The organism is Bradyrhizobium sp. USDA 3315 (genome assembly GCF_054056795.1).
In genome coordinates this window covers 2,086,892-2,142,422 of record NZ_JBSRYP010000001.1, presented here as the reverse complement: position 1 = coordinate 2,142,422, position 55,531 = coordinate 2,086,892, and the positions used below count along the sequence as shown (strand labels likewise).

Below are 55,531 nucleotides of genomic sequence, written 5' to 3'. Positions count from 1 at the left end.
GTGTCAGCAATGTCGAGGTTGCGCATCGTCAGCTGGCCGATGCGGTCGGCCGGTGTGAAGGCGGCGTCCTCGACCTTCTCCATGCTGAGCCGCTCCGGCGCATAGGTCAGGTTCGGGCTCTCGGTGTTTGATATCGAGTAGTCGTTGCCGCGGCGCAGCTCGAGCGTCACCTCGCCGGTGACGGCGCGCGCCACCCAGCGCTGCGCGGTCTCGCGCAGCATCAAGGCCTGCGAATCGAACCAGCGGCCCTGATAGAGCAAGCGGCCGAGCCGCATGCCGCTGATGCGGTACTGCTCGATCGTATCCTCGTTGTGGATGCCGGTGACGAGGCGCTCATAGGCGATGTGCAAGAGCGCCATGCCCGGCGCCTCATAGATGCCGCGGCTCTTCGCTTCGATGATGCGATTCTCGATCTGGTCGCTCATGCCGAGGCCGTGGCGGCCGCCGATCGCATTGGCCTCGAGGAACAGCGCGACCGGATCGGCAAACGTCTTGCCGTTCAGCGCGACCGGCTGCCCCTCCTCGAACCGCACCACGACCTTCTCGGGCTTGACGTCGCAGTCGGCGCGCCAGAACGGCACGCCCATGATCGGATTGACGATGGTGATGCCGCTCGCAAGGCTCTCGAGATCCTTGGCCTCATGCGTCGCGCCGAGCAGATTGCTGTCGGTCGAATAGGCCTTCTCGGCGCTCATCTTGTAGGCGAAGCCTTGCGCGGTCATGAAGGCCGACATCTCGGCGCGGCCGCCGAGCTCGTCGATGAACTGCTGGTCGAGCCAGGGCTTGTAGATGCGCAGGCTCGGGTTAGTCAGCAGGCCGTAGCGATAGAAGCGCTCGATGTCGTTGCCCTTGAAGGTCGAGCCGTCGCCCCAGATGTTGACACCGTCCTCCTGCATCGCCGCGACCAGCATCGTGCCGGTCACCGCGCGGCCGAGCGGCGTGGTGTTGAAATAGGTGATGCCGCCGGTCGAGATGTGGAACGCGCCGGACTGGATCGCGGCGATGCCCTCATGGACCAGCTGGGTGCGGCAATCGACCAGGCGGGCCTTCTCGGCGCCGAAATCCATCGCCTTGCGCGGGATCGCGTCGTAGTCGGCCTCGTCGGGCTGGCCGAGATTGGCGGTATAGGCGAAGACCTTGGCGCCTTTCAGCTTCATCCAGAGCAGCGCCGCTGAGGTGTCGAGCCCCCCCGAGAACGCGATGCCGACTTTTTCGCCAGTGGGCAGGCTTTTCAGAATCGTACTCATGGGACGGTCCAATCGGTCGAAATCGGTGGTGATTACGCAGGGCGAATATCAAATTTCCGGAGCCTGGGCACGCCTTTAATCAGGCTTCCGTGCCGCCGGGCTCCGCCCGGCCGCCCCGGCGCCAGCGCTGCATCCACCGGTAGCCGGGCATCGCAAGGCGCGTCAGCGCGGCATCGACCTGGGCTTCAGTCAGCCGGGTCGCTGCCCAGCGGTAGATCAGCGCGTAGAACAGCCAGACCGTGAAGAACGACACCAGGCCCGCGATCGCCACATCGGTGAAGAAATGGCCGCCAAAGGCCATGCGAAGCCCGCTGGTGACGATGCCGAACACGGTGGCCCCGGCAAAGGCCAGCGGCCGCCACGCGGGCGGCGTCAGCGCCGCCGGTGCATAGGTCCAGAACGCGGTGGCGCCCTCGCCGGAGAAGAACGAGCAGTTGCGCGGGCAGCCGCCGCGCGGGTCCCACCACGGCACGAATTGCAGGTCGCCGCCGAACTGTGTCACGAACACCGGCCGCGGCCGGCCCCAATAATTCTTGAAGGTGAGGTTGGTGAGCACGCCGGCCGAGAGCAGCATGGTGGTGAGCAGGAACACCGCGGCGCGGCCGGACATCAGCATCGGCCGGTCCGGCCGGATGAACTTCCAGACGATGGTCACGATCGCCGGCAGCACCAACGCCCAGGCGATCCACATCGCCGCATCGCGCGCAAACGACGCCACCGCGTCGAGCTTCAGCGGGAAGGTTTTCTGCGCCACATCGTAGAACAGCGCCGCCAGCTTCAGGTCGAGTTCGGGATAGATCCCGAACAGGATGCCGACGATGAGCGCCAGCGCCAGCGCGATGAAAAGTCCGGTCCGGTTCATGGCGCGCGGTTTAGCCGAGGCGGATGAGCATGGGAAGTGACGTCATCCCCGCGCAACGGCTTCGCCGTTGTCGCTGGAGGTGCGAGCTCTTGCGAGCCTCGAAGGATGCGGTCTTGCTGCGGCCCATCCTTCGAGACACCGTGCTGCGCACGGTTCCTCAGGATGACGGCGGTGTTTGCGGCCGCCGTTGCGACGGCAAGGGCGGGGGCGGCGGCAACGGCCGCGCCGGCTCGCGCCACGCGCCGGCGGAGCGGCCGGCGATCAGCCAGTAGACTAGGCCCGCGACGATGCCGGCGCCGGTCATGATCTCCATGTGCCGGCGCACGATGCCGTGGAATTGCATCATGTCGGGATCGAACGGAACCAGGCCGAGATAGCACGCCGCGCCGACGATCGCGCCGCCGACGGCATAGGCCAGCACGCTCCGGATGAAGAACGCCTCGGTGATCAGCACCACGATCAACGCCGGCAGCAGCGCAAAGCCTGAGATAAAGATGAACCCGAAGCCGAGCACAACGTTGATCGCGCTCTGGTCGATCTGCCCGCCGAAATCGCTGATCTCGGGATACAGCACCGCGACGACCACGATGATCCCTGCCACGAAGCAGGCCATCAGGAAGCCGAAGGCGACGACGAACAGGCGGCCGATCAGGGCCATCGGGTCATCCCATCATCGAACATCAAGCCAGGCACTAGCCTCTCCTCCGTCATGCCCGGGCTTGTCCCGGGCATCCACGTCTTCTCGCGGAGAAAGCCAAGACGTGGATGGCCGGGACAAGCCCGGCCATGACGAAATATGGAAACACACTCAATCCGTCATCGCCATCGCGCGCAGCGCCTGGCGCTCGCGGGCCGAGAGCTTTTCGGTCTCCGACTTGAGCTGGCCGCAGGCGGCGAGGATGTCGCGGCCGCGCGGCGTGCGCACCGGCGAGGAGTAGCCGGCGTTGAAGATGTATTCGGAGAATTTTTCGATCTGCTCCCAGTCCGAGCATTCATAGGCGGTGCCCGGCCACGGATTGAACGGGATCAGATTGATCTTCGCCGGAATGCCCTTGAGCAGCTTCACCAGGAGCTTGGCGTCATCGAGCGAATCGTTGACCCCCTTGAGCATCACATATTCGAAGGTGATGCGCCGGGCGTTGGAGGCGCCGGGATAATCGCGGCAGGCCTGCAGCAATTCCTTGATCGGATATTTGCGGTTCAGCGGCACCAGCTCGTTGCGCAGCTCGTCGCGCACCGCATGCAAGGAGATCGCGAGCATCACGCCGATCTCGTCACCGGTGCGCTGGATGTTCGGCACCACGCCCGAGGTCGACAGCGTGATGCGCCGGCGCGAAATGCCGATGCCCTCATTGTCCGCGACGATCAGCAGCGCATCGCGCACCGCGTCGAAATTGTAGAGCGGCTCGCCCATCCCCATCATCACGATGTTGGTGACGCGGCGCGTGCCGTCCTCGCGGTCGGCCCAGTCATTCAGCCGGTCGCGCGCCACCATCACCTGGCCGACGATCTCGCCGGCGGTGAGGTTGCGCACCAGCCGCTGCGTGCCGGTGTGGCAGAACGCGCAATTCAGCGTGCAACCGACCTGCGAGGAAACGCACAGCGTGCCGCGATCGGTCTCGGGGATGTAGACGCACTCGACCTCGTGCGGCCGCTCAACCTTGTCGCCGCTCGGCAGCCGCAGCAGCCATTTGCGGGTGCCGTCATTGGAGATCTGCTCGGCGACCACCTCGGGACGATCGACGGTAAAATGCTTCTCGAGCTCGGCGCGCATGTCCTTCGAGACGTTGGTCATCTCGGCAAAGCTCTTGGCGCCGCGGAAATACATCCAGTTCCAGAGCTGCTGGGTGCGCATCTTGCGCTGGCCGGCCTGCACCCCGATCTCGCCCAGGCGATCGGCGATCTCGGCGCGCGACAGCCCGATCAGCGACGGTTTGGCCGGCGGCACATAGGTCTCGAGCGGAACCTTCTCGACCAGCGCGCTGGCGCCGGAGACGGCATGGGTGGTCACGGTGTCGGTCATGAAACCTCAAATAGGCCTTCCAGCCGGTGCTGGAAAGCCACCGAATACCTCGATTTCAGGCCTTAAGTCGATTTTTAGAGCATGATCTTTCCGGAAAACCGCTTCACACTTTTCCGGATCATGCTCTAGCGTCGGCAGTCCTGCCCGAGCCGGTCGAGCGCCTGCGCCAGGCCCTTCAGCGAGAAGGTGTCTGTCGTCTCGGTGCCCTTGGCCGAGACGGCTTTTACCGTCAGTTCGGCCGATTTGCGCATGGATTCCACCATCCGCTCCTCCTCGGCCGCATTCTTGATCCAGAGGCCGTCGCCCTGCGTGTACATCGCATAGGTCCCGCCGCCGACCTGAAGCGTCGATTCGGAGCCCGGCTTCACCGTGTAGCCGATCATGATCGAGACTTCGTTGACGACCTTCTCCGCCGGACGGGTGGAGATGAAGGCATAGGCCGGATCACGCGGCCGGTTCGCCGGATTGGTCTTCGACGACGACGGCTTGGCGAGCGCAAAGCACACCTTCTTGCCGTTGGGCGATGCCGTGTACGCGCCCCAGGTCCCGAATTGGCCGATCAGCGTCGGCTCCGCGCCGCCGGCCGCAGCCGCGGCAGCCGAAGGCGCCGGCTTGGCCGCTTCCTTGGCCGCATCTTTCTTGGGCGCAGCCTGCGCCGGCGCGAGGGTGATGAACCCGCACAGGGTACAAGCAACCAGTGATGTCAGAATCTGCCGCACGGCCAACTGGTTCCCCCATCATTGTGACTGCAAGATGGCCCGGCGATTCCCCTCCGCCGGCTCGGATGGATAACCGGGAAACGCTTTTTTGGGAAGGCAGTTAGGCCGAAAGGCGAACGCCGCTCACCGTCGGGCGCGTAATCGCGACGCGTTATCACTTGGCGCGCGCAGCGCGCTGCTTCTCCCACTGCGCATCGGTCCATTGCAGCAGGTCCTCGGCACCGGAACTGCGTAAGTGCGAGCCGCCATCCTGCACCACCATCTCGCCGTTGATGTAGCCGGCCTGATCCGAGATCAGGAAGGTCGCGAGATTGGCGAGCTCCGAATGCTCGCCGGCGCGGCCGAGCGGATTGCGATGCGCCCAGCTCTCGCCGCGCCCTTCGGGGCGCAACTGTCCGATCGCGCCTGCGGTCGGGAACGCGCCGGGCGCGATCGCGACGGTGCGGATGCCCTTCGGGCCCCACTCCACCGCCAGGCTCTTGGTCATCGCCAGCACGGCGGTCTTGGCCATCGCGGACGGCACCGTGAACGCGCGGCCGGTGATGGTCGAGGTCGACAGGATCGAGAGCACAACGCCCTTGTGTTTGCCGTCGATCCAGCGGCGGCCGGCGGCGAGCGTGCAGTACATCGTGCCATGCAGTGTCGGCGCGAGGATCGCGTCCGCCGCACGGAACGACAAATGTTCGCTCTGCGCAATAAAGGTTGCGGCAGCATTGTTGACGAGCACGTCGATCGGCGCGTCCTGCCAGACCTGATCCATCATCGCTTCGACCGCTGCGCCGTCGCGGATATCGCATCGCGCGGTAGAGACCTTCGCGCCGAGTTCGCTGCGGAATTTCGCTGCGGTTTCCTCCAGCAGCCCCTCGCGCCGTCCGCAGATGATCAGTTCGGCGCCGAGTTCGGCAAAGCGGCGGCCCATCGCCGCGCCGAGGCCGGAGCCGCCGCCGGTGATCAGGATGCGCTTTTTCGCTAGCAGGCCTTTTTCAAACATAGTTTGATCCCTCCGCACTGTATTGTCGCTCCGCCGCAAATCCGGCATGAAGCTTGTAGTCCAAGATCTTGCAGCTCTTTCTGCGTCCGAAACTCAGGTGTGTCCATGAAAGCCATCCTCTGCTCGCAATACTGTCAACCTGACGATCTCGTGCTGGCTGATGTGCCCGATCCGGTGGCGACTCCCGGCGAAGCCGTGATCGCGATCAAGGCGGCGGCGCTGAATTTCTTCGACATCCTGATGATCCAGGGCAAGTACCAGATTAAGCCGCCGTTCCCGTTCTCGCCGGCTGCCGAAGTTGCCGGCGTGATCGAAAGCGTCGGCGCCGGCGTCACTGACCTGAAGGTCGGCGATCGCGTCGTCGCGTCCTGCGGCCACAACGGCGCGCGCGACAAGATCGCGCTGCCGGCGAATTCGATCGTGAAGATTCCCGACAATCTCGACTACGACCGCGCCGCCGGCATCATCATCATCTACGGCACCGCGCTGCATGCGCTGGAAGATCGCGCGAGCCCGAAGCCGGGCGAGACGCTCGCGGTGCTGGGGGCCGCCGGTGGCACCGGCCTTGCTGCGTGCGAGCTCGGCAAACTGATGGGGTTGAAGGTGATTGCCTGCGCCTCGTCGGACGAGAAGCTGGCATTCGCCAAGCAACACGGCGCCGAGCTGACGCTGAACTATGCGAAGGAAGATCTGAAAGAGGGCCTGCGCAAGCTGACCGACGGCAAGGGCGCCGACATCGTGTTCGATCCGGTCGGCGGCTCCTACGCCGAGGCTGCGCTGCGCTCGACCGCATGGGAAGGCCGCTTCCTGGTGATCGGCTTTGCCGCCGGTGACATCCCGAAGATCCCGCTCAACCTCGCACTGCTGAAGGGCTGCGATATCCGCGGCGTGTTCTGGGGCGCCTGGGCGCGGCAGAATCCGGACAAGAACCGCAAGAACCTCGAGAAGCTCGTGCAGTGGACCGCGGAAGGCAAGATCTCCTCGCATGTCGACCGCACCTTCCCGCTGTCGCAGACATCAGAAGCCCTGAAGGTGCTCGCCGGCCGCAAGGCGATGGGCAAGGTGATCCTGCACCCGGGAAGCTGAACCGAGATTGCGCAGCCCGGAAGGAGCCGAACGGACTACCATGGCGCTCCCTACCGTCTCCGTCACCCTGAGGAGCGCGCTCTTGCGCGCGTCTCGAAGGGTCGACGGCCCCGCTGGTGGCCGTACATCCTTCGAGACGCGCTTCGCGCTCCTCAGGATGACGGATCGAAAGTTTCGTAGCCCGGATGGAGCGCAGCGAAATCCGGGATGCATCATAACCTTCCCTTGAAAAGGGGAGGTCGCTTTGCTCGCGAGAGCAAAGCGGGTGGGGATCAAATCTGCCGACTTGCAGCGTCGCCTGTGGCTGACCCCCATCCCGACCTTCCCTCTTTCAGGGGGAAGGAGAGGCAGATCTCACTCCTCCTCCGGCACCCCGCGCTTCAGCGCGGCGCGAGCGGCATCGCGATGCTCCGGCGTGATGTGGCTTGCCACCATGCGGAGCGCAGTTGCGAGCACCGCGGCGTCATCGGTGAAGCCGAGAATCGGCAACATGTCGGGCACGAAATCGAACGGCAGGATGAAATAGGCGATCGCCCCGAGCAGCGCCGCCTGCACATGGCGCGGCGTCTGCCGGTCGAAGGCGCAGTAATAGGCGGCCAACAGGTCCTCCGCGAAGGGCAGGCCCGCCACCACCTTCTTGAACTTGATCCAGAAACGGCGGCGCACGCTTTCAGGGTCCTGCGCCAGCCGATCGGCAGGCCCAAATCCCACACCGTGTTCGCTCGATGTCATCGCAAGGTTCCTCGACGCCGCGCCAATTCGGCGGCGGACGATGCGAATCTGGGGATATCGGCGGACCCGCGCAAGGTTCCACGCGCCGGGGTCAACTGACCCCAAGCTGCCTTGCGATCGCGTTCATGGCCTTGGCGAGGTCGATGTCGCGCTTGGTCACCCCGCCGACATCGTGGGTCGACAGCACCACCTCGACGGTCTTGTAGACGTTTTTCCACTCGGGGTGATGGTCGCTCTTCTCGGCGACCAGGGCGGCGCGGGCCATGAACCCGAAGGCCTCGTTGAAGTCCTTGAACACGAAAGTCTTGGCGATCGCCTCGCGGCCGGACGCCTCCGACCAGCCGGCCAGTTCCCAAAGGGCGGCCTTCCTCGCCTCCGCTGACAGCCGTTCGACCATGGTAACCCTCCCGTTTGACGCCGACTTTAGCCTAACAACCGGCCTCCGGGATGGGATCCACGCCCAAATTAAGGCCGAAATCGCGTCCTATCGCCGCTGGTAACCATGACGGAGTTGTAACATCTGTCCATTCAGTAATTTGCTACACATAGAGGATGTATGCGCGTTGGTAGTTTTGCGAGATTGAGCCCCGACGATTGTTTGCGAGATCGATGACAGACGGCTCCGCCAGCATGTCGCCCAAGCCGCTGCGTTCGGCAAAGCGGCGGCTGATGTTCGTTTTGATCGCGGGCGCGCTGGCCATCATCGGCACGTTGCTGGCCGGCTATTATTTCGCCGTGCGTCCGGTGACGCTGCGGATCGCGGTCGGTCCTGCCAACAGCGATGACGTCAAGGTCGTGCAGGCGCTGGCGCAGGCCTTCAACAACCAGCAGAACACCCAGGTCAAGCTGAGGCCGGTGCAGACCGAGGGCGCCACCGCCAGCGCCCAGACGCTGGCCGACGGCAAGGCCGATCTCGCCATCATCCGCGGCGATCTCGAGGTGCCGAAGAATGCCCAGGCGGTCGCGACCCTGCGCAAGAATGTCGTGGTGATGTGGGTTCCGCCCGCCAAGGGCAAGGTTCGGAAATCCGCGCGGATCACCAAGATCGCGCAGCTTGCCGGCCGCAAGATCGGCGTCGTCGGCCGCACCCCGGCCAATGTCAATTTGCTGAAGCTGATCCTGACGCAATACGGCGTCGACCCGATGAAGGTCGAGATCGTTCAATTCCCGGCCAACGAGGCGGCGGAAGCGATCAAGAACCTCAAGGCCGACGCCTATCTCGCCGTCGGCCCGGCTAACAGCAAGATCACGATCGATGCGATCACGGCGTCGGTCCGCGACGGCGGTGAGCCCAGCTTCCTTGCGATCGACGCCTCCGAGGCGATCGCGCAGAACCATCCGGCCTATGAGGCCGCGGAAATCCCCGCCGGCTCTCTCGGCTCCGCCGACCGGCCCGACGACGAGGTGAAGACGATCAGCTTCTCGCACCACATCGTTGCGCGGAAGGGCCTGTCGGACTCGACGGTCGCGGCATTCACGCGGCAATTGTTCGCGATCCGGCAGTCGCTCAAGACCGATTTCCCGCTCGCCGCCAAGATCGAGACGCCGGACACCGACAAGGATGCCACCATTCCGGTGCATCCGGGCGCCGCCGCGTTTGTCGACGGCGAGGAAAAAACCTTCCTCGACCGCTACAGCGACTACATCTGGTGGAGTCTAATGGCGTTCTCGGCGATGGGCTCGGCCGGTGCGTGGTTCGCCGGCTATCTCAAGCAGGACGAGCGCAACACCAACACCTCGCAGCGCGAACGCCTGCTGGAGATGCTGAAGACCGCACGGCAAAGCGATTCGATCGAGGAACTCGACCAGATGCAGGCGGAGGCCGACGACATCCTGCGCCACACGCTGGACTGCTTCGAACACGGCGCCATCGAGGAAGGCACGCTGACCGCGTTCAACATCGCGCTCGAGCAGCTTCATAACGCCGTCGCCGACCGCAAGGCGCTGTTGTTCAGCATGCCGCAGAATTTGCAACGGGCTGCGACGCAGTTCAGGGCGGCGGGCACGGCGTAGAGGCGCCGCCAATCTTTATCCGCAAACTCCCCTTGCCCGCACGCGGGAGAGGGAGCCTGAGAGATGTGCTTCCCTTACGTCCCGCACTCCCGCCGCTGTAATCTCTCCGTCATGGAATTTTTCTAGGTCTTGGCGCGCCTGCGGCGCATTGTCGCTGTGACCTGAGGAGGCTCCCCATGACGATCCGGTTCTCGCGAAATCTCACCCGCCGACGCTTTCTCTCCACGGCGGCTGCGGCCGGCGCCGGCGTGATTGCGATGCCCTATCTGTCGCGCGCCGCCGACCGTCCCGTGATCACCCATGGCGTGCAGTCCGGCGATGTCGGCGTCGACGGCGGCGTGGTGTGGGCGCGTGCGGACCGGCCGTCGCAGATGATGGTCGAGGTCGCGACCACTGAATCGTTCAAGGACGCCCATACACTGCCGCCGATCACGGCGCTGCCCGAGAGCGATTTCACCGCCAAGATGCTGCTGGAGAACCTGCCCTCCGGCCAGGACATCTTCTATCGCGTCCGCTTCCGCGACCTCGCCCATATCGACATCGTCGGCGAGCCGGTGGTCGGACGCTTCCGGACCGCGCCGAGCGATCGCCGCGACGTCTCCTTCGTGTGGGGCGGCGACGTCGCCGGCCAGGGCTGGGGCATCAATCCCGACGACGGCGGCATGATCACCTTCGCCGCGATGAAGAAGCACGCTCCGGATTTCCTTCTGCACTCCGGCGACACGATCTACGCCGACGGCGTGATCCCCTCCGAGGTGAAGCTTCCCGACGGCAAGGTCTGGAAGAACGTCACGATCCCCGAGAAGGCCAAGGTCGCCGAGACGCTCGACGAATACCGGGCCGCCCACAAGTATAACTTCCTCGACAACAACGTCCGCGCCTTCAATGCCGAGGTGCCGATCTTCGTGCAGTGGGACGATCACGAGGTGACCAACAACTGGTCGCTGTCGAAACAGCTGCCGGCGGCCTACAAGGAGCGCGACATCAATGTGCTCGCGGCGCGCGCGGCAAAGGCCTTCCACGAGATGTATCCGATGCGCGAGAGCATCGTCGAGCCGGGGCGCGTCTATCGCACGCTGAGCTACGGTCCGCATCTCGACGTCTTCATGCTCGACGAGCGCAGCTATCGCGGCCCCAACGGCCCGAACCTGCAGGAGCAGTACGGCCCCGACGCCTATTTCATCGGCCCGGACCAGATGGCCTGGCTGAAGCGCGCGCTGCTCAACTCCCGCGCCACCTGGAAGGTGATCGCCTCCGACATGCCGCTCTCGCTGATCGTCTATGACGATGCCACCAACAAGAAGGGCTCGGAAGCCTTTGCGCAGGGCAATGGTCCGGCGCGCGGCCGCGAGCTCGAGATCGCCGATATCCTGCGCTTCATCAAGACTGCGGGAATCGTCAACACGGTGTGGCTGACCGCCGACGTGCATTACGCCGCCGCGCATTACTACAACCCGAACAAGGCCCAGTTCCAGGAGTTCGATCCGTTCTGGGAGTTCGTCTCCGGGCCGCTGCATGCCGGCACGTTCGGTCCGAACGAGCTCGACAACACCTTCGGCCCCGAGGTGAAGTTCATCAAGGCGCCGGGCGAGGCCAACCAGAACCTGCCGCCGTCGGCCGGCATGCAGTTCTTCGGCCACGTCAAGATTGACGGCAAGAGCGGACAGATGACGGTGAGCCTGCGCGACCGCGTCGACGCCGAGCTGTGGGCGATCACGCTCGATCCGAAGCCGGTCTAGTGTGCTGAATGCGAAGTTCGTGCGATTTCGCGGCAGCCACTTTCACGAACTTCGCATTCATAAAGCACACTAGAATCATAAGTTTGCTAGTGTCCTTATCGAATCCGAAGTTCGCTCCGAAGGTGCGGCAAATGATGCGAACTTCGGATTCGGGACACTAGTTCGGTCACAGCCACGGAACCGGACTCTTGGTCTTGACGGGCTTGCCGCCAAGCCGAGGCAACGCGATTGCCGGGGATGGACCTCCCCGGCATCTTCCGGTACCGATGTCAGAGCCGTTATGCTGGGGGCCCGGAGGGGCGGAGCATGAGGCGCTGCGAATTCTTTCGCGTGCTCGGTGGTCGCGTTGCGAGGTTTCGGCCTCGCCGCTTGTTGGTCGTCGCGATCGCAGTGTTCGCGCTGCTGCCGATCGAAGTCAGCGATGCCGGCTGGCTGCCCGATCTCTTCAGGAGCTCACCCAAGCATGCCAAGTCGCCGAAGCGCGCGAAGGCGACAAGGGCTGCCAAATTGGCAAGGCACCGCGCTCCGCCCAGGCACCGCGCCATGCGGCTGGCCGCCCTTGGGCCAGTCACCCTGCCGCTTTCGGCTCTCAAGCCGGCCGCTGCCAAATGCGATCCCGCGACGTTCCGGATCGTGCTGGATGTCGGACATACCGCGCAATCGGAAGGCGCGATCAGCGCGCGGAATGTCGCCGAGTTCACCTTCAACCTGCGCCTTGCGCGGCTGATCGAGGAGAGGTTGAAGGCCGAAGGCTTTACCGAAACCAGGCTGCTGCTGACCGAAGGCAAAGCGAGACCGAGCCTCTTCAAGCGGGTCGCCGCCGCCAACAATCTGCACGCGGATCTGCTGATGTCGATCCACCATGACTCCGTGCCCAACAAGATGCTCGAGGACTGGGAGTTCGAGGGCAAGAAAAGCCACTTCAGCGACCGCTTCAGCGGCTACTCCGTGTTCGTCTCCCGGGACAATCCGGACTTCAAGACCAGCCTCCGGTTCGCCGAACTCGTCGCCGGGGAAATGAAGGCCCAGGGCCTGCATTATGCCGAGCAATACAGCCAGGCCATCATGGGTCGTTACCAGCACCCGTTGCTGAACAAGGATACCGGCGTCTACAGCAATGATGAACTCATCGTGCTGAGAAAGACCGCGATGCCCGCGATCCTGCTGGAGGCTGGCTCGATCATCAACCGGGACGAGGAACGCGAGATGGACTCGCCCGAGCGCCAAAACCTCATCAGCAGCAGCGTCGCTTCCGCCGTGAAGGAATTCTGCGAGCCGCGATGGGCGCTGCTCGGTCCACCCTGACGGCCGAGCGATCAACTCCTCCTCAGCTCGGCTTGCCCGACTTGATCTCCTTGAACTTGGCGAGCGCCTGCTCGAACTTGGCGTTGAACAGCCACATCGCATCGAGGATCTCGCGGAAGGTCGCGGATGTTCTTGCCCGGTCGGCCCGGCCGAACGCGAAGACGCTGTTGTTGCGCAGATATCGCATGATCCTGGGATCGGAAATTCTGTAGCCGACGAGGTTGCCCGATTTGAGCGCTGCCCTGGTCGGCGTGGGAATGATCTGGATCAGCTCAAAGACCTTCATCTGATCGATCGGGTCCGGCAGCGCTTTCTGGATCGCCGCGACCTGCGGGAAAAGTTCGGCGTGTGCGTTCATGAGGCCGTCCCGCACGGCGGTCCAGTGATTGAACCTGTGGTCGAGGTTGCCGACTCGCGCCTCTTCCCGGTCGTCGCGACGGCTCAGCGCAGGATCGAGTGTCGCGATCGACCCCTTGATGGCGGCCCATTTCCTTCGGCCGTCGCGATCCTCGGACGGGCCGGTCTGCAGGCTTCCTTTATAGGTGTTCGATCGTGCATTGCCCGCATTCTGCTTGCCGTTCGTCTCGGCAAAGAAGAGGCCGAGGCTGATACGGCCCGCGACGGCGGCGTCGGCGGCGTCAAGACCCTTGGCGCGCGCGATCACCGTCGCCAGATCGACCACGTCCTTGAATGGCGTATTGGATGTTTGCGCACCGGCGGGCGGCGCCTCCATGACGTCGAAGAGCTTCCTGTACTCATCGAGCAGCGGCTCATTGTCGGCGTTGAAGTAGGCCGGGGGGATTCCGAATCTGTTGGGTCTGCCAATCCTGGACGGAAGCGCATCGGTGAGGTCCTTGTAGGCGCTCATCATCTCGACACGGGCCAGATAGATCGCCTGGCCCGGCAAGTCGGGCAGCGGCTGCTTCGAATCGATCTGCGCGCGGCGCTGGCGCAGGATCGACTCGAAGCCCTTCAGGGCTTTGTCGTAGGTCTCAAGCGCGGCCGATTGCTCGCTCGAGAGTGCGGCCGGCGTAGCGAGAGCTGGCGACACGAAGCGACCGACGACGGCCGAGCCGAACGGCGGCGCTAGCAGCAGCCCGAGAGCGAGCGCGGCTGCGGGCGCGGCAAATATCCTGATCACCATGACGCTTTCCCGAAGCGTTTGCGTCACCGAATCCGACAGGCTGGATGGTAGACGACGAACGCGCCGACGGCGAGGCCGAAGCCGGCATGCGTCAACGTCCGTTTCGCAGCGCCGCCTCCAGCGCCTCGCTCGAGCACGGCTTGGTCAGCCGCGGCTTGCCGGCGAGCGATGCCGGCAGCCGGATATCCGCACCATAACCCGTGACGAATGCGAACGGCACCTTCAGCGCATCCAGCCGCTCGGCGATGGCGAACGTCTTCTCGCCCCTGACGAGGCCGACGTCGAGCAGCGCGAAATCCGGCGCGCGTTCGGCGATCAGCTCGAGCGCCCGGGCGACGTTCGTGGCGGTGCGCACCGTCCGAGCGCCGAAGCCGAGGATGGTGTCCTCGAAATAGAGCGAGATGATCGGATCGTCCTCAACCACGAGGACGTCACCGGGCATGCCGGCATTGGGGGTGAAGTCCATGGCGTGCCAGTTTCCGTTTTTAAAGCATGGATGAAAGACCGGATCAGTCCGGCCGGATTGGCCCGCGACCGGCGCCTGAAAGCACGCCGGCTGTTCCCGAGGTGAAACCCATCACATCGCGGGCTGCCGCGTCTGTTCACTAGTGAACATAAATCCGGGAACTTTCCGATTATGGTCCGCGTTGGGTTCTCAGGATTTCCAATGATCACGAAACGGACCGAGTGGGCCGGGACGAGTGACCGGCCGTTCAACAATCTTTTGCGCCGGCTGAACGCCGCCGATTACGAACTGATCGCGCCGCACCTTGCCTTGGTCGAGGCCGCGGCTGGCGATCTGCTCTACAATCCCGGCGACGACGTCCAGACCGTGCATTTTCCATGCGGGCCGAGCCTTGCGTCCTACATGGTGCCCAATGAGGACGGCCGCGATGTCGAGACCATCCTGGTCGGTCGCGAGGGCGCGGTCGGCGGCATCGTCAGCCAGGGCTTCCTGCCGGCCTATACCCGCATCACCGTCAAGTTCGGCGGCCCGTTCGCGCGGCTGCCGGTCAGCAAGCTCGACGCCGCCAAGCTGACGTCGATCTCCGTGCGCAACATCTTCGCGCGTTATGCCGACTGCATGCTGGCGCAGATTTTCCAGTCGACCGCCTGCAATGCGATCCACTCGATCGAGCAGCGCGCGGCGAAATGGATCATCTCGGCGATGGAGCGCACCAATGGCAACGGCATGGTGCCACTCACGCATGAACAGCTCTCGACTTTGCTCGGTGTCGGCCGCAGCTACACCAGCCGCGTGATCCAGAACTTCAAGGCGGAAGGCGTGCTGGAGACGCGCCGCGGCGCGATCGTGATCCGCGACCCGGACAAGCTGCGGCAGCGCTCCTGCCTGTGCAACGACGCCGTCAAGGATCATTTCGAGGAAGTGCTGCGCGGCGTGTATCCAAGCGAGGACAACCCGCAGAACTAGCACTACTTTGGCAGATTGTGTTTTCGCCGCTGTTTTTCAGGGATTTCCTTTCGGCAATATGGGCACTGCTGAGGCGGCGGCCGAAGGATGAGATCGACGATGGCGTGACGTACGGCTGGCATGGTTGGCTGAGGCGGAGGCCCGTTGATTCTTTTTTTTCCGCCCCGCGTATGCGAGGCGACGATGTTGCAGGAAGGCGTAGGCAATCATTGTCATCAAGGCGTGGCGATGAAGACCTTGCCATGACCGCCCTTCGAAGTGATCAAGTCCAAGCTCCTCCTTCAGCTGTTGATGCGCCTGCTCACAAATCCACCGTGCCTTGATGGTGGCGGCCAGCGTGCGCAGATCCGTCGCCGCCGGAAGATTGGCGAGATAGTATTTCTTCTCCCCGGAGGCACGTTGCTCACCAATGAGCCAGGCTTCGTCGCCTGGCAGATGCTGCTGACCTTTATCCCATATTCGCTGCGGAGGGCCGTTGGCGGTGCGGACACGGAGAGCAGCAAATCGAGCTTTGAGCCGACCTTTCGTCCCGCTACGCCAACTCAGGGTTTTCCATTTGGCGCTGGCCAGCATTTGTTCGGCCGCAATCGATAAGATATCGGGCACGTGGTGCTTTCGTGGTTTGCCACGGACTTTGGTGATCGGCCAAATGAGCTTCACATCGACCGGATACACTTTCTGGTGCCGAGGGATACCGACAGCCCAGGTCAGCCCGCGCTCTGTTAGCCCTTGTCGAAACGGTGCGCTGAGGCCGTATCCTGCATCCGCCAGCACACATCCAAAGCGCATGTTGGCTGCCATCGCGCGGTCAATCTCGGCCAAAGCGATCTCCGGCTTGGACCGTGGCGTTCGGTGTTCGACTGGCACGCGAGCGCGCTTCAAACGAGACATGTCGCTTGTCCAGCTGTCAGGCAGAAAGAGACGTAACGCGACCATCACTGGCACTTCGCCGCGTGCAAGCGTTAAAGACACCAGCGTTTGGCAATTTGCGGTTTTACCGAGAGCCGACGCGTATTGAGCCGCAACACCGACCGATCGCTCACCCTTCTTGGGAAGTGAGGTGTCATCGATAACCAGCATCGCATCCCTGCCGCCGACAAGTCGGTCCGCCTGGTTGAGCAGCTCCGTCTCCAGCGGCGTCGCATCCCAGACACCGTCCGCAATGAAATGGTGCAACTGGTCGTAGTTGCTCGTGGCAAGGCGTTCCGCCATCGGCTGAACGCTCTTGCGATCGCCCGGACCGATCAATCCCGCAACATACAGAGGACACATCCGCTGCCGGGTCTTATGACCCAGCCGGTCCAAGAACGGCATTAGCCAGCGTTCGAGTTCGTCTTCCCATCTCGGCATGGTCAGCCCTCCAAGAGCCGACCACCCATGAATCATTGAAAAATTGATTCGGGAATCCTATAAAACGCGGCAAAATCAACAATCTGCCAAAGTAGTGCTAGGGTGTGTACTCATTATTCGTCGCATCCGCCATGCTTCCGGAAGCCGACGCTAAACCCGACATCGCCGTAGGGGTTCGTCCTATCGCCCCAACCGCGCGCGCTTAATGAGCGCTTAACGCTTTTGCGCAACAGATAGGATCACCAGCGCGGAATTAGTCCTAGTTATGAGTGCGAGCCGAGCTCCCGAGGAGGGGAATCGGATGGGACTGCTTTTTGTCGGAGCGCTGGCAGGAATCCTGATCGGCTTTGGCTGGTTCGCGCCTTCCCGAGGGGATTTCCTTGGGTGTGAGTCAAGACCCTGTTTCGACAAGGTTGCAGTCGCCCGACCCACAGAGCCAGTGCCGGCGGCGTTAGCGCCTGCGCCTGCGCCTGCGCCTGCGATCGTCAAATCGAATTCTGCAACCCCGGCAAGATCCGGCAGGAGACCATCATCGAAGAAACACGGACCGCCCGACCTCGCCAAGGCGGCGTCCCCGCGGACGAGGATCAACGTCCCGACACCGGAACACGCCGCGGACGCAGCAGATCCTGTCCTCACCAAAGCGAAGGTCACGATTGCAGCGCAGATAGAGGATCCCGGATCGGCCGAATTCAGCGACATGAAGCGCGCCATGCGAAAGAACACGTTCGGACGCGCCGTGGATACGATTTGCGGGCGCGTGAAAGGAAGAAGTGCGTCGGGCGGAGAGACTGGAGGGAGGCCGTTTCTGTATCTTGTGAAGGAGGATGAAGCGTATGTCGTCGACGGCAAGTCAGGGTCGGCGGCGTCAACGGCGTATCGAAATATCTGCAAATAGGGGATGCGTCGACCGCGCCACGGCGCGCGTCCAAATGATTTGAGCGGAAAGAATTTCCCACCGAGGCGCCGGGCTATCCCGCAATGGATGCGATCCTGATGTCGGGGCTGCGCGTGATGATGCATTCAGGATGAATGCCGCAACGGTAAATGCGCAATACGGATCGATGGGACTGTCGCAGAAATTCTTTTCATTCCGAGGAAATCATGGACGACATAACCTCAAAACGGCTCAATGGAGCGCTTCACGTACCGGTTCTGGTGATCATCGAGCCGCACCTGTTGCCCCGCACATGTATTCTTAACGTCCTCAGGCGGGAATTGGCCGACTTCGAGATCCTCGACATGGCAACAGTCCGAGGCCTGGACTGCATGTCAACCCGCGACGTTCGTCTGGTGCTGCTGAGCATCGCGGACAAGCCCATCGGCGATCCCTCGGTCGAGGACGATCTCGCCTTCGTGGCCGAGCACTGTCCCAATGCCGCCGTCGCAATCCTGTCAAACCATGACGACGAGCCGACCGCGCAAGCCGCGATGCAGCGGGGTGTTCGCGGCTTTCTTCCCACCTCGCTACCAATCGAGGTCGTCATAGCCGGCCTGCGCCTTGTTCTTGTCGGCGGCGTCTACAGGCCGTTGCCGGTCGCCGAGATGAACAGGATGCCGGGTTTCGATCCGCCGGACGCGCGCGGGCTTGCGTCCGCATATCTGATGAACGAGGCAGCCAGGGCGGCCATCGACAGGAGCGGTCTCACGCCTCGAGAGCAGCACGTCCTGGCGGAATTGGAGCTCGGCCTGCCCAACAAGCTGATCGCAGCCAAATTGAAGCTCTCGGAAAGCACCGTCAAAATGCACATTCAGCATATCATGAGGAAATGTGCCGCTCACAATCGCACGGAAGCGGTCCTCCGCTGGCGCGGCCGGTCACTCGCGCAGAATCGCGATCACGACCCGGGCACAGCCCCAATGCCGGAGACCTAGTGACGCTGAGCGGGATCAATCCTCTCTGAATGCACCGCGGAAGCTGTCGAGCAGGGGCCTGAGCGCGTAAAGTGCGACGGTACCGCGCCCCGTGGTGATGAACACCTGAACCGGCATACCGGGAACGATCTGGAAGTCGTTTGCGGCGATCTGCGCGTCGTCGATCCGGATCTTGGTCGCGTAATATGGCTGGTCGGTACGCTTGTCGAGTAGCCGGTCTGCCGATACGTGCACGACGATTCCCTTCAGGCGCGGTACGCGACGCTGATTGTACGGCACGAGATGCACCTCGGCATTGAGGCCGGGATGAACCACATCAATGTCCTCGGGCCTCAGGCGGGCGGTCACGATGAGGCGGTCTTGCCGCGGCACCAGCTCCATGAGCGGAGCACCCGCCCCGATGACGCCGCCCGCGGTATGAATCCGCAAGTCGGTTATCACGCCGTCCTCAGGCGCCTTCACCTCCGTTCGCGATAGCTGATCCCTGGCCGCAAGCAACCGTTCGCGGAGCTGGAACATCTGGTTCTGTGCTTCACGAAGCGACTGTGCGATCTCGTTCTGCCTGTCGCTCTCGAGCTTGAACAATGTGGCCTGCTGCTCGCTGATGACCTGCCCGGCGCGAGAAATCTGCGCGGTGATCTCGCCGCGGCGCCCCTCAACGTCGGCCAGTTCACGTTGCAGGTTCAGAAGCCGCGGCCGCCGTTCGAGTCCCTTGTTCACGAGCGTCGTGACCATATCCAGTTCTTCGCGGACGATGTCGACCCGCTGCCCGGTGGCGTTCTGCTGAGCCTTGAGACCTTCGATCTCCCTCTCGACTTGAAGCCTCCGTTCGCGAACGACCGCAAGCTGCGACTCATGAACCTGCCGGCGCGCCAGAAAAATGAACTGCTGCGCCGATACCGCGGCGGCGGCCACCCCATTTCGCTTGCTGTCCTGCTCCAGCGCGCTCGGGATTGCGATGCTCTCGAAGTTCTGCTGCTCGGCCTGAAGCCGTGCGGCACGAGCAATTGCATCCCACAACTGGCCTTGAAGGCTTTGCACCTCCGAACCGGGCCGGGTGTCGTCCAGCGCGATCAGCGTCTGTCCGCTTCGCACGATATCGCCGTCCGCAACCAGGATCTTCCTGACGATCCCGCCTTCCAGGTGCTGAATCGTCTTGCGGCTCGATTCCGATTCCACGACGCCGGAAGCGATCGCGGCGCTCTCGAGAGGCGCGAGGCACGCCCATGTGCCAAGCCCCAGCATGAAGCAGAGCACCAGCAGGTTACCCGCCAGGGTGATACCGCGAAGCCGTCTACGCGGGGAGATGGGTGTCGGGGTCGCACACCATGGATATTCGAGGGGCTCGAAATCGTCGATCGCGGTAACCACGACTCCGAGTCGTCCGGCGAGCGGGGGGCTTGCCGGCGTTCGCACGAGCTGGTCCCAGATCGTGGGTAGCCTCGATATCGTGGGAAGCTTCCAGATGGTGAGAGGATTGCGGATCATGGCGCAATCCGCGATGTAACCTGGGGTCGGTTCAGGTGCCGCTCAAAGATTTCCTCGCTGTCGCCGAAAGCGACGACCGCCCCCTCTTCCATAATGGCAATCTTGTCTGTGGCTGCGAGGAGACCCATACGATGAGTGACGACGACCAGGATGACACCGGCGAGCTTCATGCGCTCGATAGCGTCCAGCAGCATTCGCTCACCCCCGTAATCGAGACTGGCATTCGGTTCGTCGAGAACGATCAGGCGTGGACCGCCGAAAAAGGCCCGGGCAAGACCGAGGCGCTGCCGATATCCGCGCGAGAAGGATTTTTCACGGTGAATCACCGTGTCGTACCCGTTCGGCAGGCGCATGATCGCCTCATGAATTCCGACCAGCTTGGCCGCTTCCACGACCTTCCGCCGATCGGCATCATCAAGCCGTGCGATGATATCGCCTATCGTATCGCCGAGCAGGTCGATGTCCTGGGGGAGATAACCGAGACGGTGACCGCTTAGGCCCTCGCGAAGCAGCGAGACGTCGGTATTGTCGAGCAGGACACAGCCATGAGTTGGCATCGACAGCCCGGCAATCACCCGGCCAAGCAGGGACTTGCCTGACCCGGACGCACCGATAATGCCAAGGCATTCTCCGTTCGCGAGCGTGAACGAGACACCGTTCAGCAGCAGGTGATTGGTCCCCGATAGCCTCACGCCGACGTTGTCGACAACGAGACCGCTCGACGCCTGCCGCTGCGAAACCTCCGGATCCTGCTGTCCGGCGGCGGGGGACGCGGCGAGAACCGCGTCGAGCCGCTGACAGGCACGCACGGCCGACCTGAGTGACTTCCAGCCTGCGATCGCACTTTCGACCGGCGCGAGCGCGCGGCTGAACATCAGTGTCGAAGCAAAAATGATCGCCGGACTCTTTCCGTGCTCGAGGACAAGCCACGCGGCAGCCCCCATTATCAACACCTGCGACAGCGCGCGGACCGGCTTGGTGACCAGCATCACGATCTCGCTTCGCCGGATTGCAACGTCGTGCTCTCTGCGTGCCTCCTGCGCGTCATGATAGATCGCGCGCGCAGCGCTATCGAGCATTCCCATGGCGCGGATCATATGGATGTTGCCTGCGGCGGCCTGGAGGCGGCCATAGCTTCTGGACAACGCGGCGCCGGATCTGAGCAGAACGTCCTCGGTAACCAGATCTCCGGCAACCGTGAGAGCGAAGAGGAAAGCCACACAGCAGGCGCCTACCACGCCAAGCAGGGGATGGATGAGAAAGAGGACCAGGAGGAACAGGGGCGCCCAGAGTGCGTCGAACAGCATCGGACATGCGCCGGAATCGATGAACTGGCGCAGCACGGTGAGATCCCGATAGGCGTCCGACGCCCGCGTCCAATCGCTGCGAAACGCGGATTCGAGGCTGGCCGAAAGCACGCAAGGACGGAGCCGATCGTCGAGCCAGGCGCCAAGGCGACCCAGGACAGCGCGCCGCAAGGCATCGAAAACGCCGCCGACCACGACCGTGATCGCGACAATGAGCGTGAGCAGGAGCAGCGTGTCGCCGCTCCGGCTCGACAACACCCTGTCGTAAATCTGAAGAAGGTAGATGGAGGGCGCAAACAAAAGCAGGTTGTAGCTGCAGCTATACGCGAATACGAGACCAAGCGGTCCCGCACAGGACCAAAGGGCCGCGTGCAGTGGCGTCGAGATCTGCGGCAGGACAGGCAACCGAATGGGCGGCATCAGCATGATCGTCACCGCCTGAAATCGAAGTCCGGCGCACTTGCCCGACGGCCAACGCGATCTGCCAAGAAGCGCATCGGCGGGGCATCGGCTTTGAACTGCAGGACCGGCAGCAATGGCCGCCGGTCCCGCCGCGGTCGGACGAGCCGATGGTCAGAATGTATCGAGGTGGAAGCTCACTTCTCCACCCAGCGCGGCGTTGCCGTCTCCGCCATTGCCGCCGATGCCAGCCAGGACCTCCTGGTGCTGGTCCACCGCGAGCTTGTTGATCTGGGTGGCATCCGTATTGGCATATACCTTGGAGGTATCGTGGCCGCTGTAGGATTTCTGGCTTCCGTTCGACTCGGCGCTTCCGCCATGGGCCTTCGCAAACACCGAGGCCGTCGCGTTCGCGCCGCCGGCGTCCCAATCTGCCGTCTGAGTGACGTGGTCGCCGGTGTTCACATGCACATCGGCGCCTTCTGCCTTGTTGGTTGGATCGAAGTTGAGGGTCGGCTTGCTGATGATAGCTCCCTTGAAGGTACCGTCGCCGCCATTTCCGACACTTTGACCACCGGTGTTGATCGATTTGAATTCGATCGAATCCGAGATGCTGATCGCCTTGGGCAACATTTGAGCCTCCGTCCTTGTGTTGGCTGTCGTGCATCATCCATCCCGATCAGGCGGACGCGCACGGGCGAGTCTGATCCGGCGATGCGCGCTGCCGATAGATGTCAAATCGGACACCATCCGGGTTGGTCGACCTACGTACGAAAGTATGACATTCGTCGAGCAACATCGGAGCTCGAAACATCGGGAGGCGCCTCTGCGCGAGATTTGCATGCGCAGGGAGTCCGCTACCTTGCGACCGGCCTGCGCGAGCGGCTCGATGTTTCGCTATGCCAACAGGTGAAGATCCGACAGAAGATGGGCGGAAAGATCGCCACCCAGCGCGAGATTGCCGTAGCCGCCGTCCCCACCAAGTCCGGCAATCTGGACCGCACTCTGGTCGATGTGCACGTTGTTGACCTGATCGGCCACGGCCGTCGAATGGGGCCCCGCGATTGCGATATTGACGGGTGCATAGATCGCGACGCTCACATCGATCAGGCTGCCGGCAAAATAGCCGTTGCCGCCGTTGCCTGCGCCGTTCGAGCCGGTCGCAATCGTGTCGGAGCCGCCCCACAAGCCGTGGGAAAGAAGGCTTGCATGGCCGCCCGTCGCGGCGTTGCCATTGCCGCCATGCCCGCCCATGGCGGCGATCTGAAGTACGGATTGATCCACGCCGGCGTCATTCGTCTGGACTGAATGAACGTTGGAGCCATAGCCCGCGACCGCGATGTTGATCGGGTCGTACACCAAGATCGAGGAATGCACGAGACTCCCGTAGAACGCGCCGTCGCCGCCATTGCCGGCCTGACTCCCGCCCGTTTGAACGTCCCAGACGCTTCCTCCGTTGCTTGATCCCCAACTGGGGTCGAGCGTGATGATGCTGCCGCCGAAGGCCACATTGCCATTTCCGCCACTTCCGCCGACGCCCGCGATCTGCGTGGCCGATTGATCGATGTCGACTGTGTTCGATTGACTTGCATGGGCCGTGCCGCCTGAGCTCGCCACCGCAATATTGATCGGATGATAGATCACCACGGGAGCGTCCACCAACGCACCCGAGAAATAGCCGCTGCCGCCGTTTCCGGCGCCGTTGTCGCCGCTCCCAATCACGCCCGGGCCCAGGGAAGCACTGATGCTGCCTCCCGATGCAAGGTTGTCATTCCCACCATGTCCGCCGACGCCGGCCATTTGAAAGGCGGATTGATCGACATTCAAATCGTTGGACTGGTTGGCCACGGCGGCCGAGCCGTATCCCAAACTCACCGAAATGTTGATCGGTTCATAGATCAACAGGGATGCGTGAATGATACCTCCGTAAAAGTAACCGTCTCCGCCGTTTCCGGCGGTGTTCGCCCCGCTCTCGATCGAAGCGATACCCGTCGCGGAATGGGATGCGTCGGCAAGAGGCTTCGTTGCCGGAGCATCCAGGCTCGCCGCAGTGTGGTTGCCGACGTGGCCGCCCGTGCCGACCCCCGACGCGGTGGGATGGTCGGATTGGCCCGGGCCAGAGTCATAAGGCGGGGAATTCGTGGTCGCGGGATGCGCATCGAGCCCTGCAAACGGGCTGCTCGGTGCCGGACCCGACTCGTCGTCACCATCGTGCCCATCGTGGCGATGAGAGGCGTGATGCAGCCGGATCCCATCCGACATCCGCGAAAAATCCATCGTAGCCTTCCTCATCGCAATCGCTCCGCGCAATCGGGACGGGTCCTGCACTCCGGACAGAATGTCATCCTGGGAAGGTCGAAAGCCCAGCCGTCAGTTCGGATATAGCGCTTCGGATGGACGCCGTAACATCGGCTATATCCGTTCTGGCACGGTTACAGCCTTTGTAGTTTTGCGCGGGCTGGCGTCGCCGGTGTGGTCCATCAGCCCGCCGCTCCCAGGCGGACGGGTTATAACCTCGTTCCGCCATTGCAATCGGGAAGCCGCTATCGCGGACCGCGAAAATCACGCTACACTCGCCTCATGAGTGGGGCTGAACTTCACGCCGTTTTCGACGTCGCAGCATGGGGCGCGGCGGCCATCGCGATGTGGTGGCTGTCCCGGGTGCGGGGGCTGCAATTCCCGCGGCAATCCTTCGAGCTCACCTACATCGCCGCGCTGGTATTCGGCGCCGGCATCGGCGCCTACATCTTCGGCACGCTGAACCTGTGGTTCTCCGGCATGTCCGGCATCGCCCGCTCGGTCGAGGGCGCGCTGGCCGGCGGCATCGTCGCGATCGAGCTCTACAAATGGCGACACGGGATTTCGCTGCGCACCGGCGCGCGGTTCGCGCTGCCGCTTGCGATCGGCGTCGCGGTCGGCCGGCTCGGCTGCTATTTCGCGGGGCTCGAGGATTTCACCTATGGCACGCCGACCACGCTGCCCTGGGGCCATGATTTCGGCGACGGCGTGCTGCGCCATCCGGTGCAGCTCTATGAAAGCCTGGCGATGGCGGGGTTCGCGGCATTCTATGTCTGGGCCGTATTGAACCGAAATGCCGCCGTCATCACCAACGGATTCTACCTCGTGCTGTTCTACTACGGGCTGCAGCGCTTCCTGTGGGAATTCATCAAGCCCTATGGCGCGCTGATCGGACCATTCTCGCTGTTTCACCTGCTGTCGCTGTTTGTCATGATTTACGCCGCCGTCATGCTGGCGACGGCGCCGAATGTGAGCTTGAAGCATGAACGCGCCGCTGCGTAAGGCCCGCCCTTACATCTTCTGGGGCCAGACCCAGTCGCTATGCGAAACCTGCCTGGCCCTGGTGCCGACCAAGATCCAGATATCAGGCAACGAGGTCTGGTACGAGAAGCGCTGCAAGCAGCATGGCGTGCAGTCGACGCTGGTCTCGACGGATGCGGCCTATTGGCGGCTGTGCAAGGATTTCATCAAGCCCGGCGACCGGCCGCTCGCGTTCCAGCGCCACACCGAATTCGGCTGCCCCTATGATTGCGGGCTGTGCCCCGACCACGAGCAGCACTCCTGCCTGGCGCTGATCGAGATTACCGAGCATTGCAATTTGACCTGCCCGGTGTGCTTTGCGGATTCCTCGCCGGCGCGCTCCAGCTTCACGCCGCTGGCGAAGATCGAGAAGATGCTGGACGCGCTGGTCGCGAGCGAGGGCGAGCCCGACCTGGTGCAGATCTCCGGCGGCGAGCCGACGCTGCATCCGGATTTCTTCGCCATTCTGGATGCGGTGCGCGCCCGCCCGATCCGCCATGTCATGATCAATACCAACGGCCTCAGGATCGCGCGCGAGCCCGACTTCGTGGCGAAGCTCGCCGAGAACAAGCGCGGGCTTGAGGTCTATCTGCAGTTCGATTCGCTGCAGCGCGAGGCGCTGGTCAATCTGCGCGGCGCGGACTTACGCAAGATCCGCCAACAGGCACTGGAGAATCTCGAGCGCGAGGGCGTCTCGACCACGCTGGTCGCGACCATCAAGCGCGGCGTCAATGACGGCGAGATCGGCGACATCGTCCGCCACGCGCTGACCTGGAAGTGCGTCCGCGGCGTCACGCTGCAGCCGGTGCAGGATGCCGGCCGCAACGAGCATTTCAACAAGGACACCGACCGCATCATGCTGTCCGAGATCCGCCGGCGCGTGATCGAGACCGGGGTGTTCGGCGCTGACGACATGATCCCGTTGCCCTGCAATCCCGAGAGCATCTCGATCGGCTACGGCCTGCGCAACGCCGACAAGGTGTTGCCGCTGACGTCGCTGATCCCGCAGGAGCAGCTCATCGCCGTGATGCCCAACACCATCAGCCCGGAGAAATATCCGGTGTTGCGGGAGAAGTTTGTCGACCTGTTCTCGCTGTCGTCGGGGCCGCTGAACACCTCGGAGCGGGTCTGCGAATTGCTGTGCTGCCTGCCGAGCTTCGAGGTGCCGGAGGGGCTGACCTACGAGAACGTGTTCCGCGTCACCATCGTGCAGTTTCTCGACCGCTTCAATTTCTGCGTCGGCAACGTCAAGCGAAGCTGCATCCATTTCGTCACCGAGAGCGGCGCGATCATCCCGTTCGACACCTACAACCTGTTCTACCGTGACGGAAAGATCGACGGCATCCGCGCCGCGCTGGCCGGCCAGACCTACCGTGAAGCCCGGCTAAGCGAGGAGGTGCCGCGATGAGCGAGACCAATCCACCGCCCATCCCGCCTGCACCACCGGAGCCATCCTACCAATACGTCCCGCCGCCGCCGTCGCCACGCAGCGGCTGCGCCACCGCGTTCATGGTGCTGTTCGGGCTGGTCCTGCTGCTGCCGGGGCTCTGCGCCCTGCTGTTCGGGTTCGGCGTCCTGAGCGAGTCGAAAACCGATCCCTCCATTCTGTTCCTGATCCTGCTCGGGCTCGCGGTCTGCTTTGCCGGCGTGATGCTGATCCGCGCCGCGATCACGGGAAGGCGCTGACGGACCATTCGACGACGCATGTCCGACACCGACGACACGCCCCCGGAACGACCACCAACGCCGCCTTCGGCGGCGGAAGGCTGCCTGTCGATGCTGATGCTCCTGGTCGGCATCGTGTTGTTGCTTCCCGCCTTATGCGTCGTGATGGCCGGCCTCAAATCCGGCATATCGTTCAGAGCGGCCGACCTCCCTATCCTGCTCGTCATTCTCGCGATCGCCCTCGTTGGTGGCTGGCTGGTCTGGTTGGCGACGCGTCCGCGAGAGCGCTAGATCGGCAAATCCCGTGAGCAATTCCGACACACCCCCGCCATACAGGCCTCCGGAACCCGGGCAGCGCAACGGCTGCCTGACCGCCCTCATGCTGGTGGTGGGGGTGATCCTGCTGATCCCTGGCGTCCTGTGCGCCATTCTCAACGCCAAGATGGGCGCCGGGGCCGGCGGCGACCCCATCACCATGTTCGTGATGTTGGTGGCGCTGGGCGGGCTTGGCCTGATCGTGTTCGCGATTACCCGGAAGTAAGACCTGAAAGCCCCTCAAAACCCGCCTTTGGAACCAAAATCAGCCCTCCAAACAGCCAATAAATCATTGTTTTTTGGCGTTTTCTGACTATATTGCGCCGCAACGCGCAAGGTGCCCGGTCCTCTGACCGGGCTTCCTTTTTGGGGTGATGCGTCCCCGTCAAATTTCTTGGGTATGAGCGTGATCCGGGCCCGAATGGGCCACGCGAGCGAGCGGCCGGCCAAACTGGTCCGGCGAGATCGCGCATCTGCCATTGCACGACCAGAAGAAGAGCCATGAACCTTCGCAACGTCGCCATCATCGCCCACGTCGACCACGGCAAGACCACCCTCGTCGACCGCCTGCTGCAGCAATCCGGCACCTTCCGCGAGAACCAGAAGGTCACCGAGCGCGCCATGGACTCCAACGACCTGGAGCGCGAGCGCGGCATCACCATCCTGGCCAAGGCCGCCTCGGTGCAGTGGAAGGACATCCGCGTCAACATCGTCGACACCCCCGGCCATGCCGACTTCGGCGGTGAGGTCGAGCGCATCCTCAACATGGTGGACGGCGCGCTGGTGCTGGTCGACGCCGCCGAGGGCCCGCTGCCGCAGACCAAGTTCGTGGTGTCGAAGGCGCTCAAGATCGGGCTGAAGCCGATCGTCGTGATCAACAAGGTCGACCGTCCCGACGCACGCCCGACCGAAGTCATCAACGAGGTGTTCGACCTGTTCGCAGCGCTCGACGCCTCCGAAGAGCAGCTCGACTTCCCGATTCTGTACGGGTCGGCCAAGCAGGGCTGGATGGCGGAGAGCCCGGAGGGTCCGAAGGACCTCGGCATGCAGCCGCTGTTCGACCTGATCGTGCGCCATGTCGAGCCGCCGAAGGTCGAGGAAGGTCCGTTCCGCATGATCGGCACCATCCTCGAGGCCAACCCCTATCTCGGCCGCATCATCACCGGCCGCATCTCCTCGGGCTCGATCAAGCCGAACCAGCAGGTCAAGGTGCTGTCCGCCGACGGCAAGCTGATCGAGAGCGGCCGCCTGACCAAGATCCTCGCCTTCCGCGGCCTTGAGCGCACCCCGCTCGAGGAGGCCGAGGCCGGCGACATCGTCGCGATCGCGGGCCTCACCAAGGGCACCGTCGCCGACACCTTCTGCGATCCCACCGTCGAGACGCCGCTGCCGGCGCAGCCGATCGATCCGCCGACGGTGTCGATGTCGTTCATCGTCAACAACTCGCCGCTCGCCGGCACCGAAGGCGACAAGGTGACCTCGCGCATGATCCGCGACCGCCTGATGCGCGAGGCCGAGGGCAATGTCGCGCTGCGCGTCGTCGAGGCCGCCGACAAGGATTCCATGGAAGTCTCCGGACGCGGCGAATTGCAGCTCGCGATCCTGATCGAGACCATGCGCCGCGAGGGCTTTGAGCTCTCGGTGTCGCGCCCGCGCGTCGTGCTGCAGAAGGACGAGGCGACCGGCGCCTGGCAGGAGCCGATCGAGGAAGTCGTGATCGACGTCGACGAGGAGCATTCCGGCGTCGTCGTGCAGAAGATGAGCGAGCGCAAGGCCGAGATGATCGAGATGCGCCCCTCCGGCGGCAACCGCCTGCGGCTGGTGTTCTACGCGCCGACCCGCGGCCTGATCGGCTACCAGGGCGAACTGCTCACCGACACCCGCGGCACCGCGATCATGAACCGCATCTTCCACGGCTATGCCGCTTACAAGGGCGAGATCCAGGGCCGCCGCAACGGCGTCCTGATCTCCAACGACCAGGGCGAAGCGGTGGCCTATGCGATGTTCAAGCTGGAAGACCGCGGCCCGATGATGATCGAGCCGGGCTGGAAGGTCTACAAGGGCATGATCGTCGGCGAGCACACCCGCGACAACGACCTCGAGATCAACGTGCTGAAGGGCAAGCAGCTCACCAACATCCGCACCACCTCGAAGGACGAGGCGGTGCGCCTGACGCCGCCGATCCGGATGACGCTGGAAAAGGCGCTCGCCTATATCGAGGACGACGAGCTCGTCGAGGTGACGCCGAAGTCGATCCGGCTGCGCAAGAAGCACCTCGACCCGAACGACCGCAAGCGCGCCGAAAAGGCCAAGGAAGCGGTGGCGTAAGCTGTCATGCCCCGGTTCGACCGGGGCATCCAGTACGCCGCGGCCCATCAGTTCAATCGCTACTGTCTCTGGAATACTGGATCACCCGCCTTCGCCTGCGCGGGTGATGACAGTCATGCATGTGGCGGCTTCAGGCCCGGCGGCGGACGTGCTAGAGCCGGGACATGACTTCCCCTCCCTCCACGGTCGATGTCGCCATCATCGGCGCCGGCGCCGCCGGCCTCGGTGCCGCGAATGCGCTGAAGGACTCCGGCCTCTCCACGATCGTGCTGGAAGCCCGCGACCGCCTCGGCGGCCGCGCGCATACGATTCAGGCCGCGCCTGACGTGGTGTTCGACGTCGGCTGCGGCTGGCTGCACTCGGCCGACCGGAACAGCTTTGTCGGCATCGCCCGGCAACTCAACTTCGAGCTCAACAAGGACTTGCCGCCGTGGCGCGAGCGCGCCTACGGCGAGGCGTTCCCGCAGGCCGCTCGCGACGACTTCACGCACGCACTCGACCAATTCTACGACCGCATCGAGCAGGCGGCGCGGCACGGCATGGACTGCCCGGCCAGCCTGTATCTCGAGCCCGGCAACCGCTGGAACCCGATGATCGATGCGATCTCCACTTATGTGAACGGTTGCGAGCTCGACCAGGTCTCGATCCTCGACGTCGACGCCTATGAGGACACCGACATCAATTGGCGGGTGCGGCGCGGCTACGGCGCGCTGGTCGCGGCCTATGGCGCGCAGGTGCCGGTGGCGCTGAACTGCGAGGTCAGCCTGATCGATCACTCCGGCAAGCGGATCCGCATCGAGACCTCGCGCGGCGCGCTTGAGGCGGACAAGGTGATCGTCACCGTGCCGACCAACCTGATCGCCGATCAGACGATCCGCTTTTCGCCTGCACTGCCGGACAAGCTCGACGCCGCGCGCGGCCTGCCGCTCGGCCTTGCCGACAAGGTGACGCTGGCGCTCGCCGAGCCCGAGGCGCTGCCGAAGGAAGGCAATCTGCGCGGCGCCACCATGCGCACCGAGATGGGCACCTATCACATCCGCCCGTTCGGCCAGCCCTGCATCGAAGGTTTCTTCGGGGGCCGTTTTGCGCAACAGCTTGAAGATGCCGGCGACGGCGCGATCGCCGCGCACAGCATCGACGAGATCGTCTCCTTCCTCGGCAATGATTTCCGCCGCAAGCTGAAGCCGCTCAGCGAATCCCGCTGGGCCCACGACCCGTTCGCCCGCGGCTCGTACTCGCACGCACTGCCCGGCCACGCGGACAAGCGCGCCGTACTGGCCGCGCCGGTCGACGGCCGGCTGTTCTTCGCCGGCGAAGCGACGTCGCCGGAGTTTTTCTCGACCGCGCACGGCGCGCGGGACTCGGGAGAGCGGGCAGCGAGGGAAGTGGTGGGTGCGGCTGGCCCGAAGACCTGACGAAGACTGGACGCCGATAGAGGATTAGTCCATTTTTCGGGCATGGCAGCAGGGGAGCGAAAAGATTGGACGGACGACGAGCTCGACCTCATCGTCGCCGACTACTTCTCGATGCTGAACGACGAGTTGCGTCGTGCACCTTACGACAAGACCCAGCACCGACGGGTGTTGATGGGTCAGATCGGCCGAAGCAACAGCTCCATCGAATTCAAACACCATAACATTTCAGCGGTCCTTCAGCTGCTCGAAATCCCTTGGATTAACGGATACAAGCCCAGGGCTCATTTTCAGAAATCAATTGTGGGCGCAGTCGAACGATACATTACCAATCATCCCGCCGCCCTTCATCCGGAGCTGCTGCTGTCGAACGAGATCGGCGAGCGACCACAGCTCTTCCTGGAGCCGCCGCCTGAGCTCGCGAATAAGGCGCCCCGTCCTGACGCGGCTCAACGCCTTATCCGAAAGTTCAATCCCGCCGAACGTGATTTTTTGAATCGCAAGTTAGGGCATGACGGCGAGCAAATTGTCTTTCATTTTGAACGACAGCGGCTCCGGGCGCTCGACCGATCTGACCTTGCCAAAAAGGTGAGGTGGGTTTCGATGGAGGATGGCGATGGTGCCGGCTACGATGTCTTGTCGTTCGATGCTCAAGGCAAGGAGAGATTTCTGGAGGTAAAGACTACTGTCGGTTCGCAGACTGCGCCTTTCTATATGACCCGCAACGAGCTTTCGTTCTCAAGGGAACGACCGAAAGAGTTTCGGATTTGCCGCTTGTATGATTTCTTGAAGGCCCCAAAAATGTTCGAGTTGGCACCTCCGCTGGAAAAACTAGTTTCGCTCGAACCTCTGTCGTATGAGGCTTCGTTCAATAGCCGCGATTGAACGCATTTACTCCAGCACTCTCGCCCGCATATCCGCGTCGGGCACGAAGCACGTCTCGTATTTCCCGAAGATCTTGTACCGGTGGCGGGCGATCAGGCTGTAGAAGGCGTCGCGCAGCGGCTTGGGGACCGCGAACAGCGTGCGGGTCCAGCCCCAGCCGGGCAGATGGCTCAGCACCGTCAGCGCCGCGTCGGATTTCATGTAGGCGACGCCGCCATGGACGACGGCGTTGGTGTCGGGGTCGTCAGGATCGATGCCGAAGGTCTTCGCCAGCCGCGTGCCGTAGCCGGACTGGATCGGCGTGAAGCGAAAGCGGCGTGCCGTGTCGCGGGCGATGACGAAGCGGACCCAGCGCGAGCAGAAGATGCAGACGCCGTCATAGAGGATCACGTCGTCGTCGGGCCAAGTGCTCATATCGATTCCCTCAACGCGTTTTCTTCACGCGAACCGGTTCCCACTTCGCTCGAAAACGCTACCGGTTATCCAGGATCAACAGCGCGACCAGCATCAGCACGATCGCAGGTCCCGTCTTCACCAGCGCGCCGAGCGGCTCGATCCAGAGATCCGGCGTCAGGATCGCCGATCCCGCCATGTAGCCGAGCGAGGCGATGATGCCTGCGATCAGACCGAACGCCGCGGTGCGGCGGATCGCGATCAGCACCCCAATGCTCATGTCCATCAGGCTGGTCAACACCGTCACCGGCCCGACCAAAGCCGGCGGGAAATGGTGCGCACGCAAAATGCCTGCCGCGGCGTCATAGGAGATCACCAGCGCGATGAAGCCGGATGCGACCCAGAACAGCACGAGGCTTACGAAGATCAGTGCCTTGATCAAAAACAGCCGCGCGAACCATTTGTCCTGAATGGTCGCGGGGCGCCCGCCGACCGCTTGCGCGATTGTCTTCGGCACGATGCCGGTCGCTTGCATCCAGCCTGCGGGATCGCCGGTGACGCCGCGGCGCAGCTCGGCGATCGCGGTGGAGCGCAGCGGCGGCAGCCAGCCGAGCCGGCTTGCGAGATCGCCGAGACGGGCGCCGAGATCGATCAGGAACGGCGGCGTCGCGATCCGGACATGCTTTGCCGTGCCGAACGACCGGCGGAACTGGGCGATGACGCCGCCGAGCGAAATCGGCTGCTTCTGCATCAGGTCCCAGGTCACCGATCGCACCGCTTCATCGGCGACATCGCGCGCCGCAAGCCAGGCGATGGTGGCGGCGATATCCTCGACTGCAACCGGCTGGAACGGCGTCGCGGCCTCATTGGCCGGCAGATCGACCGGCAGCGCCGCCAGCGCGCGCAGCATGGCGCTGCCGCCATAGGCCGACGGCGCGATCACGAAGCCCGGACGCAGGATTGCATGGGGAATCCCGGACGCCACGATCAGCCGTTCGGCCGCGCGCTTGGTGGTGCTGAAGGCGGTGCGGTCCGCATCGGCCGTGCCGGGAATCGAGATGTGGACGAGACGGATGGCGCGGTGGCTGTCACCGATCGCCTGCAACAGCCGCGCGACGAGGTCGCAATGCACCGCGCGGGTGTCGCTGCCCGGGCCATCCTGCAGCACGCCGAGGCAGTTCACGACGATGTCCACCTCATGCGTGCGAAGCAGCTGCGTCAGCGCCGCGGCATCCATCGACATGACAGGCAGCTCGAGGTCGGCCGCGCTCATCTTTTGCGCCGGCGTGAAATGCCGCGCGACCCCGATCACGTGTAAGCCGCGCGCCCTCAGATCGTCGGTGATCGTGCGCCCGATCAGGCCCGAGGCGCCGAGCACGAGGATGTTGTGTGATGCGTCGTCACTCATGAGGCCCCAGACTATTTGGCGTCATTCCGGGGTGCGAAGCGAACCCGGAATCTCGAGATTCCCCGATGCGCAATTGCGCATCTGCGGTTCGATGCTTCGCATCGCCCCGGAATGACGACACTGCGCTAAAATGGTTTCGCGATCATCAGCCAGAGGATGATCATCACGGAGCCGAAGCCGGGAATACCGAACAGGAACCAGCGGCGAAACAGCGCAAAATAACGCGGCGGCAGCGGAAGACCTTTTTCGACGGCCGCCCGCGCGAGATTGCGCATCTCCATCTGCATGAAAACGACGGGAACCCAGAACACGCCGGCCAGCGCGTAGAGCGCAAGCGAAACCGCCAGCCAGCGCTCGGTGATGCTCGTTGCCGACAACAGCATCAGCAGTCCGCCGCTCACCGGCTGAAGCAGCACGGCACTCAGCGTGAAGATCATGTCCGCGATCACGACGGTCGCCGCTGTGCGCGCGATGAACGCCACATCCTGCGTGCGATGCGCCGCCAGCATGAAGAAGGCGATGCCGGTCCCGGTGCCCAGGATCACGATGGCGCCGAGCACGTGCAGATATTTGATCAGGAAGTAGAGCGTCATCGCAGTCCGCTCGTAATCAGGCCAACTTCGGCGCGCACAAATACCGCCGCTGCCATAGGCCGGTCGGGCGCGAAAATCCACTGCGGCGGCGCAGGCGTGGCGCGGTCGGAGTACCCACATCGCGTCTGGATTAGCCCGCAGAATCCTGGCCGCGAATCAGCCCCCGAATGAGCTTTTTCCAACTATGGCAGTGTCATATTGCGCTCGCGATACACGCTTTGCACAGCTCCGGATCGGCGGTTGGCCGCTTGAACTCCGGCAAGTGTCCTCTTTCGGAACAAGTTCTCACGACACTGATGCAAAAAATCCACAGATTAACCGATAATTAACGATGGACCTTGAAGGCGGCCCGCCGACTTGCTTTGATTACAGGCATGAGCACAACGCTAATCGAGGTCCGGCCGGCCAAAGCTGCAGACGCGGCGGCGGTGGCGTCTACCCATGACGAAGCCTGGCGCTCGGCGTATCAGGGAATCATCCCCGGCGCCGAACTCGAAAAGCTGATCAATCGCCGCGGCCCGCAGTGGTGGGACAGCGCCATCCGCAAGGGCAGCCGCGTCAGCGTGCTGGTGTTCGGCGACCGGGTCGCAGGCTACGCCAATTACGGCCGCAACCGCGCCCGCAGCCTGCATTTCGAAGGCGAGATCTACGAGCTCTATCTGCGGCCGGAATTCCAGGGGCTTGGCTTCGGCCGGCGCCTGTTCGCCTCCGCTCGCCGCGACCTGATGCAGAGCGGCCTCAAGAGCATGGTGATCTGGGCGCTCTCCGACAACGAGCCGGCAACCGAGTTTTACCGTGCGCTGGGCGGCCGGATGGTGGCGCGCTCCTCGGAGCGGTTCGGGCCCAAGTCGCTCGACAAGGTCGCTTTCGCCTGGGCCAACTGAAAATCCTGCTTCTCTCGCAGCTGCAGCAAGGCTAAACCAGCCTCAAGCGCTGCGCGCGTCGGCCAGCCCGGCCCCAAGGCCGGGCCGGGAGCCGTTTCGCGGCCCGGCGGCGCCAACCAAAAAATCACATCGTTCTCAACTTCCAGAGGCCACGCGGAGCAATCCATGCGTATCGACGCCATATCGATCGGAAAAAATCCGCCCCACGACGTCAACGTCATCATCGAGGTTGCCGTCGGCGGCGAGCCAATCAAGTACGAAATGGACAAGGAAGCCGGCACGCTCGTGGTGGACCGCTTCCTCTACACGCCGATGCGCTATCCCGGCAATTACGGCTTCATCCCGCACACGCTGTCCGGCGACGGCGATCCCTGCGACGTGCTGATCGTCAACACCCGCGCGATCGTGCCGGGCGCGGTGATGAGCGTCCGGGTGGTCGGCGTGCTCCTGATGGAGGACGAGGCCGGCGGCGACGAGAAGATCATCGCGGTGCCGTCGTCGAAGCTGACCCAGCGCTACGACAAGGTGCAGAACTACAGCGACCTGCCCGACATCACGCTGCAGCAGATCCAGCACTTCTTCGAGCACTACAAGGACCTCGAGAAAGGCAAGTGGGTGAAGGTGCTGCGCTGGGGCGACGCCGACGAAGCCCGCAGGCTGATCCTCGAAGGCATCGAGCGCGCGAAGAAGAAGTGACTAACCTCGCCCCGCTTGCGGGGAGAGGTCGGATCGCATGTAGCGGAGCGGAATGCGATCCGGGTGAGGGGGTACAGGTCTTTCGACAATCCCACCTCGGAGAGGGGCCCCTCACCCCAACCCTCTCCCCGCAAGAGCGGGGCGAGGGAGCATTTCACACCGCCGGCGCCGGCAGGCCGGCAATCGCGCAGGCGGCGCGCAGCGTGTTGACCAGGAGGCACGCCACCGTCATCTGCCCGACGCCGCCGGGCACCGGCGTGATTGCGCCGGCGACATTGAGCGCTTCCTGGAACGCGACATCGCCGACCAGCTTCGGCTTGCCGCCGGGCACCGGAATGCGGTTGATGCCGACATCGATCACCGTCGCGCGCGGCTTCAGCCAGTCGCCCCGCACCATCTCGGGCCGGCCGACCGCGGCATAGACCAGATCGGCCTGGGCGCAGAGCCTTGGCAGATCGCGCGAGCGCGAATGCGCGATCGTCACCGTCGCGTTCTCGTTCAGCAGCAATTGCACCAGCGGACGACCGACCAGATTGGAGCGGCCGATCACGATCGCGTTCATGCCCTCGAGCGAGGCGTGCACGCTCTTGGTCAGGATGATGCAGCCGAGCGGCGTGCAGGGCGACAGTGCCGCCAGGCCCCCGGCGAGCCGGCCGGCATTGTCGGGGTGCAGGCCATCGACGTCCTTGGCCGGATCGATCGCGTTGATGACGGTCTCGGTGTGCAGCGACTTCGGCAGCGGCAGCTGCACCAGGATGCCATGCACCATGGGATCGCGGTTGAGCCGCGCGATCAGCGCCAGCAGATCGGCCTGCGACACATCCTCCGGCAGCTTGTGCTCGAACGAGGCCATGCCGGCGACCTGGGTCTGGGTGTGCTTGCTGCGGACATAGACCTCGCTCGCGGGATCATGGCCGACCAGCACGACGGCGAGCCCCGGCGTGAGCGCATGGTCGCGCTTGACGCGGGCGACCTCGTCGGCGACGCGGGCGCGAAGCTCGGCGGCGATGGCTTTTCCGTCGATGATGCGGGCAGTCATGTCAGTCCCTTGTCTGCTGGTTCGGCTTGGCCGCCGTCAGCTTCCTCAATGTATCGCCGAGCCCTTTCGGATCGCCGTCCACCGCGACCTGCTTGAGCCGCGAGGTGGCGCCGGACAACAGCTTCACCCTGGCTTTCGGCACGCCAAGCGCCTTGGCCAGCAGCTCAGTCACCGCACGGTTGGCCTCGCCGCCCTCAGCGATGGCGCGCACCCGCACCTTCACCACCGAACGGCCGTTGGCCAGCGTCTCGATCCCGTCGATGTCGTCGCGGCCGCCGCGCGGCGTCACGCGCAGCGCGATGCTGATGCCCTCGGTGGAATAGCGCCACGGATCCATCAAGGCCCCGTCGAGAAAGGGTCAGATCACGTTGGGATAGATGTAATAGGCGATCACCCGCTGGATGAACATGATGATCAGGATCACGATGATCGGCGAGATATCGAGCCCGCCCAGATTCGGCATCACGTTGCGGATCGGCCGCAGCACCGGCTCGGTGATCCGGTAGAGGAACTCGGCCACCGCGGAAACGAACTGGTTGCGCGTGTTGACCACATTGAAGGCGACCAGCCAGGACAGGATGGCGGAGGCGATCAGCAGCCAGACATAGAGGTCGAGGATGATGATGACGATGTCGAGAACAGCGCGCATATGAGGGGGGCTCGCGGGTAAGACAACCGATTGAGGCGCAACGAGACCGGACTGAGCCGCCATCGCGCTTCTTGTTTGAGCGGGATCGTTTCGGAAAACCGCTATGCGCTGGGCGCTCGCGCGGTCCGCCGGGTCGGGATCACGCCCTAGATATCGGTTCATCCCCCCGCAAACAAGGGAAGTTCCCGGCGGGACGGGCCGAAAACCGCGCTTTCACCGTTCTTGACTTGACCTTGGGCGGGACTGTAAATGGCGCCCGACTGACGGCCGGGATACTCAGCAACACCCGGCCGCGATGGGGCCATAGCTCAGCTGGGAGAGCGCGTCGTTCGCAATGACGAGGTCGGCGGTTCGATCCCGCCTGGCTCCACCACGCTTCGCCCTTCGGGCTACGCGTGGCGCAGCCGCGCAGGAGCCTGGAGGGCGAAGCGTGGTGTCCGGCGAAGCCCAAAGGGCGAAGACGGACTTTGTCCGTTAGCCCCCTCACGTCCCCGTAAACCTTGGCGGCCGCTTCTCCACAAAGCTCGCGACGCCTTCCCTGAAATCATTGCCCTTCAGCGCGATCTGCATCTCGCGGTTGGCATCGATGGTGGCTTCGGCGAGCGTCTGGAACGGCACGTCGTAGATCTGGCGCTTGATCACAGCGATCGCGCTCGGCGAGACGAAATCGGCGAGGTCGCGGGCATAGGCATAGGTCTCCTCGCGCAGCTTCTCCGGCGAAGAGAGCCGGTTGACGAGGCCGATGCGCAGCGCCTCCTCGGCCGACACCCGCCGCGCCGACATCAACAGATCGAGCGCATTGGCGTGGCCGACGATACGCGGCAGCATCCAGCTGATGCCGTGTTCGGCGATCAGGCCGCGCCGCGCGAAGGCGGTGGTGAACACCGCGGTGTCGGCGGCGAAGCGCAAATCGCAATAGAGCGCGTGAACCAGGCCGATGCCGGCGGTGGCGCCGTTGAGCATCGCGATCACGGGCTTCCGGATCGCGGGGTAGTAGGCGTAGCGCGTCTGCCAGTCGGCGCGCCGGTTCATGTCGAACGGGATATTCTCGCCGCGCCTGACCTCGTTGGGATCGATTCCCTTCAGCGCGTCCATGTCGGCGCCGGCGCAGAAGCCGCGGCCCGCGCCGGTCAGCACGATGACGCGAACGTTGTCGTCGTTGGCCGCCGCCTCCATCGCGTGGCGCACGTCGCGCTCCATGATCGCGGTCCACGCATTCATGCGATCGGGGCGGTTGAGCGTGATGGTCGCGATCCTGTCGCTGACCTCATAGAGGATGTGCTCGTAGCTCACGGCGATCTCCCTGTGCCTTGTTGTTATTGATACGCGCGGCGATGCGGCCTGCGCGCGGCGGCCGACAGTAGCACATTCACCAGAACGAAAAGCCGGCGCGAAATTCCGCGTGGCGGCTATTCCGCGGCCTGCAGCAGCTGCCGCTGCGGCACGCGCGCGATCCAGCCGTCGATGAAATGCTTCAGCCACGCGCGCTCGGCGGCATCGTGGACGGCACGCTCGGCGAAGTGCAGATGGCCCGGCTGTGCGCCCGGCGAATCCATCCGCGCGCAACCGAGCGTGGTCCAGCGATGCATCATCGCGTAGGTCACGTCGGGGTGGAATTGCAGGCCGAAGGCGTTGCCGAACTCGAACGCCTGCACCGGGAAATCATCGCCCGCCGCGAGCAGGTCGGCGCCGGCGGGCAATTGAAATCCCTCGCCGTGCCAGTGATAGACCCGCGCCGGCCAGTCCGGGCAGAGCGCGCGGCCCGCCTCGGTCGGCCTGACCGGATAATAGCCGACCTCGACACGGCCTTGCGGATGCGGCGCGACCTCGGCGCCGAGCTGCCGCGCCAGCATCTGCGCGCCGAGGCAGATGCCCAGAAACGGACGCTGCTCGCGCAGCGGAACGGCGATCCAGTCGATCTCGCGCCGCACATAGTCGTCGCCATCATTGGCGCTCATCGGACCGCCGAAGATCACCGCGCCGGCATGCGCGTCGAGCGTTTCGGGCAGCGCGTCGCCGAAGCGCGGGCGGCGGATGTCGAGGCGGTAACCCAGCGCGCGCAGGGCGTTGCCGATCCGGCCGGGAGTCGATGTCTCCTGATGCAGCACGATCAGCACCGGCCGCAGCGGGGTCTGGTCCGAGATCTCAGCCGTGACCACGGTCGGCCTTCGGCTGGCGAAGGGCACCACGACACGGCTTTGGTCAGACCGGAACGACATTGCCTCTGCTTAAAGTTTCGGCACGTAAGGCGCGATCATAGCTAAGTGGTCGTTAACATCGTGTGAGTTTGCGCACACCCAGGCGAAGCAAATCCCGGGCCAGAAACAGCCTTAATGGCGACGAGTGGGACGCTTTTCAGGGACAGCTAGCGCTTGCGGAGCTGAAATCCGCCGACCGCCGTCAGGATGAAGGAGCGCGGAAACAGCCGGAGCAGAAACGGCACCAGCTTGATGAAGGCGCCGGGCAGCACCGCGCGCTTGTTGGCCATCAACCCGCGATAGGCCTGGCGGGCCACCTCTTCCGGCGTAACGTTGAGGATGGCGGAATCGAATCCGGGGGCAAACCCGGCGCGATCCTGAAACTCCGATGGTACCGGGCCCGGGCAACACACGGTGACACGCACGCCCTGCGGCGCCAGCTCACAGCGCAACGCCTCGGTAAACGACAACACATAGGCCTTGCTGGCGTAGTACACGGCCATGCCGGGGCCCGGCAGAAATCCGGCGATCGAGCCGAGATTGAGGATGCCGCCGCGGTTGCGGATCAGCTGGTCGGCAAAGCGCAGCGTCAGATCGGTCAGCGCGCGGATATTGACATTGATGATGTTGAGCTGCTCGGCGCGGTCGCGCTCGATGGCGCGGCCGAACAGGCCGAAGCCGGCATTATTGACGAGAAATTCGACCTCGACCCCGGCGTCGGTCAGGGCCTGCGCGATCCGGTCGCCCGCATCGGCGTGCTGGAGATCACAGGGGATCACAATCGGCGCTGCGCCGCCCTTGGCCCCGAGCTCGTCGGCGAGCGCCTTCAGGCGGTCGGCGCGCCGCGCCACCAGCGCCACACGGTGACCATTCGATGCAAACACGCGCGCCAGTTCGGTGCCTATGCCCGCCGATGCCCCGGTTATCAGCGTCACACGCTCGGTCACGTTTCAAACTCTTACTGCAAATTCTAGTGAGGTCCCCAACAAGCCGACGAGAGCATAGGCATGCGGTGGGACGCAAGCCGTGTGTAAGCTTGTGGACAGCGGCGAGGCACTGGTTTCGTGATGAAACGCCAGATTTTCAGTCGGATCGCCCACAATCGCGGCGGACATTAAAATTTCGTCATCCGTGATACCGGTGACGATGCGTCCGCCGGCGCGGGCAATCGCGTCAGATTGCGGCGTCCGCCGTGCCCCATGGGCCCTTTGGCAGCGCCGCCTGCTTCTCGGCGACCCGATGCTTGAGATCGATGCGGTCGCGCGAGGAAATGCCGAGCAGATCGGCGGCGCGCCAGACCACATTGTCCTCGAACTCGCTGACCTGACCGTCGGCATAGACCAGCTCCCACATCATCTCGACGATGCGCAGCCGTCCCTCCTCGTTCACCGAGCGCATGATGACGCTGGTAAAGTGATAGAGATCGACGGCCTCGCCCTCGACGCGCATGGCAGAGGCGATCAGCTTGTCGGCCGCGCCGCGGTCGAGCTGGAAACGGCTCTCGATCAGGCCGTGCAGCTTGCGCGTCTCGGCAGGCGTCGGCTCGCCGTCCAGCGAGACGACGTGCACCAGCAGCGCGGTCGCCGCCAGGCGATAGTCGCCGTCATCGAAGGTGCGGTCGGCCTGGGCGTCGGGGGAAACGATATCGGCAATGAATTGGCGAAGTCCGTCGAGCATCGTTCTCTCTGTGGAATGCAGCCTGCCTGAATTGAGCGTGATCTTTCCGGCTATCAAGTTTTCCCGGATCCCGCTCCGTTGAAATCTATATGGCGTGGAAACAGAACCGGTGCAATCCGCGCAAGTTCCCGCTGCGACATTACGTTTCGGCAAGCATTACGTTTCGGCAATATGACTACGGTATCTCGTACACCACGAGCTTGTCGGCAATGCCACGCAGTGCCGCTTCCTTCTGGATCGGCTTGATCGCGGCGCGATCGAGGATGCCCGCGACCTCAGCCGATTCCATCACCGGCTGGGTCAAATGGATTTCCTGCGACGTCGACAGGCTCTGCACCCTGGCTGCGATATTCACGGTCTGGCCGAAATAATCCTGCCGCTCGTTGAGCGTCACCGCGAGGCACGGCCCCTCATGGATGCCGATCTTGACGATCAGATCTTCCTTGCCGCGCGCGGTGTTGAGCTGCTTCATCGCCGCCCGCATGCGCAGGCCCGCCGACAATGCATGCTCTGGCCGGATGAAGGTCGCCATCACGGCATCGCCGATCGTCTTCACCACGGCGCCGTGCTCGGAAGCGATGATCTCGAGCAGCGCGTGGAAATGCGCGCGCACCAGATCGAATGCGGCGAGATCGCCGACCCGTTCATAGAGCGCAGTCGAGCCTTTGAGGTCGGTGAACAGGAAGGTGAGCGCGGTGATCTTCAGCCGCTGGTCGACCGTGAGGTTGTCGGCCTTGAACACATCGCGGAAGGTCTGGTTCGACAGCATCCGCTTCGCGGTGAGGATCGGCTTGCGCTTGCCGAGCAGCTCATGCAGCGCATCGGCCGCTACCCAAACAGCGGGCAGCACGCGGGTGTCGGTCTGGTTGTCCAGCGACAGCCGGAGCGGCCCCGGCCGCAGCACCGTGGTGCCGGTCGGCGCCTGCAGCTTGTTGAACACGATCGAGAACTGTTGGCGCTCGGTGGTCGGCTCGCCCTGCACGTCGAAGAAATGCGCCGAGTGCGTCACCGGCTCGAACACGATCAGGAACTGCTTCGGCAATTGCAGCGATAGCAGCGCCTTCTCGCCGGCCGGCAACTCCAGCGATTCCAGCGTCACCTCCTTGAGCAGGCGCTCCAGCGAGTCTTCGTTGAGCTCGATGCCCGAGCTCCAGAACATCTGGCGGACATACTCCCAGATCGGCAGCGTATTCGGATCATGCGCGCCGATGCGGCGCACGCGCGGGCTGACGGTGAAGGCGACTTCGACCAGATCGTCGACGGACGCTTCGTATCCGGCCGCGCACAGCGCACAATTGTAGTCGTCATGGCGCAACGACTTCAGCGTCGAATGCGCATCGAGCACGCCGCCGCAGCCCGGGCACAGCACATTCCAGCTCATGTCGAACAGGCCGAGCCGCGACGCATGCAGGAAGCCGGAGATTACCTTCTCCTGGTCGAGCCCGGTGCGGTTCGAGAAATCCAGCAGATTGATGCGATTGAGATCCCGGTCATGACCGTCCGCGATCAGCTGCTGCATGGCATCGACGACGGCCGGATCGGTCGTCTGCCTGAGGACTGCGAAATGGGCCTGCGTATCGCTCATGGTGAGCCCCTAGATGAGCATTGGGACACCGCCGCGCAAGATCAGCGCGGCTTGATCGTAAACACCGGCGAGCGGTTCGGCTGTGTCGTCACCACGCCGATCGGCAGCACCGGATCTTTGTCCGCCAGCGCTACGCGGAATGCGCCGACAATATTCGCAAGCGCGAGCGTCGCCTCGACCAGCGCAAAATGCGCGCCGATGCAGACCCGCGCGCCGACCCCGAACGGCAGATAGGCGAACCGATCGTGCGGCGTTCCCGTCATGAAACGCGACGGCACGAACGCGTTCGGATCGCGCCACAGCTTCTCATGCCGATGCAACAGCCACGGCGCGATCAGGATTACGTCACCCTTCCTGACCGGACGGCCCGCGATGGTATCGGGACCGCCCGCCGCACGCGCGATCAGGAACGCCGGCGGATAAAGCCGCATGGTTTCGTCGATCACCGCGCGGGTGAATTTCAGCCGCTCGATGTCGAGCGCGCCAGACGTCGCCGCGCTCCCGACTTCTGCTGCCAGCTGTTCCTGGGTCAGGGGATCGAGCGCCAGCAGATAGAGCGCCCAGAACAGCGCGGTCGCAGTCGTCTCGTGGCCGGCCAGGATCATGGTGGCGACCTGGTCGCCGAGTTGGGCATCGGTGAAGGCCTCGCCGGTTTCAGGATCGCGCGCGGCGCCCATCAGGTCGAACAGGTCGCGGGCCGGCGCGTTGTCATCCTTGCCGGCCGCACGTCGCTCGGCCATCAGCATGCCGACGAACGCGGTCCAGCGCTTGCGGAAACGGGCGCGGCGGAAATCCTGCGGCGTCGGCCAATTCAACGGCAGCACCAGATCCAGCATGTGCGGCCGCGCCAGCGTGTCGCCATACTCCATCACGAAGTCGCGCAGCGCGGCGCCGTGGCGATCCATGCCGAACGAGAACATGGTGCGGCCGGCGATCTCCAGCGTCATCCGCTGCATCGCCTCGCGCAGATCGACCGGGCCGCCGCTGGCCGACTTCAGCTTGGCGATGGTCTCGTCGACCGCCGCAATCATGTAAGGCACCAGCGTCGTCACCGCGCGCGGCGTGAACGCGGGCGCCAGCGTGCGGCGCTGATGTTTCCACGCCCGCCCTTCGGCGATTAATAGCCCCTCGCCGAGCATCGGACGCAGCACGCGAAGGCCGGCCGGCGTGCGGGTGTAGTTCTCGTAATTGTCGACCAGCACGTGGCGGATCGCATCCGGCGTGTTGAGGATAAAGCTCGAGTGGCCGAGAAAACGGCCCTGGACGATGTCGTCCTCATAGGCGCGCTGGCCCCAGGTCTCGATCGGCGAGTTGCGCATCACCCGCATGCGCTGGAACGCGCCCATGTCGTCCGGCGCGCGCGGCGGGGCCGGCGGGACCAGGGGCCGCCGCGTGACCGTGATATCGTAGACCTCGGCTATGCTCATGGTCCTCGCTTCCTGCCTCACGCGACGGCCGATCCGGCCATGCGATCCCGGCGCCATGAAGGCGCGCGGACCCTGCACCAGACCTAATAAGTCAGCTCGGCGACCGCAATCCGATTTTCCGATGCCGGCCAGGCCCGCATCACAATGCGCTCCCCGTTGAAGATCGCGGCGACCGGACGGCCGACGTCGTCCGCGGCCAGCCGCAGCGTCGTCACCGAATCGGTCGGCACGCCGGGCTTTACATCGGCCGGCTCCTTGCCGTCGAACAGCACGATATCGCGCGGCAGGCCGAAATAGCCGCGCGGCCGCGACATCAGCACGACCGCGCCTGCGCCGGCATCGGCCGGCCCCAGCGGCCGCGCCGCGCGCAGATGCACGATCTCGGACGAGCGCGGAAACTGCGAGCGATAGATGTGCGTCGTCGCCGTACCAGGTGACGTCAGCACGAATTCGAGCGGCCACGACGGGTCGACCTGCGCCGGACCCCAGCGACCGTCGGCGCCGGTCTGCGAGCTGTGCAGCGGGCCGCTGATGCGCTCACCAGTCTCCGCCGCGACATGATAGATGTCGACCGTGGCCCCCGGGCACCGGCCGGTTGGTCGGCACGCCGCCGGGCGTGCCCGTGACGAGACCGCTCAGCCTCACCGCCGTCTCCGGCACGATCTCGATCCGCGACGGCTCGTGCCTTGCGATGAATTTGTAGATCTCGCGAAAGGCCCGCGGATGAAAGGCGGTCTCGCGATGATCGACCGCGCCGAGCACCAGATTGGTCGCGCCTTTGAGCGCCGGCCCTTCCGTCGTGACGTTGGTCGGCGTGCCCGGCTTGCCGACGAAGCGGCCGTCGGCCTGCGCATATTTGTCGAGGCCGTCGCTGCGCAGCGTCAGGAACAGGGTGCCGACAGTGACTTCGCTATCGCCATCGTTCAATCCCCGCAGGAACGGACCACGCCCGTTGAACTCGTTGCCGAGCCCGTCGTCCCACGCATACACACCGTGATTGGGCGTGCCGCACAGCACCGCGTGGCTGATGTCGCCGCCGCCACCATTCTTGATGTAATTGCGGATCGCGTTGCCGCCGCGCGAACTGCCGACCAGTGCGATCCGTGGCGCGCCGGTCTTCTGCTTCAGCTCCCTGATCGCCTCGGCGAGCTCGCGGCGCTGATCCTCGGTCGAGGAGCGGCTGGCCTGTTCGACCTTGTTGTCGGTGCGTGCCAGCGGATCGGTGAAATTGATCACGGCCATGCGCTCGCGCGGCACGCCGTTCGATTCCATCCGCCAGCACGTCGTCATCCAGAGCGGGGCGTGATCGCCATTGCCGTGCACGAACAGGATCGGCGGCGTGTCACCGGCGGGCGCCGGCTGAGCCAAGGCCGACTGAGCGAAGGCCGACTGAGCCAAGACCGGTTGAGCCAAGGCCGGGGCGCCCGAGGCGGTCGGCCAGCAGGGACAGGGCGCCGGCCCCTTGCAATATTCTCCGCCGCGACAGCGCCATTGCCCCCTCCCCAAGCCTTCCTCAGGTCTTTCAGTGCCTTAGCTGTGCCCTGTCCCCGCCAAGGATGCCGTAATCGCTGGACAGAACACGCGTTTCGCGGGCATCAGTTGGTGCAGCCGGAATCGTCCAACAAGCCATAGCAGGCCAACCGGAACTGGATATGACCGAACCGCGCGATCGCTCCGACAGTATCACTGCACCGTTGCGGCATTCAATCTTCAGGCGAATCTGGCTCGCGAGCCTGCTCTCCAATCTAGGCATCCTGATCCAGGGCGTCGGCGCCGCCTGGGCGATGACGCAGATGACCGCGGAGGCCGACAAGGTCGCGCTGGTGCAGACCGCCTTGATGCTGCCGGTAATGCTGATCTCGATGCCGGCCGGGGCCATCGCCGACATGCACGACCGCCGCATCGTCGCGCTGGTGTCGCTGGCGATCGCGCTGACCGGCGCCACCATCCTGACCGTGCTGGCCTGGCTCAATCTGGTAACGCCGAACATCCTGCTCGCGCTGTGCTTCGTGGTCGGCAGCGGCATGGCGCTGTTCGGCCCGGCCTGGCAATCCTCGGTCAGCGAGCAGGTGCCGCCGGAGACGCTGCCCGCCGCGGTCGCGCTGAACGGCATCAGCTACAACATCGCGCGCAGCTTCGGTCCGGCGATCGGCGGCATCGTGGTGGCGTCCGCGGGCGCCGTCGCCGCCTTCGCCGCCAATGCCGTGCTGTATCTGCCGCTGCTCGTCGTGCTGTTCCTGTGGAATCGCGTCAGCGAGCCGTCGCGGCTGCCGCGCGAGCGGCTGAACCGCGCCATCGTCTCCGGGGTGCGCTACATCACCAATTCGCCGTCGATCAAGATCGTGCTGACCCGCACCATGGTGACCGGCATCATCGGCGGCTCGGTCTCGGCGCTGATGCCGCTGGTGGCGCGCGACCTCCTGCATGGCGGCGCGCAGACCTACGGCATCATGCTCGGCGCCTTCGGCATGGGCGCGGTGATCGGCGCGCTCAATATCAGCGAGATCCGCAGCCGGCTGAGCGGCGAAGCCGCCATACGCGTCTGCGCTTTGACGATGGGCGCGGCGATCGCCGCGGTTGCCGTGAGCAAGCAGCCGGTGATCACCGCCGCCGCGCTGGTGGTTGCCGGAGCGGTGTGGATGCTGGCGATTGCGCTGTTCAATATCGGTGTGCAGCTCTCCGCGCCGCGCTGGGTCGCGGGACGTTCGCTGGCGGCCTTCCAGGCCGCGATCGCCGGCGGCATCGCGATCGGCAGCTGGTGCTGGGGCCGCATCACGGATGTCGGCGGCGTCGAGATGGCGCTGTTGATCTCCGCCGGTCTGATGCTGCTGTCGCCGCTGCTCGGCATCTGGCTCAGGATGCCGCCGATCGGCGCCCGCAACGAGGACGCGACGGATGCGCTGGCCGATCCCGAGGTGCGGCTGCAACTGAGCGGGCGCAGCGGGCCGCTGGTGGTCGAGATCGAATACCGGGTGGCGCAGGACAATGCCCGCGCCTTCCACAACGTGATGCAGGACGTGCAGCTCAGCCGCCAGCGCAACGGCGCCTATGGCTGGTCGATCGCCCGCGACATCGCCGATCCCGAATTGTGGACCGAGCGCTATCATTGCCCGACCTGGCTCGATTTCCTGCGCCAGCGCAACCGCGCCACGCAGATCGAGCGCGAACTGCATCAGAAGGCGGCCGACTTCCACATCGGCGCCGAGCCGATCCGCGTGCGCCGGATGTTGGAGCGTCCGTTCGGATCGGTTCGCTGGAAGGACGAGACCCCGGACCGCGCCGCCAAGGAGGTGATCCCGGTGGTCGCGACCGCAGCGGGCAGCAGTACGTAGTCTCTCCATTGTCATTCCGGGGCGCGCGAATAGCACGAACCCGGAATCTGGAGATTATTAGCTCGAGATTCCCCGATGCGCAGTTGCGCATCTGAGGTTCATCGCTCCGCGATGCCCCGGAATGACAGTTGATGGGTCTACTGCCCGTGATCGGCGAGCGTCTGCTGGCAGGCCTTGCTGAGGCGGCTGCGATGCTCCTTCAGGCACGCCAATACGACCTGATCGCCCTCGCTGAGATGGGCGCGGCAGAACCGCGAGGCATCGCGCGAGCAGGCATCCCGCCCCTGCTGCTGCGCCGAGGCGGCCGACGTCAACAAAACCAGCGGAACGACGGCAAACAGAAATCGGGTCATCTCTCAAAGCCTCTCAAGCGTTTTCGCGCGAAGGGGTGCCGGGTCGCGTGAAGAAAACGCGTCAAATAGGAAATCCGGAGCCCCGTTCCGATTTCATCGCAGCGGAAACGGCTCCAGGGAATGCGACGCCGGTTCTATAGCGTTTCCGTGCCGCGAAGAAGCTTGAAACCGACTGTGACGGTCATCACGCATGGTAACGCCCGCTTTTTCTTGTCCTTCCGGCGCCTTGTTGGGATCGCGTTAAGACCTTGTTGGCATTAATCGCTCGTTACGGCTGTGGCGTATCCTTAAGTTCCGAGAGAGTGTGTAGCGATGCGTAGTGCGTTGGGCCTGATGCTGGCCAGTGTTGTAACGGCGATCGTGATCGCCGGCGTGTGGTTCTGGACCTCCTCGCCGCGTGCCGACGCGGCTCCTCCGCAAACCACGGCTGCGGCCAAGGCCGATCCGATGCCTGCGGCGGCAAAGCAGGCCGCCAGGGACGATGTCGAGACGACCGCCGCGCTGTCGAAGCGCGCCGATGCCACCCAGGCCGCGGCACCGGCCGCCACTCCTGCCCCGGCGCCGGCGCCAGCGCCTGTCGCGGCCGCGCCCAAATGCGCCAATCCCGATGCGCTCGGCATCAGCCGCACCGTCGTGGTCGACACCAATGGCGGCCCGGGCTTCGGCTTCCTGCAGTACAAGCAGTATGACTTCCTGACCGACAAGGAGGTCGTGCTGACCTTCGACGACGGTCCGTGGCCGACCACGCCCGCCGTGCTCAAGGCGCTGGCCGATGAATGCACCAAGGCGGTGTTCTTCCCGATCGGCCTGCACACCACCTATCACCCGGACATCCTGCGCCAGGTCGCCGCCGCCGGCCACACCATCGGCGCCCATACCTGGTCTCATGCGCATCTCGCCAGCAAGAAGCTGACCGAGCAGCAGGCCAAGGACGAGATCGAGAAGGGCTTTAGTGCGGTGAAGCTGGCGCTGGGCGCCAACCCGGCACCGTTCTTCCGCTTCCCGGCGCTGGCGCACACCCCGGCGACAACCGCCTACCTAGGCACCCGCAACATCGCGATGTTCTCGGTCGACGTCGACTCCAACGACTTCAAGTCCAAGAGCGCGGACGAGGTGATCAACAACGTGATGACCAAGCTCGACAAGGAGCACAAGGGCATCATCCTGATGCACGATCTGCAGAAGCACACCGCGCAGGCGCTGCCGACGCTGCTCCGCAAGCTCAAGGCCGGCGGCTACAAGGTGGTCTGGATGAAGGCCAAGACCCAGCTCGAGACGCTGCCCGAATACGACGCGATGATGGCGAAGACCGAGAAGCCGATCGCAACGGGCCGGCCGATCGGCAACGTCGTGCAGACGGTCGCCGAGTAACCCAGCAAACGCACTCTCAACGCAAAGCGCCCCTGGACCCGATCCAGGGGCGCTTCGCTTTCTGATCGCAGCCACCCTCTGCTGGTCCGCCACGGCCGGACGACGTTGAACGCCTGTGCGCCTTCGAGAGCGGCACCATCGCGCCCGGCGGCTGCGGCCCCCACCAAAATATCGAAAACAACCCCATGCAAAGGAGCCGGCAGATGCCGTCTCCAGACTGAGCGTTTGAGGGCTGGTGCGCCGCACCACGTGAAGATGAGAACTATCTTTACTCCATAGCCCTCTGGAGCCCTCCTTTTGCAAGACGGCGAAGGCTTGAGCCCTCGACGCAGCATCTACCGGCTTGTTTCCATTCGTGGTTCGGATCGGGAGCACCGGAACGTTGACCGGGTTGCTCGATTGTGCCGGCCAGGCGCATCCTCACCTTCGCCCCGGCGCGGGCGCAGCGGGTGTTCGGATCGGCCGAGATGAATTGTCCGGTCTCACGCTCGCATCACATGAAACCTCCAACCATCTTCGGAAACGCTGATGCGATCGGATAGAGTTCAGATCGAGCCAGCCGGCGCAACGGCGGGAAAATCCTGCTCGGGATCGAACGCGTTATTGAAAAAGTTCGTCAGGGAGTACATGGCCACTAGCGCGACGATCTCCATGACGTTCGCATCCGTGTAGCCAGCGTCCCGGACGGCTTTCATATCGGCGTCACCGACCTTGCCGCGGGTTGTGATGACTTTGCGCGCAAACTGGAGAGCGGCGTCCCGCTTCGGATCACTGGCATGACCCTTCCGAGCGAGAATGATTTCGTTAGCCGGCAGCTTGGCCATATGCTCGGCCGTAAAGCTGTGAACCGTCAGGCAGTAGTTGCACCCATTCACTTCGGAGACAGCGAGGCCGATGCTGTCACGTGTCTTCACGTCAAGCGCCTTGCTCAAAGAGCTGAGCAGTGTAGCCCATGCGTTGAACGCGATCGGGCTCAGCGCGAAGGTCGTCATCATATTCGGAGTGAACCCGATGTTCCTGGTGAATCCATCGAGAGTCGGTTTCGAAGCTGCCGGCACCTGAGCCGGTGTTGGCAATGCAGTTCGAGCCATCAGTAATCTCCGTAGATCGTATTATACCAGGTCCAGCACATCGGCCACCGGACGGCGCGGCTTCTGCGCCCAGTTTCCCGGACGCTCCGGCCCCACGGCCAACAGCAGGACCGGCACTTCGTCCTTCGCCAATCCGAACTCGCGGTGCACCGGTTCGGCGTCGAAACCGATCATCGGCGTCGAACCCAGGCCTAGCGAGCGGGCCGCATAGATGATCGCTGCCGCGCCGAAGGAGGCGGTGCGTAGCGCTTCATCGCGCTGGCGTTGTGGGTACTCCATGTACAGATTGCGCGCCGGGATCTCCCATTCCGGCACCATCTTCGCCGGCATGACACCCGATTCTACCAGCGGCGCCAGGCGCTCTGGTATTACGCTGGAATCGGCCAACTGGCCGCAGACGATGAAGGTAACGGCTGCGTCGGTGATCGCGGGTTGATTCCAAGCCATCGGACTCAGCCGGGCTTTGGCTTCAGGCGTACGCACGGCGATGAAGCGCCAGTTCTGCATGTGGAAGGATGTCGGTGCGGCGGTGCCGAACCGCACGAGCTCTCGGATTTGGTCGTCGCTCAGGGTGGCGGCAGGGTCGTAATACTTGGTGGAGCTGCGGCTCAGGATACATTCGATAACAGCGTTGGTCATGGTTGGTCCTATGAGTGAAGTGATAGGTTGAGGCACGAGCGTGCTTTCGCTCTCGTTGAGAGCCGGCCGGCCGCATTCATCGATAGGCGCGCGCCGCTCACGGACGAGCGCAAATGATCGTCTTCCCGCTGGTCCGCTCGGTCGGGTTGAAGGCAGCAACGGCATCGTCGAGGGCAACCACGCTGCCGATGTTTGTCCGCACTCGTCCGTCACGCGCCGGCCGGACAATCTCACTCAGTTGGGCGCGATCGGGTTCGACGACGAAGTCTATCGTCCGGCCGTCAGCGGGGCGTGCCTCAGTCGGACCGGCGATGGTCACCAGCGTTCCTCCGGCTCGAATCACGCGCGCGGACCGCTTCGCGATGTCGCCGCCAAGGACATCGAACACCAGATCGACTCCGCCGACATCTTCCAGAGTGTCGTTGTCGAGGTCGACGAACTCCTGTGCGCCGAAGTCGAGAGCCGTCTGACGGCCGGCAGCGCGTCCGGTACCGATGACGTAAGCACCAGCCTCACGTGCGAGCTGGGTTGCCATCGAACCGACGACGCCGGCGGCACCGTGCACGAGGACGCTCTGCCCCGCCCGAAGCTGGCCGTGATCGAACAGCCCCTGCCACGCGGTAAGGCCTGGCATCACGAGGGCCGCGCCCACTGTGAAATCGACATCGCCCGGCAGCGGCGCGAGGTTGCGCGCCTCGATGGCCACATACTCCGCCAAGGTGCCGTCGCGATACCAGTCCGCGAGACCGAATACCCGCTGTCCAACCGACAGCCCCGCCGTGCCATAGCCGAGGGCGCTGACCACTCCAGCCAGCTCGTGGCCGGGGATCGACGGTGTTCGGTCACGCTCGCGGCGATCGGTCCAAGTCGGGGGCCACGTCAGCTCATCCCGGGTGAATCCCGCCGCATGAATCTCAACGACGACGTCGTTTATCGCGGCCTGCGGCTCGGGCCGCTCCACCAGCTTCATTCCGGCCGTTCCCGCCGCTTGGTCCGTCACAACGATTGCCTTCATCGTGCACCTGCCTGAGTGTGGCAGCTCATCATCTTCCGAACTCCTTTTCAGACGAGCGAAAACCGGAAGGCGAAACTCGATGGCTCCAATGACCTTGGATATTGAATTGATGCCATCGACGCGGCGCATTTCCTAAAGCCACGTTGCCACTGGTCCCGGCGCGATGAAACCCGCGGCGGACGTTCCTGGACGCGCGGACACGCATTCTGGACTCCAGAGCTGGCCAACGCCGAGGATCAGTGCGCCGAGTGTGCGCGAATCTGGCTAGGGAACGGGAAAGGCCCGGTTGGGGCGCAGCGTCGGGCATGCACGAGCCCACGCGGCTTGCTTTCGGCCTTTGCTGTTTCCAGTTTTTTCTTCGGTCGGGCAGCGAGTTCAGCCAACGCTGATAGCCCGACGAACAGTTTCAATCGATGAGCGGAGTCGCTATTGGCACGCCCATCCAGATCGCACACTTGATGGGAGAGATGCCTCGGAGGCGGTATTTGGCTCAAGTGCCCTTATCACTCCCAGCGTCCTTCACGCGCAGCCGGTACTCGCTAGGATCAACGTTGTAGGCTTTGCGGAATGCTCGCACGAAACTTGACCGGCTTTCGTAGCCGGCGTTGTAGGCCACAACATCGACTGGGGCTGACGTCGTCGTGAGATCGAGCGCCGCCTGCCGCATCCTGAGATCCCGAAGAATGGTCATCGGCGAACGGCCAAAGATCTCCGAGAACTTCGCCATGAATGCCGACCGGCTCAGACCCGCGCTATGCGCGAGGCTTTGAACCGTGTGAGCGGCCCCCGGCCGCGCCACCATATCGGCGAATGCACGCGTGATCTGCCGATCCGCGAGAATCGAAAACCGATCAGTCCAGCTGCGGGAGGACTTCATCGACCGCCTCACCAGGGCGATGATGACCTGCTTTAGCAGGGACGCCGTCATGGCGCCCATACCGATTTCCTGCACGCAAAGCTCCCCGACCGCTTCGCGAAGCTTCAGGTCGATATTGTCCGTCGGCTCGAACTTCTCGACCACGGGCTCGCGCAATTCGCGAAACAACCCGACGGATTGTCCGAAGGATGCGTTGAAGAAGCCGCAGATCTGGATGATCTCGGGCTGCTCGGTCGGTGTTGCGATACGCAACACGCTGTCATGCTGCTTCCAGCAATCGCGGGAGATGAGCTTCTTCGGGCCGCTGGTTCCGTCGACTTCGATTACGAACGGGGTGCTCGGAGGCTTGATGATGAGGAGATGGGGTTCGAGCGACATCCAAGGCCCATCGCCGATCGAAATTCGTCCCCTGCCACTAATGGTGTAATGGACCGCCGGCGCATCGATCGTCCCCATCTCGGCGCGATGGCCTGATGGAATCAGCATCTCAGTGAGCGCGACGACATCGATCTCAAGTGCCCGCATGAGGTTGTTGAGATCGGCTGTGGCGAGCTTCGAGGCAGGGACGGCGATCCGCGAATCTGGCCGCTCGCCCTGTCCGCTTCCGGCCCGCGATTTGGCCGTGTTTTGCATGGCAACCTGCTTACAAGATCAACCCGTGAATCCGCTAGGCGAATCTGTCTTCACCCTTGGACTGGATTTTGTGGCACGCCAAAAGGAACCTTGGCATGGTTCAGTCCGATGGTTGGAACTTGGTCCTATCGGTGGGACCGTATCGCTGTAGGTTCTGGCCTTGAGACATGGTCTCGGCGCAACGCCGTCGCCCGTGCACGCCAGCGTCCAGCACAAGCTTGCGTGCCGCAGCTCCGATGATGCCTTGGGAATAGACTCGTCGGTTTGGCCTTCTCCTTCACGACGCCCGAACTCCGGAGAAACCCAGTGAGTGCACTCGAACAAGGTCGCGTGCGGCCCGCCGACAATGGCTTGGCGAATACGACCGCCGACAGGCTTCGCTGGCTGATTCCGGCGGCCGGAGCGATGGCTTATCCGTTCCTGCTCGATGCATTTCATCTCGCGGTACCTCCCGCTGCCGGTCCGGTGTCGTTCGGGCGACTGGTCCTGGCAGCGCTTTGCCTGTTGGCCGCGACCGCCGCGCCCTTGCTGGGTCTTGCCTGCGCGTACCGGATGACCAAGGCCGCACCGTCATCGTTCGCGCTGCGCGCCCGGCGCCTCGCCTACCTCGGCATCGCCGCGCCGCCCTTGTTCATGCTGACCGGCGTCGGTCTCGGCCTGCTGCACATCCCTGTCAGCGACGAGCTTGTCTGGGTCGCGGGCTGGCTCGTCGCGTGTCTCTATGTGCTGTTCGGCAGCGAGCAGGCGCAACGTGCGGCACCATCAGCCGCGATTGCGCCCTCGATCGCCAAACGGCGCGTGACACATGGCGTCGCCGCAGCGATCATCCTTTTCTACGTCGCATTCCATCTCACCAATCATCTGCTGGGTTGGCTCGGACCTGATGTTCATGCCGCCGTGATGAAGGCGGGGCGCACCGTCTATCGGTCGTCCGTGGTGGAGCCCATCCTCGTCGTATTGATGCTGTTCCAGGTCGCCGTCGGGATGCGGCTCGCCTGGCGCTGGAGCTCGGCGCCCGCGGATGCATACCGCGTGTTTCAGATCGGCTCCGGCGTCTACCTCGCGGCGTTCATCGTCACCCATCTGAATTCCGCATTGGTCTCGGCGCGCGCCGTGCACCACATCGATACCAATTGGGCCTGGGCGTCGGGTGCACCAACCGGCCTGATCCACGATGCCTGGAGCATTCGCCTGGTGCCGCACTACGCACTCGGCGTGTTCTTCGTACTCGCCCATCTCGCATCGGGATTGCGCGGCGTCCTGATCGCGCAAGGCGTCGCCACAACGCTCGCCAACCGGATCTGGGCGAGCGGGCTGGTGGCCGGCGCCCTGGTCGCGATCGCGATCATGAGCGGATTGTGTGGGGTGCGGATCTAGGCTTCAGCGGGCGGCCCGAGCGAGCCCGGTTGAGAAGAACATCGATGCCGTCAAGCTGAGGTTGACTTGCTGCGGTCACGCCAAAGCGCAAAGATCGCTGTTGCGAGCTTGTTCGGCCGATCAGGCCTCGCATAGCTGACCACCGGCTTGCTGGAATGATTTTCCATCAGCTCCCCTAGTATCTCGTAGTCAAGTTCGAGACCGAACTTTTCGTACGGTATGGATTCGGACTCAGCTCCCCCCGCAACATAAACGATATCGACTCGCGCCATGTCTTTCGCGATCGCCGCGGCTTCCTGCAAGGTGTCGCAGCCGTACGATTTGTATTCCCAGGAAGGATCGCTGAAGTGAAGTATCTTGCGGGTGCTTTCATCGAGCTTGCCGCGCTCTTCTTCAGAGAGCCCTATGATGATCACGTGGGCGATTTTCGGAAGCATCTGCCCAACCCCTTGAAATAGCGCCTCTAGAACTTGGTCTACCGGCGCGAGCGAGGGGTTCGACGCTCTGAGCAAGTCGTATCCGGGCGCATTGATGCGCGCTGGGAGCAAGCTTCACTTCTGGCTTGGGAAATGGTGCCGCAAGAGGGACTCGAACCCCCGACCCCGTCATTACGAATGACGTGCTCTACCAACTGAGCTATTGCGGCGAACCGTTCGGCA

General features: G+C 63.9%; 53 protein-coding genes, 2 tRNA genes and 1 pseudogene (1 of these 56 only partly in view). 21 read left to right on the top strand and 35 right to left on the bottom strand.

Annotation, left to right across the window (positions count from 1 at the left end; all coding sequences use genetic code 11):
• The 6 genes from argG to ACVIYL_RS09890 form a co-directional block, all read right to left on the bottom strand.
• On the bottom strand, positions 1-1,247 hold the 5' portion of the coding sequence (argG, locus tag ACVIYL_RS09915) for an argininosuccinate synthase (protein ID WP_456778407.1). It extends 91 nt beyond the left edge of the window; only the first 1,247 of its 1,338 coding nucleotides appear in the window; its start codon is at positions 1,245-1,247; the stop codon falls past the left edge of the window.
• Between the two features lie 79 nt (positions 1,248-1,326).
• Complete coding sequence (locus ACVIYL_RS09910; protein ID WP_456778406.1) at positions 1,327-2,109, bottom strand: phosphatase PAP2 family protein; 783 nt, start codon at positions 2,107-2,109, stop codon at positions 1,327-1,329.
• Positions 2,110-2,266: 157 nt separating this feature from the next.
• Positions 2,267-2,767, bottom strand: coding sequence for a hypothetical protein (locus ACVIYL_RS09905; protein ID WP_456778405.1), 501 nt, complete (start codon positions 2,765-2,767; stop codon positions 2,267-2,269).
• 150 nt (positions 2,768-2,917) lie between these two features.
• On the bottom strand, positions 2,918-4,132 hold the full coding sequence (gene rlmN, locus ACVIYL_RS09900; protein WP_057021293.1) for a 23S rRNA (adenine(2503)-C(2))-methyltransferase RlmN: 1,215 nt from the start codon (positions 4,130-4,132) through the stop codon (positions 2,918-2,920).
• 125 nt (positions 4,133-4,257) lie between these two features.
• The gene (locus ACVIYL_RS09895; protein WP_256558874.1) at positions 4,258-4,815 is read right to left on the bottom strand and encodes an invasion associated locus B family protein; all 558 of its coding nucleotides are present in this window, start codon (positions 4,813-4,815) and stop codon (positions 4,258-4,260) included.
• Positions 4,816-5,005: 190 nt separating this feature from the next.
• A complete protein-coding gene (locus ACVIYL_RS09890) occupies positions 5,006-5,842 on the bottom strand; it encodes an SDR family oxidoreductase (protein ID WP_456778404.1) in 837 nt (278 codons plus the stop codon).
• Between the two features lie 105 nt (positions 5,843-5,947).
• Between ACVIYL_RS09890 and ACVIYL_RS09885 the strand changes: the two genes are divergently transcribed.
• Positions 5,948-6,928, top strand: a complete 981-nt coding sequence (locus ACVIYL_RS09885; RefSeq protein WP_456778403.1) for an NADPH:quinone oxidoreductase family protein — start codon at positions 5,948-5,950, stop codon at positions 6,926-6,928.
• Positions 6,929-7,282: 354 nt separating this feature from the next.
• Here the strand turns inward: ACVIYL_RS09885 and ACVIYL_RS09880 are convergent, their stop codons facing one another.
• Both ACVIYL_RS09880 and ACVIYL_RS09875 read right to left on the bottom strand, forming a co-directional pair.
• Positions 7,283-7,660: a YkvA family protein gene (locus ACVIYL_RS09880; RefSeq protein ID WP_456778402.1), complete on the bottom strand. Its 378-nt coding sequence runs from the start codon at positions 7,658-7,660 to the stop codon at positions 7,283-7,285.
• 91 nt (positions 7,661-7,751) lie between these two features.
• On the bottom strand, positions 7,752-8,057 hold the full coding sequence (locus tag ACVIYL_RS09875) for a 4a-hydroxytetrahydrobiopterin dehydratase (RefSeq protein WP_092087879.1): 306 nt from the start codon (positions 8,055-8,057) through the stop codon (positions 7,752-7,754).
• A 212-nt stretch (positions 8,058-8,269) separates the two neighbouring features.
• Here ACVIYL_RS09875 and ACVIYL_RS09870 point away from each other — a divergent pair, with 212 nt between their 5' ends.
• The 3 genes from ACVIYL_RS09870 to ACVIYL_RS09860 all read left to right on the top strand — a co-directional run bounded on the left by ACVIYL_RS09870 (position 8,270) and on the right by ACVIYL_RS09860 (position 12,717).
• On the top strand, positions 8,270-9,673 hold the full coding sequence (locus ACVIYL_RS09870; RefSeq protein WP_225163128.1) for a TAXI family TRAP transporter solute-binding subunit: 1,404 nt from the start codon (positions 8,270-8,272) through the stop codon (positions 9,671-9,673).
• 176 nt (positions 9,674-9,849) lie between these two features.
• The gene (locus ACVIYL_RS09865; RefSeq protein ID WP_456778401.1) at positions 9,850-11,412 is read left to right on the top strand and encodes an alkaline phosphatase D family protein; all 1,563 of its coding nucleotides are present in this window, start codon (positions 9,850-9,852) and stop codon (positions 11,410-11,412) included.
• A gap of 543 nt (positions 11,413-11,955) precedes the next feature.
• Positions 11,956-12,717: an N-acetylmuramoyl-L-alanine amidase family protein gene (locus ACVIYL_RS09860; RefSeq protein WP_371852199.1), complete on the top strand. Its 762-nt coding sequence runs from the start codon at positions 11,956-11,958 to the stop codon at positions 12,715-12,717.
• A 22-nt stretch (positions 12,718-12,739) separates the two neighbouring features.
• Here the strand turns inward: ACVIYL_RS09860 and ACVIYL_RS09855 are convergent, their stop codons facing one another.
• Together ACVIYL_RS09855 and ACVIYL_RS09850 are read right to left on the bottom strand one after the other, a co-directional pair.
• Positions 12,740-13,861: a hypothetical protein gene (locus tag ACVIYL_RS09855; protein ID WP_456778400.1), complete on the bottom strand. Its 1,122-nt coding sequence runs from the start codon at positions 13,859-13,861 to the stop codon at positions 12,740-12,742.
• A gap of 91 nt (positions 13,862-13,952) precedes the next feature.
• The gene (locus tag ACVIYL_RS09850) at positions 13,953-14,327 is read right to left on the bottom strand and encodes a response regulator (RefSeq protein WP_225642248.1); all 375 of its coding nucleotides are present in this window, start codon (positions 14,325-14,327) and stop codon (positions 13,953-13,955) included.
• Positions 14,328-14,528: 201 nt separating this feature from the next.
• Here ACVIYL_RS09850 and ACVIYL_RS09845 point away from each other — a divergent pair, with 201 nt between their 5' ends.
• On the top strand, positions 14,529-15,293 hold the full coding sequence (locus ACVIYL_RS09845) for a Crp/Fnr family transcriptional regulator (RefSeq protein ID WP_456778399.1): 765 nt from the start codon (positions 14,529-14,531) through the stop codon (positions 15,291-15,293).
• Between the two features lie 36 nt (positions 15,294-15,329).
• On the opposite strand, the gene ACVIYL_RS09840 is transcribed toward ACVIYL_RS09845, so the two are convergent.
• Positions 15,330-16,679 (bottom strand): IS701 family transposase, encoded by a 1,350-nt coding sequence (locus ACVIYL_RS09840; RefSeq protein WP_456778199.1) that lies wholly within the window; start codon positions 16,677-16,679, stop codon positions 15,330-15,332.
• A gap of 265 nt (positions 16,680-16,944) precedes the next feature.
• Between ACVIYL_RS09840 and ACVIYL_RS09835 the strand changes: the two genes are divergently transcribed.
• Both ACVIYL_RS09835 and ACVIYL_RS09830 read left to right on the top strand, forming a co-directional pair.
• Positions 16,945-17,541: a hypothetical protein gene (locus ACVIYL_RS09835; protein WP_456778398.1), complete on the top strand. Its 597-nt coding sequence runs from the start codon at positions 16,945-16,947 to the stop codon at positions 17,539-17,541.
• A 206-nt stretch (positions 17,542-17,747) separates the two neighbouring features.
• Positions 17,748-18,518 carry a response regulator transcription factor gene (locus tag ACVIYL_RS09830; RefSeq protein ID WP_057021302.1) on the top strand — a complete coding sequence of 257 codons (771 nt, stop codon included), beginning with the start codon at positions 17,748-17,750 and terminating at the stop codon, positions 18,516-18,518.
• Between the two features lie 15 nt (positions 18,519-18,533).
• On the opposite strand, the gene ACVIYL_RS09825 is transcribed toward ACVIYL_RS09830, so the two are convergent.
• The 4 genes from ACVIYL_RS09825 to ACVIYL_RS09810 all read right to left on the bottom strand — a co-directional run bounded on the left by ACVIYL_RS09825 (position 18,534) and on the right by ACVIYL_RS09810 (position 23,989).
• Entirely contained in the window at positions 18,534-20,006 is a 1,473-nt protein-coding gene (locus ACVIYL_RS09825; protein ID WP_456778397.1) for an HlyD family type I secretion periplasmic adaptor subunit, read from the bottom strand.
• The gene (locus tag ACVIYL_RS09820) at positions 20,003-21,739 is read right to left on the bottom strand and encodes a type I secretion system permease/ATPase (protein ID WP_456778396.1); all 1,737 of its coding nucleotides are present in this window, start codon (positions 21,737-21,739) and stop codon (positions 20,003-20,005) included. Before ACVIYL_RS09820 ends, ACVIYL_RS09825 begins: the two co-directional genes overlap by 4 nt.
• Before the next feature lie 147 nt (positions 21,740-21,886).
• Positions 21,887-22,345: a hypothetical protein gene (locus tag ACVIYL_RS09815; RefSeq protein ID WP_028343759.1), complete on the bottom strand. Its 459-nt coding sequence runs from the start codon at positions 22,343-22,345 to the stop codon at positions 21,887-21,889.
• 264 nt (positions 22,346-22,609) lie between these two features.
• Entirely contained in the window at positions 22,610-23,989 is a 1,380-nt protein-coding gene (locus tag ACVIYL_RS09810) for a hypothetical protein (protein ID WP_456778395.1), read from the bottom strand.
• A 303-nt stretch (positions 23,990-24,292) separates the two neighbouring features.
• On the opposite strand from ACVIYL_RS09810, the gene ACVIYL_RS09805 reads away from it, so the two are divergent.
• From ACVIYL_RS09805 to ACVIYL_RS09770, 8 genes are all read left to right on the top strand, one after another.
• Complete coding sequence (locus tag ACVIYL_RS09805) at positions 24,293-25,012, top strand: prolipoprotein diacylglyceryl transferase (protein ID WP_456778394.1); 720 nt, start codon at positions 24,293-24,295, stop codon at positions 25,010-25,012.
• On the top strand, positions 24,993-26,438 hold the full coding sequence (locus tag ACVIYL_RS09800) for a radical SAM protein (protein WP_456778393.1): 1,446 nt from the start codon (positions 24,993-24,995) through the stop codon (positions 26,436-26,438). Before ACVIYL_RS09805 ends, ACVIYL_RS09800 begins: the two co-directional genes overlap by 20 nt.
• Positions 26,435-26,716: a hypothetical protein gene (locus ACVIYL_RS09795; RefSeq protein WP_456778392.1), complete on the top strand. Its 282-nt coding sequence runs from the start codon at positions 26,435-26,437 to the stop codon at positions 26,714-26,716. Before ACVIYL_RS09800 ends, ACVIYL_RS09795 begins: the two co-directional genes overlap by 4 nt.
• A gap of 18 nt (positions 26,717-26,734) precedes the next feature.
• Complete coding sequence (locus ACVIYL_RS09790; protein ID WP_253605594.1) at positions 26,735-26,986, top strand: hypothetical protein; 252 nt, start codon at positions 26,735-26,737, stop codon at positions 26,984-26,986.
• Between the two features lie 13 nt (positions 26,987-26,999).
• On the top strand, positions 27,000-27,236 hold the full coding sequence (locus tag ACVIYL_RS09785; protein ID WP_456778391.1) for a hypothetical protein: 237 nt from the start codon (positions 27,000-27,002) through the stop codon (positions 27,234-27,236).
• A gap of 275 nt (positions 27,237-27,511) precedes the next feature.
• Positions 27,512-29,338, top strand: coding sequence for a translational GTPase TypA (gene typA / locus ACVIYL_RS09780; protein ID WP_016847242.1), 1,827 nt, complete (start codon positions 27,512-27,514; stop codon positions 29,336-29,338).
• A 164-nt stretch (positions 29,339-29,502) separates the two neighbouring features.
• A complete protein-coding gene (locus ACVIYL_RS09775; protein WP_456778390.1) occupies positions 29,503-30,753 on the top strand; it encodes a flavin monoamine oxidase family protein in 1,251 nt (416 codons plus the stop codon).
• Between the two features lie 42 nt (positions 30,754-30,795).
• A complete protein-coding gene (locus ACVIYL_RS09770; protein ID WP_310882843.1) occupies positions 30,796-31,635 on the top strand; it encodes a DUF3883 domain-containing protein in 840 nt (279 codons plus the stop codon).
• 6 nt (positions 31,636-31,641) lie between these two features.
• On the opposite strand, the gene ACVIYL_RS09765 is transcribed toward ACVIYL_RS09770, so the two are convergent.
• The 3 genes from ACVIYL_RS09765 to ACVIYL_RS09755 all read right to left on the bottom strand — a co-directional run bounded on the left by ACVIYL_RS09765 (position 31,642) and on the right by ACVIYL_RS09755 (position 34,029).
• Entirely contained in the window at positions 31,642-32,049 is a 408-nt protein-coding gene (locus ACVIYL_RS09765) for a thiol-disulfide oxidoreductase DCC family protein (RefSeq protein ID WP_310882842.1), read from the bottom strand.
• A 58-nt stretch (positions 32,050-32,107) separates the two neighbouring features.
• The gene (locus tag ACVIYL_RS09760) at positions 32,108-33,436 is read right to left on the bottom strand and encodes an SDR family oxidoreductase (protein WP_456778389.1); all 1,329 of its coding nucleotides are present in this window, start codon (positions 33,434-33,436) and stop codon (positions 32,108-32,110) included.
• A gap of 125 nt (positions 33,437-33,561) precedes the next feature.
• Positions 33,562-34,029, bottom strand: a complete 468-nt coding sequence (locus tag ACVIYL_RS09755; protein ID WP_456778388.1) for a DUF2269 family protein — start codon at positions 34,027-34,029, stop codon at positions 33,562-33,564.
• Positions 34,030-34,403: 374 nt separating this feature from the next.
• Between ACVIYL_RS09755 and ACVIYL_RS09750 the strand changes: the two genes are divergently transcribed.
• Complete coding sequence (locus ACVIYL_RS09750) at positions 34,404-34,913, top strand: GNAT family N-acetyltransferase (RefSeq protein ID WP_028343770.1); 510 nt, start codon at positions 34,404-34,406, stop codon at positions 34,911-34,913.
• A gap of 165 nt (positions 34,914-35,078) precedes the next feature.
• Positions 35,079-35,609: an inorganic diphosphatase gene (gene ppa / locus ACVIYL_RS09745; protein WP_028337382.1), complete on the top strand. Its 531-nt coding sequence runs from the start codon at positions 35,079-35,081 to the stop codon at positions 35,607-35,609.
• 154 nt (positions 35,610-35,763) lie between these two features.
• On the opposite strand, the gene ACVIYL_RS09740 is transcribed toward ppa, so the two are convergent.
• The 3 genes from ACVIYL_RS09740 to ACVIYL_RS09730 are packed head-to-tail and all read right to left on the bottom strand — an operon-like array spanning position 35,764 to position 37,297.
• Positions 35,764-36,648 carry a bifunctional methylenetetrahydrofolate dehydrogenase/methenyltetrahydrofolate cyclohydrolase gene (locus ACVIYL_RS09740; RefSeq protein ID WP_456778387.1) on the bottom strand — a complete coding sequence of 295 codons (885 nt, stop codon included), beginning with the start codon at positions 36,646-36,648 and terminating at the stop codon, positions 35,764-35,766.
• A gap of 1 nt (position 36,649) precedes the next feature.
• Positions 36,650-36,985 (bottom strand): DUF167 domain-containing protein, encoded by a 336-nt coding sequence (locus ACVIYL_RS09735; protein ID WP_016847251.1) that lies wholly within the window; start codon positions 36,983-36,985, stop codon positions 36,650-36,652.
• Positions 36,986-37,006: 21 nt separating this feature from the next.
• Positions 37,007-37,297, bottom strand: a complete 291-nt coding sequence (locus ACVIYL_RS09730; RefSeq protein WP_016847252.1) for a YggT family protein — start codon at positions 37,295-37,297, stop codon at positions 37,007-37,009.
• A gap of 297 nt (positions 37,298-37,594) precedes the next feature.
• On the opposite strand from ACVIYL_RS09730, the gene ACVIYL_RS09725 reads away from it, so the two are divergent.
• Positions 37,595-37,670 (top strand) — tRNA-Ala (locus ACVIYL_RS09725).
• A gap of 110 nt (positions 37,671-37,780) precedes the next feature.
• On the opposite strand, the gene ACVIYL_RS09720 is transcribed toward ACVIYL_RS09725, so the two are convergent.
• The 7 genes and pseudogenes from ACVIYL_RS09720 to ACVIYL_RS09690 form a co-directional block, all read right to left on the bottom strand.
• Entirely contained in the window at positions 37,781-38,590 is an 810-nt protein-coding gene (locus tag ACVIYL_RS09720; protein ID WP_347341491.1) for an enoyl-CoA hydratase, read from the bottom strand.
• Positions 38,591-38,706: 116 nt separating this feature from the next.
• Positions 38,707-39,516 (bottom strand): glutamine amidotransferase, encoded by an 810-nt coding sequence (locus ACVIYL_RS09715; RefSeq protein WP_310882838.1) that lies wholly within the window; start codon positions 39,514-39,516, stop codon positions 38,707-38,709.
• Between the two features lie 146 nt (positions 39,517-39,662).
• The gene (locus ACVIYL_RS09710; protein WP_253605615.1) at positions 39,663-40,442 is read right to left on the bottom strand and encodes an SDR family NAD(P)-dependent oxidoreductase; all 780 of its coding nucleotides are present in this window, start codon (positions 40,440-40,442) and stop codon (positions 39,663-39,665) included.
• Between the two features lie 226 nt (positions 40,443-40,668).
• Positions 40,669-41,172 carry a tellurite resistance TerB family protein gene (locus ACVIYL_RS09705; RefSeq protein WP_016847256.1) on the bottom strand — a complete coding sequence of 168 codons (504 nt, stop codon included), beginning with the start codon at positions 41,170-41,172 and terminating at the stop codon, positions 40,669-40,671.
• A gap of 175 nt (positions 41,173-41,347) precedes the next feature.
• Positions 41,348-42,757, bottom strand: coding sequence for an adenylate/guanylate cyclase domain-containing protein (locus ACVIYL_RS09700; protein WP_225642287.1), 1,410 nt, complete (start codon positions 42,755-42,757; stop codon positions 41,348-41,350).
• 41 nt (positions 42,758-42,798) lie between these two features.
• Positions 42,799-44,184 carry a cytochrome P450 gene (locus ACVIYL_RS09695; RefSeq protein ID WP_456778386.1) on the bottom strand — a complete coding sequence of 462 codons (1,386 nt, stop codon included), beginning with the start codon at positions 44,182-44,184 and terminating at the stop codon, positions 42,799-42,801.
• Between the two features lie 83 nt (positions 44,185-44,267).
• Positions 44,268-45,676: pseudogene (locus ACVIYL_RS09690) on the bottom strand (hydrolase).
• Between the two features lie 160 nt (positions 45,677-45,836).
• Here ACVIYL_RS09690 and ACVIYL_RS09685 point away from each other — a divergent pair.
• Positions 45,837-47,516: an MFS transporter gene (locus ACVIYL_RS09685; protein WP_092087790.1), complete on the top strand. Its 1,680-nt coding sequence runs from the start codon at positions 45,837-45,839 to the stop codon at positions 47,514-47,516.
• 137 nt (positions 47,517-47,653) lie between these two features.
• Here the strand turns inward: ACVIYL_RS09685 and ACVIYL_RS09680 are convergent, their stop codons facing one another.
• The gene (locus ACVIYL_RS09680; RefSeq protein WP_016842076.1) at positions 47,654-47,869 is read right to left on the bottom strand and encodes a cysteine rich repeat-containing protein; all 216 of its coding nucleotides are present in this window, start codon (positions 47,867-47,869) and stop codon (positions 47,654-47,656) included.
• A gap of 312 nt (positions 47,870-48,181) precedes the next feature.
• On the opposite strand from ACVIYL_RS09680, the gene ACVIYL_RS09675 reads away from it, so the two are divergent.
• Complete coding sequence (locus tag ACVIYL_RS09675; RefSeq protein ID WP_076834987.1) at positions 48,182-49,240, top strand: polysaccharide deacetylase family protein; 1,059 nt, start codon at positions 48,182-48,184, stop codon at positions 49,238-49,240.
• A gap of 545 nt (positions 49,241-49,785) precedes the next feature.
• On the opposite strand, the gene ACVIYL_RS09670 is transcribed toward ACVIYL_RS09675, so the two are convergent.
• The 4 genes from ACVIYL_RS09670 to ACVIYL_RS09655 form a co-directional block, all read right to left on the bottom strand.
• On the bottom strand, positions 49,786-50,331 hold the full coding sequence (locus ACVIYL_RS09670) for a carboxymuconolactone decarboxylase family protein (protein ID WP_092087786.1): 546 nt from the start codon (positions 50,329-50,331) through the stop codon (positions 49,786-49,788).
• 21 nt (positions 50,332-50,352) lie between these two features.
• Positions 50,353-50,970 carry a nitroreductase family protein gene (locus ACVIYL_RS09665; protein WP_456778385.1) on the bottom strand — a complete coding sequence of 206 codons (618 nt, stop codon included), beginning with the start codon at positions 50,968-50,970 and terminating at the stop codon, positions 50,353-50,355.
• Positions 50,971-51,067: 97 nt separating this feature from the next.
• A complete protein-coding gene (locus tag ACVIYL_RS09660) occupies positions 51,068-51,985 on the bottom strand; it encodes an NADP-dependent oxidoreductase (protein WP_456781803.1) in 918 nt (305 codons plus the stop codon).
• A gap of 490 nt (positions 51,986-52,475) precedes the next feature.
• On the bottom strand, positions 52,476-53,495 hold the full coding sequence (locus ACVIYL_RS09655; RefSeq protein WP_456778384.1) for a helix-turn-helix transcriptional regulator: 1,020 nt from the start codon (positions 53,493-53,495) through the stop codon (positions 52,476-52,478).
• Positions 53,496-53,801: 306 nt separating this feature from the next.
• Here ACVIYL_RS09655 and ACVIYL_RS09650 point away from each other — a divergent pair, with 306 nt between their 5' ends.
• Entirely contained in the window at positions 53,802-54,872 is a 1,071-nt protein-coding gene (locus tag ACVIYL_RS09650) for a hypothetical protein (protein WP_456778383.1), read from the top strand.
• Positions 54,873-54,922: 50 nt separating this feature from the next.
• Here ACVIYL_RS09650 and ACVIYL_RS09645 read toward each other — a convergent pair whose 3' ends face one another.
• The gene (locus tag ACVIYL_RS09645; protein WP_156436600.1) at positions 54,923-55,309 is read right to left on the bottom strand and encodes a hypothetical protein; all 387 of its coding nucleotides are present in this window, start codon (positions 55,307-55,309) and stop codon (positions 54,923-54,925) included.
• A gap of 133 nt (positions 55,310-55,442) precedes the next feature.
• A tRNA-Thr gene (locus ACVIYL_RS09640) sits at positions 55,443-55,518 on the bottom strand.
• Positions 55,519-55,531: the final 13 nt, after the last annotated feature.

Coding starts and splice junctions, on each gene's coding strand:
- ACVIYL_RS09830 (WP_057021302.1), top strand. CDS start 17,748: ATGGACGACATAACCTCAAAACGGCTCAATGGAGCGCTTCACGTACCG.
- ACVIYL_RS09790 (WP_253605594.1), top strand. CDS start 26,735: ATGTCCGACACCGACGACACGCCCCCGGAACGACCACCAACGCCGCCT.
- ACVIYL_RS09700 (WP_225642287.1), bottom strand. CDS start 42,757: ATGAGCGATACGCAGGCCCATTTCGCAGTCCTCAGGCAGACGACCGAT.
- ACVIYL_RS09820 (WP_456778396.1), bottom strand. CDS start 21,739: ATGCTGATGCCGCCCATTCGGTTGCCTGTCCTGCCGCAGATCTCGACG.
- ACVIYL_RS09850 (WP_225642248.1), bottom strand. CDS start 14,327: ATGGACTTCACCCCCAATGCCGGCATGCCCGGTGACGTCCTCGTGGTT.
- ACVIYL_RS09890 (WP_456778404.1), bottom strand. CDS start 5,842: ATGTTTGAAAAAGGCCTGCTAGCGAAAAAGCGCATCCTGATCACCGGC.
- ACVIYL_RS09750 (WP_028343770.1), top strand. CDS start 34,404: ATGAGCACAACGCTAATCGAGGTCCGGCCGGCCAAAGCTGCAGACGCG.
- ACVIYL_RS09705 (WP_016847256.1), bottom strand. CDS start 41,172: ATGCTCGACGGACTTCGCCAATTCATTGCCGATATCGTTTCCCCCGAC.
- ACVIYL_RS09660 (WP_456781803.1), bottom strand. CDS start 51,985: ATGAAGGCAATCGTTGTGACGGACCAAGCGGCGGGAACGGCCGGAATG.
- ACVIYL_RS09740 (WP_456778387.1), bottom strand. CDS start 36,648: ATGACTGCCCGCATCATCGACGGAAAAGCCATCGCCGCCGAGCTTCGC.
- ACVIYL_RS09670 (WP_092087786.1), bottom strand. CDS start 50,331: ATGGCTCGAACTGCATTGCCAACACCGGCTCAGGTGCCGGCAGCTTCG.
- ACVIYL_RS09715 (WP_310882838.1), bottom strand. CDS start 39,516: ATGTCGTTCCGGTCTGACCAAAGCCGTGTCGTGGTGCCCTTCGCCAGC.
- ACVIYL_RS09760 (WP_456778389.1), bottom strand. CDS start 33,436: ATGAGTGACGACGCATCACACAACATCCTCGTGCTCGGCGCCTCGGGC.
- ACVIYL_RS09665 (WP_456778385.1), bottom strand. CDS start 50,970: ATGACCAACGCTGTTATCGAATGTATCCTGAGCCGCAGCTCCACCAAG.
- ACVIYL_RS09845 (WP_456778399.1), top strand. CDS start 14,529: ATGATCACGAAACGGACCGAGTGGGCCGGGACGAGTGACCGGCCGTTC.
- rlmN (WP_057021293.1), bottom strand. CDS start 4,132: ATGACCGACACCGTGACCACCCATGCCGTCTCCGGCGCCAGCGCGCTG.
- ACVIYL_RS09675 (WP_076834987.1), top strand. CDS start 48,182: ATGCGTAGTGCGTTGGGCCTGATGCTGGCCAGTGTTGTAACGGCGATC.
- ACVIYL_RS09775 (WP_456778390.1), top strand. CDS start 29,503: ATGACTTCCCCTCCCTCCACGGTCGATGTCGCCATCATCGGCGCCGGC.
- ACVIYL_RS09815 (WP_028343759.1), bottom strand. CDS start 22,345: ATGTTGCCCAAGGCGATCAGCATCTCGGATTCGATCGAATTCAAATCG.
- ACVIYL_RS09685 (WP_092087790.1), top strand. CDS start 45,837: ATGACCGAACCGCGCGATCGCTCCGACAGTATCACTGCACCGTTGCGG.
- ACVIYL_RS09795 (WP_456778392.1), top strand. CDS start 26,435: ATGAGCGAGACCAATCCACCGCCCATCCCGCCTGCACCACCGGAGCCA.
- ACVIYL_RS09645 (WP_156436600.1), bottom strand. CDS start 55,309: ATGCTTCCGAAAATCGCCCACGTGATCATCATAGGGCTCTCTGAAGAA.
- ACVIYL_RS09885 (WP_456778403.1), top strand. CDS start 5,948: ATGAAAGCCATCCTCTGCTCGCAATACTGTCAACCTGACGATCTCGTG.
- ACVIYL_RS09870 (WP_225163128.1), top strand. CDS start 8,270: ATGACAGACGGCTCCGCCAGCATGTCGCCCAAGCCGCTGCGTTCGGCA.
- ACVIYL_RS09735 (WP_016847251.1), bottom strand. CDS start 36,985: ATGGATCCGTGGCGCTATTCCACCGAGGGCATCAGCATCGCGCTGCGC.
- ACVIYL_RS09855 (WP_456778400.1), bottom strand. CDS start 13,861: ATGGTGATCAGGATATTTGCCGCGCCCGCAGCCGCGCTCGCTCTCGGG.
- ACVIYL_RS09825 (WP_456778397.1), bottom strand. CDS start 20,006: ATGATCCGCAATCCTCTCACCATCTGGAAGCTTCCCACGATATCGAGG.
- ACVIYL_RS09875 (WP_092087879.1), bottom strand. CDS start 8,057: ATGGTCGAACGGCTGTCAGCGGAGGCGAGGAAGGCCGCCCTTTGGGAA.
- ACVIYL_RS09800 (WP_456778393.1), top strand. CDS start 24,993: ATGAACGCGCCGCTGCGTAAGGCCCGCCCTTACATCTTCTGGGGCCAG.
- ACVIYL_RS09905 (WP_456778405.1), bottom strand. CDS start 2,767: ATGGCCCTGATCGGCCGCCTGTTCGTCGTCGCCTTCGGCTTCCTGATG.
- ACVIYL_RS09755 (WP_456778388.1), bottom strand. CDS start 34,029: ATGACGCTCTACTTCCTGATCAAATATCTGCACGTGCTCGGCGCCATC.
- ACVIYL_RS09835 (WP_456778398.1), top strand. CDS start 16,945: ATGGGACTGCTTTTTGTCGGAGCGCTGGCAGGAATCCTGATCGGCTTT.
- ppa (WP_028337382.1), top strand. CDS start 35,079: ATGCGTATCGACGCCATATCGATCGGAAAAAATCCGCCCCACGACGTC.
- ACVIYL_RS09810 (WP_456778395.1), bottom strand. CDS start 23,989: ATGGATTTTTCGCGGATGTCGGATGGGATCCGGCTGCATCACGCCTCT.
- ACVIYL_RS09865 (WP_456778401.1), top strand. CDS start 9,850: ATGACGATCCGGTTCTCGCGAAATCTCACCCGCCGACGCTTTCTCTCC.
- ACVIYL_RS09840 (WP_456778199.1), bottom strand. CDS start 16,679: ATGATTCATGGGTGGTCGGCTCTTGGAGGGCTGACCATGCCGAGATGG.
- ACVIYL_RS09730 (WP_016847252.1), bottom strand. CDS start 37,297: ATGCGCGCTGTTCTCGACATCGTCATCATCATCCTCGACCTCTATGTC.
- ACVIYL_RS09860 (WP_371852199.1), top strand. CDS start 11,956: ATGCGGCTGGCCGCCCTTGGGCCAGTCACCCTGCCGCTTTCGGCTCTC.
- ACVIYL_RS09770 (WP_310882843.1), top strand. CDS start 30,796: ATGGCAGCAGGGGAGCGAAAAGATTGGACGGACGACGAGCTCGACCTC.
- ACVIYL_RS09805 (WP_456778394.1), top strand. CDS start 24,293: ATGAGTGGGGCTGAACTTCACGCCGTTTTCGACGTCGCAGCATGGGGC.
- ACVIYL_RS09695 (WP_456778386.1), bottom strand. CDS start 44,184: ATGAGCATAGCCGAGGTCTACGATATCACGGTCACGCGGCGGCCCCTG.
- ACVIYL_RS09910 (WP_456778406.1), bottom strand. CDS start 2,109: ATGAACCGGACCGGACTTTTCATCGCGCTGGCGCTGGCGCTCATCGTC.
- ACVIYL_RS09655 (WP_456778384.1), bottom strand. CDS start 53,495: ATGCAAAACACGGCCAAATCGCGGGCCGGAAGCGGACAGGGCGAGCGG.
- ACVIYL_RS09765 (WP_310882842.1), bottom strand. CDS start 32,049: ATGAGCACTTGGCCCGACGACGACGTGATCCTCTATGACGGCGTCTGC.
- typA (WP_016847242.1), top strand. CDS start 27,512: ATGAACCTTCGCAACGTCGCCATCATCGCCCACGTCGACCACGGCAAG.
- ACVIYL_RS09880 (WP_456778402.1), bottom strand. CDS start 7,660: ATGACATCGAGCGAACACGGTGTGGGATTTGGGCCTGCCGATCGGCTG.
- ACVIYL_RS09680 (WP_016842076.1), bottom strand. CDS start 47,869: ATGACCCGATTTCTGTTTGCCGTCGTTCCGCTGGTTTTGTTGACGTCG.